General features: G+C 41.4%; 48 protein-coding genes (2 of these 48 cut by a window edge). 25 read left to right on the top strand and 23 right to left on the bottom strand.

Translation table 11 applies throughout. From position 1 onward, the window contains the following. The 10 genes from NE473_RS07340 to NE473_RS07295 form a co-directional block, all read left to right on the top strand. Nucleotides 1–1,898 carry the 3' portion of a DUF6311 domain-containing protein gene (locus NE473_RS07340; protein WP_055651192.1) on the top strand. 163 nt of this gene lie to the left of the window's left edge, so 1,898 of the gene's 2,061 nt are visible here — the last part of the coding sequence; its start codon lies beyond the left edge, outside the window; it ends in the stop codon at nt 1,896–1,898. 127 nt (nt 1,899–2,025) lie between these two features. Beyond that, the gene (locus NE473_RS07335; RefSeq protein WP_155560762.1) at nt 2,026–4,122 is read left to right on the top strand and encodes a glycosyltransferase family protein; all 2,097 of its coding nucleotides are present in this window, start codon (nt 2,026–2,028) and stop codon (nt 4,120–4,122) included. Between the two features lie 20 nt (nt 4,123–4,142). Continuing rightward, entirely contained in the window at nt 4,143–5,129 is a 987-nt protein-coding gene (locus NE473_RS07330) for a glycosyltransferase family 2 protein (RefSeq protein WP_055651194.1), read from the top strand. After that, nucleotides 5,074–5,529: a GtrA family protein gene (locus tag NE473_RS07325; protein WP_055651195.1), complete on the top strand. Its 456-nt coding sequence runs from the start codon at nt 5,074–5,076 to the stop codon at nt 5,527–5,529. The genes NE473_RS07330 and NE473_RS07325 overlap by 56 nt, the downstream gene beginning before the upstream one ends. Beyond that, nucleotides 5,526–6,692 (top strand): nucleotide sugar dehydrogenase, encoded by a 1,167-nt coding sequence (locus tag NE473_RS07320; RefSeq protein ID WP_055651196.1) that lies wholly within the window; start codon nt 5,526–5,528, stop codon nt 6,690–6,692. Before NE473_RS07325 ends, NE473_RS07320 begins: the two co-directional genes overlap by 4 nt. A 15-nt stretch (nt 6,693–6,707) precedes the next feature. Beyond that, complete coding sequence (locus NE473_RS07315) at nt 6,708–7,778, top strand: mannose-1-phosphate guanylyltransferase (RefSeq protein ID WP_055651197.1); 1,071 nt, start codon at nt 6,708–6,710, stop codon at nt 7,776–7,778. A gap of 61 nt (nt 7,779–7,839) precedes the next feature. Next, nucleotides 7,840–8,874 carry a GDP-mannose 4,6-dehydratase gene (gmd, locus tag NE473_RS07310; protein WP_055651198.1) on the top strand — a complete coding sequence of 345 codons (1,035 nt, stop codon included), beginning with the start codon at nt 7,840–7,842 and terminating at the stop codon, nt 8,872–8,874. A 14-nt stretch (nt 8,875–8,888) separates the two neighbouring features. After that, nucleotides 8,889–9,827 carry a GDP-mannose 4,6-dehydratase gene (locus NE473_RS07305; protein WP_055651199.1) on the top strand — a complete coding sequence of 313 codons (939 nt, stop codon included), beginning with the start codon at nt 8,889–8,891 and terminating at the stop codon, nt 9,825–9,827. Next, nucleotides 9,824–10,681, top strand: coding sequence for a hypothetical protein (locus tag NE473_RS07300; RefSeq protein WP_006770898.1), 858 nt, complete (start codon nt 9,824–9,826; stop codon nt 10,679–10,681). Before NE473_RS07305 ends, NE473_RS07300 begins: the two co-directional genes overlap by 4 nt. Nucleotides 10,682–10,704: 23 nt before the next feature. Next, a complete protein-coding gene (locus NE473_RS07295) occupies nt 10,705–12,423 on the top strand; it encodes a phospho-sugar mutase (protein ID WP_055651200.1) in 1,719 nt (572 codons plus the stop codon). A gap of 71 nt (nt 12,424–12,494) precedes the next feature. Here NE473_RS07295 and tnpB read toward each other — a convergent pair whose 3' ends face one another. Together tnpB and tnpA are read right to left on the bottom strand one after the other, a co-directional pair. Continuing rightward, complete coding sequence (tnpB, locus tag NE473_RS07290) at nt 12,495–12,824, bottom strand: IS66 family insertion sequence element accessory protein TnpB (protein WP_055651201.1); 330 nt, start codon at nt 12,822–12,824, stop codon at nt 12,495–12,497. 180 nt (nt 12,825–13,004) lie between these two features. Continuing rightward, the gene (gene tnpA, locus NE473_RS07285; protein ID WP_242866195.1) at nt 13,005–13,169 is read right to left on the bottom strand and encodes an IS66 family insertion sequence element accessory protein TnpA; all 165 of its coding nucleotides are present in this window, start codon (nt 13,167–13,169) and stop codon (nt 13,005–13,007) included. A gap of 226 nt (nt 13,170–13,395) precedes the next feature. Between tnpA and NE473_RS07280 the strand changes: the two genes are divergently transcribed. Next, entirely contained in the window at nt 13,396–13,572 is a 177-nt protein-coding gene (locus tag NE473_RS07280; RefSeq protein ID WP_081034960.1) for a transposase, read from the top strand. Between the two features lie 388 nt (nt 13,573–13,960). Here the strand turns inward: NE473_RS07280 and NE473_RS07275 are convergent, their stop codons facing one another. The 15 genes from NE473_RS07275 to NE473_RS07205 form a co-directional block, all read right to left on the bottom strand. Beyond that, the gene (locus NE473_RS07275; protein WP_055651202.1) at nt 13,961–14,287 is read right to left on the bottom strand and encodes an EamA family transporter; all 327 of its coding nucleotides are present in this window, start codon (nt 14,285–14,287) and stop codon (nt 13,961–13,963) included. Next, on the bottom strand, nt 14,284–14,625 hold the full coding sequence (locus NE473_RS07270) for an EamA family transporter (RefSeq protein WP_006770905.1): 342 nt from the start codon (nt 14,623–14,625) through the stop codon (nt 14,284–14,286). Before NE473_RS07270 ends, NE473_RS07275 begins: the two co-directional genes overlap by 4 nt. A gap of 9 nt (nt 14,626–14,634) precedes the next feature. Continuing rightward, the gene (locus NE473_RS07265) at nt 14,635–15,432 is read right to left on the bottom strand and encodes a glycosyltransferase family 2 protein (RefSeq protein WP_055651203.1); all 798 of its coding nucleotides are present in this window, start codon (nt 15,430–15,432) and stop codon (nt 14,635–14,637) included. Next, on the bottom strand, nt 15,422–16,216 hold the full coding sequence (locus NE473_RS07260; protein WP_081034961.1) for a sugar phosphate isomerase/epimerase family protein: 795 nt from the start codon (nt 16,214–16,216) through the stop codon (nt 15,422–15,424). The genes NE473_RS07265 and NE473_RS07260 overlap by 11 nt, the downstream gene beginning before the upstream one ends. After that, nucleotides 16,210–17,136 (bottom strand): hypothetical protein, encoded by a 927-nt coding sequence (locus NE473_RS07255; protein WP_055651205.1) that lies wholly within the window; start codon nt 17,134–17,136, stop codon nt 16,210–16,212. Before NE473_RS07255 ends, NE473_RS07260 begins: the two co-directional genes overlap by 7 nt. Nucleotides 17,137–17,150: 14 nt before the next feature. After that, complete coding sequence (locus tag NE473_RS07250; protein WP_006770909.1) at nt 17,151–18,089, bottom strand: glycosyltransferase; 939 nt, start codon at nt 18,087–18,089, stop codon at nt 17,151–17,153. Continuing rightward, nucleotides 18,076–19,215, bottom strand: coding sequence for an NAD(P)-binding protein (locus NE473_RS07245; RefSeq protein WP_055649006.1), 1,140 nt, complete (start codon nt 19,213–19,215; stop codon nt 18,076–18,078). The genes NE473_RS07250 and NE473_RS07245 overlap by 14 nt, the downstream gene beginning before the upstream one ends. Beyond that, entirely contained in the window at nt 19,197–20,720 is a 1,524-nt protein-coding gene (locus tag NE473_RS07240) for an ArnT family glycosyltransferase (RefSeq protein ID WP_055649005.1), read from the bottom strand. The genes NE473_RS07245 and NE473_RS07240 overlap by 19 nt, the downstream gene beginning before the upstream one ends. Before the next feature lie 351 nt (nt 20,721–21,071). Beyond that, the gene (locus tag NE473_RS07235) at nt 21,072–25,544 is read right to left on the bottom strand and encodes a glycosyltransferase (protein WP_055652414.1); all 4,473 of its coding nucleotides are present in this window, start codon (nt 25,542–25,544) and stop codon (nt 21,072–21,074) included. Nucleotides 25,545–25,571: 27 nt separating this feature from the next. Continuing rightward, nucleotides 25,572–26,903, bottom strand: coding sequence for an ABC transporter ATP-binding protein (locus NE473_RS07230; RefSeq protein WP_055652413.1), 1,332 nt, complete (start codon nt 26,901–26,903; stop codon nt 25,572–25,574). Further along, complete coding sequence (locus NE473_RS07225) at nt 26,904–27,680, bottom strand: ABC transporter permease (RefSeq protein WP_055652412.1); 777 nt, start codon at nt 27,678–27,680, stop codon at nt 26,904–26,906. 23 nt (nt 27,681–27,703) lie between these two features. Then, on the bottom strand, nt 27,704–28,801 hold the full coding sequence (gene wecB, locus NE473_RS07220; RefSeq protein WP_055652411.1) for a non-hydrolyzing UDP-N-acetylglucosamine 2-epimerase: 1,098 nt from the start codon (nt 28,799–28,801) through the stop codon (nt 27,704–27,706). Nucleotide 28,802: 1 nt separating this feature from the next. Continuing rightward, on the bottom strand, nt 28,803–29,888 hold the full coding sequence (locus tag NE473_RS07215; RefSeq protein WP_055652410.1) for a glycosyltransferase: 1,086 nt from the start codon (nt 29,886–29,888) through the stop codon (nt 28,803–28,805). A gap of 12 nt (nt 29,889–29,900) precedes the next feature. Beyond that, entirely contained in the window at nt 29,901–30,827 is a 927-nt protein-coding gene (locus NE473_RS07210) for a glycosyltransferase family 2 protein (RefSeq protein ID WP_195521631.1), read from the bottom strand. A 20-nt stretch (nt 30,828–30,847) separates the two neighbouring features. Then, nucleotides 30,848–32,011 carry a glycosyltransferase gene (locus tag NE473_RS07205; protein WP_055652408.1) on the bottom strand — a complete coding sequence of 388 codons (1,164 nt, stop codon included), beginning with the start codon at nt 32,009–32,011 and terminating at the stop codon, nt 30,848–30,850. 149 nt (nt 32,012–32,160) lie between these two features. On the opposite strand from NE473_RS07205, the gene NE473_RS07200 reads away from it, so the two are divergent. Beyond that, nucleotides 32,161–32,910 carry a glycosyltransferase family 2 protein gene (locus NE473_RS07200; RefSeq protein WP_055651183.1) on the top strand — a complete coding sequence of 250 codons (750 nt, stop codon included), beginning with the start codon at nt 32,161–32,163 and terminating at the stop codon, nt 32,908–32,910. An 813-nt stretch (nt 32,911–33,723) separates the two neighbouring features. On the opposite strand, the gene NE473_RS07195 is transcribed toward NE473_RS07200, so the two are convergent. The 3 genes from NE473_RS07195 to NE473_RS07185 all read right to left on the bottom strand — a co-directional run bounded on the left by NE473_RS07195 (nt 33,724) and on the right by NE473_RS07185 (nt 35,841). After that, entirely contained in the window at nt 33,724–34,245 is a 522-nt protein-coding gene (locus tag NE473_RS07195) for a sigma-70 family RNA polymerase sigma factor (protein WP_006773934.1), read from the bottom strand. 7 nt (nt 34,246–34,252) lie between these two features. Next, the gene (locus NE473_RS07190) at nt 34,253–34,417 is read right to left on the bottom strand and encodes a hypothetical protein (RefSeq protein WP_022032332.1); all 165 of its coding nucleotides are present in this window, start codon (nt 34,415–34,417) and stop codon (nt 34,253–34,255) included. 1,148 nt (nt 34,418–35,565) lie between these two features. Beyond that, nucleotides 35,566–35,841: a hypothetical protein gene (locus NE473_RS07185; protein ID WP_022032334.1), complete on the bottom strand. Its 276-nt coding sequence runs from the start codon at nt 35,839–35,841 to the stop codon at nt 35,566–35,568. A 190-nt stretch (nt 35,842–36,031) separates the two neighbouring features. Here NE473_RS07185 and NE473_RS07180 point away from each other — a divergent pair, with 190 nt between their 5' ends. Continuing rightward, entirely contained in the window at nt 36,032–36,181 is a 150-nt protein-coding gene (locus NE473_RS07180) for a hypothetical protein (protein ID WP_002601597.1), read from the top strand. Between the two features lie 50 nt (nt 36,182–36,231). Here the strand turns inward: NE473_RS07180 and NE473_RS07175 are convergent, their stop codons facing one another. Together NE473_RS07175 and NE473_RS07170 are read right to left on the bottom strand one after the other, a co-directional pair. Beyond that, nucleotides 36,232–36,675 carry a hypothetical protein gene (locus NE473_RS07175; protein WP_022032335.1) on the bottom strand — a complete coding sequence of 148 codons (444 nt, stop codon included), beginning with the start codon at nt 36,673–36,675 and terminating at the stop codon, nt 36,232–36,234. Nucleotides 36,676–37,016: 341 nt separating this feature from the next. Then, nucleotides 37,017–38,375, bottom strand: coding sequence for a PspC-like choline-binding domain-containing protein (locus tag NE473_RS07170; RefSeq protein WP_055651178.1), 1,359 nt, complete (start codon nt 38,373–38,375; stop codon nt 37,017–37,019). Nucleotides 38,376–38,514: 139 nt separating this feature from the next. Between NE473_RS07170 and NE473_RS07165 the strand changes: the two genes are divergently transcribed. The 12 genes from NE473_RS07165 to clpX all read left to right on the top strand — a co-directional run bounded on the left by NE473_RS07165 (nt 38,515) and on the right by clpX (nt 57,348). Next, a complete protein-coding gene (locus NE473_RS07165; RefSeq protein ID WP_022032337.1) occupies nt 38,515–39,324 on the top strand; it encodes a tyrosine-type recombinase/integrase in 810 nt (269 codons plus the stop codon). Between the two features lie 217 nt (nt 39,325–39,541). Next, on the top strand, nt 39,542–41,536 hold the full coding sequence (locus NE473_RS07160) for a thiamine pyrophosphate-binding protein (protein ID WP_055651177.1): 1,995 nt from the start codon (nt 39,542–39,544) through the stop codon (nt 41,534–41,536). A gap of 87 nt (nt 41,537–41,623) precedes the next feature. Continuing rightward, nucleotides 41,624–42,526 carry an NAD-dependent epimerase/dehydratase family protein gene (locus NE473_RS07155; RefSeq protein WP_055651176.1) on the top strand — a complete coding sequence of 301 codons (903 nt, stop codon included), beginning with the start codon at nt 41,624–41,626 and terminating at the stop codon, nt 42,524–42,526. 60 nt (nt 42,527–42,586) lie between these two features. Then, nucleotides 42,587–43,780, top strand: a complete 1,194-nt coding sequence (locus NE473_RS07150) for a class I SAM-dependent methyltransferase (protein ID WP_055651175.1) — start codon at nt 42,587–42,589, stop codon at nt 43,778–43,780. 178 nt (nt 43,781–43,958) lie between these two features. Then, a complete protein-coding gene (locus NE473_RS07145; RefSeq protein WP_055651174.1) occupies nt 43,959–44,966 on the top strand; it encodes an NAD-dependent epimerase/dehydratase family protein in 1,008 nt (335 codons plus the stop codon). After that, on the top strand, nt 44,953–45,981 hold the full coding sequence (locus NE473_RS07140; protein ID WP_006776547.1) for a glycosyltransferase family 2 protein: 1,029 nt from the start codon (nt 44,953–44,955) through the stop codon (nt 45,979–45,981). The genes NE473_RS07145 and NE473_RS07140 overlap by 14 nt, the downstream gene beginning before the upstream one ends. Further along, a complete protein-coding gene (locus tag NE473_RS07135) occupies nt 45,978–48,170 on the top strand; it encodes a glycosyltransferase family 2 protein (protein WP_055651173.1) in 2,193 nt (730 codons plus the stop codon). The genes NE473_RS07140 and NE473_RS07135 overlap by 4 nt, the downstream gene beginning before the upstream one ends. Before the next feature lies 1 nt (nt 48,171). After that, nucleotides 48,172–49,149 (top strand): glycosyltransferase family 2 protein, encoded by a 978-nt coding sequence (locus NE473_RS07130; RefSeq protein ID WP_055651172.1) that lies wholly within the window; start codon nt 48,172–48,174, stop codon nt 49,147–49,149. Nucleotides 49,150–49,562: 413 nt separating this feature from the next. Continuing rightward, a complete protein-coding gene (locus NE473_RS07125) occupies nt 49,563–50,981 on the top strand; it encodes an undecaprenyl-phosphate glucose phosphotransferase (protein ID WP_022032344.1) in 1,419 nt (472 codons plus the stop codon). A gap of 43 nt (nt 50,982–51,024) precedes the next feature. Then, the gene (locus tag NE473_RS07120) at nt 51,025–53,598 is read left to right on the top strand and encodes an LCP family glycopolymer transferase (RefSeq protein ID WP_256265189.1); all 2,574 of its coding nucleotides are present in this window, start codon (nt 51,025–51,027) and stop codon (nt 53,596–53,598) included. A gap of 173 nt (nt 53,599–53,771) precedes the next feature. Further along, a complete protein-coding gene (locus NE473_RS07115; protein WP_081034957.1) occupies nt 53,772–55,529 on the top strand; it encodes a S1C family serine protease in 1,758 nt (585 codons plus the stop codon). 322 nt (nt 55,530–55,851) lie between these two features. Beyond that, nucleotides 55,852–57,348, top strand: coding sequence for an ATP-dependent Clp protease ATP-binding subunit ClpX (gene clpX, locus NE473_RS07110; RefSeq protein ID WP_006773664.1), 1,497 nt, complete (start codon nt 55,852–55,854; stop codon nt 57,346–57,348). Between the two features lies 1 nt (nt 57,349). On the opposite strand, the gene NE473_RS07105 is transcribed toward clpX, so the two are convergent. Continuing rightward, on the bottom strand, nt 57,350–57,671 hold the final stretch of the coding sequence (locus NE473_RS07105; RefSeq protein ID WP_055651170.1) for a S8 family peptidase. Its footprint extends 1,436 nt past the window's final position; 322 of the gene's 1,758 nt are visible here — the last part of the coding sequence; its start codon lies off the right edge, out of view; the stop codon is at nt 57,350–57,352.

The raw sequence follows: 57,671 nt of genomic DNA, 5'->3' as shown, positions 1-57,671 counted from the left end.
TAGGTTGGAAATTTTACAGAAATTCGCCCTGGAATTATCCCATAGGGTTGATTAATGGAATAACATTAACTCCGATATCTGTAATATACACTGATTCTATTCCCATATTTGCTGTCTTTTTTAAAATACTGTCTCCTATTTTGCCAGAAACCTTTCAATATTTTGGGATATGGGGAATCCTTTGTTTTATTTTACAAGCAATTTTTTCGATTTTGATATTATACAAATATTCCCGAAAAATTTGTATTTCAGCTGTTGGAAGCATAATACTAACAATTAGTCCGATAGTTTTGCAACGAATGTTTATACATTCCGCATTGGCAGCAAATTGGCTTATTCTCGCTTCCCTAAATGTTTGGGTATATCGAGATAAAGTAACTGGATATATAAAACCGTTTATATTGTGGACTATACTCTTAGTACTAAGTGTTGGTGTCCATATGTATTATGTACCAATGGTATTTGCTATTATGTGTGCTAATTTTCTATATTTATTTCTTGAAAAACGTTCATTTTATACTATTAAAATTGCAATATTTACAATTTTAATTTCACTAGGCTGTTCTCTATTGTTTATGTGGATTTTGGGAGGCTTTTATGGAAATTCATCTATTGTACAACCAGGATTAGGAAGTTTTAGCAGTAATCTTAATACATTTATAAATTCTCAAGGACATTCGTTAATTTTAAAATCCATGCCTTTAGTTTCCCCGGACCAGGGCGAAGGTTATGGCTACTTGGGTTTAGGGGTTATTTTGCTTTTAATATTAGGTGGGATCCAATGTTTAAATAATGGTAAGTTAAACTTTAATAAAAACTTTTTTATATCTTTTGTATCATTATTTTTAATTTTATTTATATATGCTCTAAGTCCACGAATCACCTTTAACGATAAAATATTGGCTAATTTTTTATTGCCTAGTCCTCTGTACAATTTATTTAGTATCTTTAGAGCTACAGGAAGATTTATTTGGCCGCTTTGTTATATCATATCCATTACTGCAATCATTTTAAGTATAGATAATTTCGAAAGAAAAGCAGTCTATTTTTTACTTATAATGTGTATGTCTATACAAATTATTGATATTTCTCCAGCTATACAATATGCTCAACAGGCTTATTCAGGTGAAATTACTTATAATACTACGTTACAACATGCTGCATGGAAAGAATTGGGTAAAAATTTTAGTAAAGTGAAATTTATTACAAGTTTTACAGAACCTCAAAATTATGACTTAATACTTACAAATTATTTTACAATGGCTGAAGTTTTCGATATAGCCGATTGGGCAGAAAACAATAATTTAACTTTAAATGATTTTTATATAGGAAGAAGAGATTCTTCTTTAATTGAACAGGACAAGTATAAATCATGGATATCTCTTTTAAATGGAAATATAGATAAAGATACTATTTATATTTTCCCCAAAATACCTTGTGCACTTCTCGATATAGAAGGCATTACTGTTTATGCTTTGGATAACGTAGTTATAGCTATCAGTAGTGATTATGAATGGAAAGAAAATGAGTTAGAAAGTCTTAACTGGTCCTCACCAATTGATTTGGTGAATTACATGCTGGTAGATAATGGTAAGTACTTTGTAAACACCAGCCAATTGACAAAAAGCAAAATTATGTATGGTCCTTATATTCCATTACAACCTGGATACTATCAAATTACTATTGAGGGAAGCAATCTAAATTCAGCTATTTTCGATTGCAATAGCAATAGTTTCAATACCAAAATGAACATAAATATTTTATCTGAAAGTCCACAAAAAGTTGTATATAATTTTAAGCTTTCGAAATTAGCAGAAGATATTGAATTCCGAATCATTCCTAATGATGACATAAATGTACAAGTGACTAATCTTAAAATCGAGAAACTAAACACTTAATAAGCATGATTAAAAAGTTGCTATTGGTACTAACTTAGAATACTTCATCTGGGGATTTAAAGGAAGACTAATATACATGTAAGTGATACATATGGTCTGATAAATATATCAAAATAGAGGTTTAAAAATGTTTAAAAACGTAAGCGATAGAAAAAAACAGTGCTTAATAAGTTTTAGCATATGCTCAATAATCTTTGTGCTATTTTTTGCAATCAAAAGTGTAATAGTTTTTTCAATGGTGTCCCCTTTTATATTTTCAGATGAACAATCTTATTTTGGTATGGCCGATAAAATTTCACATTTGAATTGGCATAATATTTATAATTCTCATATGCCTGGCTATTCACTGTTAATAGCTCCTTTTTATAAAATGGCGTCTACTTCTTTCGGTGCATATCGTAATGTATTAACATTTAATGCGTTTATAAGCTCGCTGCCAGTAATAATTATATATATTTTGTGTCGTAAAACCTTTAGCCTAAACCAAAGAAAAAGTATTGTCATAACAATTTTAGGAAGTCTGTCAACTGCATTTTTTTCTTATACATATGTGGTTATGTCAGAAGTGGCTCAAAGCGTTTTTTACTTACTCGCGTTTTCAATCATGACAGATATCTATTTATCTAAAGAAAAGACCAAACTATATAAGTATATTTTCTTAGGAATTATACTTGGATTTTTGCCAATTATAAAAACTCAAGCAATGATTACATTGATTCTGTTTATTTTATTCTTTATTCTCTACTATTCTTATCGTTTTTCTAAATTAGAAAGACATAAAGTACTAATAACTGTTACGACATCGGTACTTATCTATTTTATATTTAGATTTATAATATTTAAAAATGTTGGCCTATATGAAGAGCAGAGCAAAGATAATTTATTAAGTATGCTTTCCGTATTTCAAAATGCTAACAATTTTAAAAGTTTCATTAACATTACATTCGCCGAATTTGCTGTTCTTTTTGTTTATACAGGAATACTACCATTTTATTTTATAATTAGAAAAGTATTAACCAATTATAGAGAATATAATAAAGAACAATACTTTGTTCTTGCTTTTATTATTATATTAATTCTAGCTCATATCGGCATAACAATCATACATGCTTATTGGGTATATTGTGATAAAGGAATTGCTACTGTCTACACTCGATATTTAGATTTTTTTCAACCTATTTTCATAACAACAGGAATGATAATCCTTTTGAGCAACGAAAAACAGGGAAATTTAAACAACAATGTTATCGCAATAATTTTAATATTTCTTATAGCTGTATTTTTTCCTAATATTGGAAAAATTGAAGCAAATACTTTAACAGTTGAGTTTTTTCAAAATATACCACAAAGTTTATACTATTTAATATGTTTTATTGCAATTATTATGATTGTTTTGTATAAACCTTCCATAAATTATTATTTGGTATGTTCCGTATTTTTATGTGTTATTTTAATTAATATGAATATTTCGGCAGTACAAACTCAGCTTAAACGTGGAGATGAGATGCGTTTTGTTTATCCTGAGCCATATTATTTTGCAACACATTCTATTTGCGGAGAAACTATAATTTTGGATAACTCCATATCAGAAATATCTAAAAGGGAAGATTATTATCCTGCTCCAGAAAAGAATAATGGGAATTTAGAAATTATAGACGAAAATATTGTTATTGATTTTAATTACAAATATTCAATGATGTTTTGGGCAATAAAAAATAATACTGTAAGTCAAGAACAAATAGCACTTTCTAAAGATGCTTATATCTGCACTAATAAATTAATTCCTAGAGAACCATTAGTAAAATATGGTCCCGTTATTCTATATGATAGAATACCACAAAATAATTCATATGAGGTAAATACAGATCTACTTTACCGTACTACATCAGGAGACTTAGAATTTGCGAATGAAAATTATCTAAGGATTAAAAATAACGTTTTAAATAACAACTTATTTATTAATAATATTACAAGTATCTTTATTACGTTAAAATTCGCAGATAATATAATACCGGCAATGCATGACGGTGACATCGCATTATATATTAATGGAGAATTAATGAAATGTGAAGATAACACAGCTTCTCATGAGGCTATATTTTCATTTTATAATCCTGACGAGTTTGACATAGAAAGCCTCACAATTACTTTTGGTGATTCTTTTAACGATATGATAACAGACGGCACTTTATACATAGGTTCAATGAATCTTAATTATAATTAAGATGTTAATGGAGAAATATTATGAAATTAATTATTCAAATTCCCTGCTATAACGAATCAGAAACTTTAGAAATTGCACTGAATGCCCTGCCAAAGCATATAGCAGGCATTGATATTATTGAATACTTGATTATTAACGATGGTAGTTCAGATAATACAATCGAAGTAGCTCAAAAATGGGGGGTTCATTATATTGTAAATTTCAGAAGAAATAAAGGACTGGCCAAAGGTTTCATGGCCGGGCTTGATGCATGTCTCCGGAATGGAGCTGACATTATTGTAAATACTGACGCAGATAATCAATATTGTGGTGATGATATTGAAAAACTGATCAGGCCAATTCTGGAAGGTAAAACGGATATTGTTATTGGAGAGCGTCCCATTGATACTACAGAACATTTTTCATTATTAAAGAAAAAATTACAACATTTTGGAAGTTGGGTGGTGCGGAAAGCCTCAAAGACGGATATCCCTGATGCACCAAGCGGTTTTCGCGCGTATAGTCGAGAGGCTGCCATGAAATTAAATGTGGTGAATGAGTATACCTATACTTTGGAGACGATTGTACAGGCAGGCCGTGACAAAATAGCTATGACTTCTGTCTCTATAAGAACAAATCCAGAGCTAAGAAAATCCAGATTATTTAATAGTATGTTTGGCTATGTAAAAAAATCTATGCTTACTATTATTCGTGCTTTTATGATGTATAAGCCTCTTCGCTTTTTTACAATTATTGGAAGTATTCCAATTTTTATAGGCATTTTAATAGGAATTCGTTTTCTCGTCTACTTCATATTGGGAACTGGCAATGGGCATATTCAGTCTTTAATTTTAGCCAGTATGCTGATATTGCTTGGATTTCAAACAATTGTAGCAGGTCTTCAAGCAGATATTATTGCCGCAAATCGTAAAATCCTGGAGGATATACAATATCATGTGAGGAAAATAGACTATGACAAAGCCAATCAATTCCCGATTCAAAAAGACATTCCACAAGATAGTGAATAAAGAAACACTGCTTTACGGAATCTTTGGCATTATAACTTCTGTATTAAATATCTTCTTGTTTAATGCATTGGTTTTGTGGGGGCTGGATTATAAATTTGCCAATTTTATTACTTTAATTGTTGTTAAATTGTCTGCATATATCTGTAATAAAAATTTTGTATTTTGTAGTAAATGCGCCAATATGTCTGAATTAGTCAAAGAGTTTGGCAGATTCCTTGTCGCAAGAGGCGCTACTATGTTAATAGATTATTTAGGGTTAATTGTTTTAGTTGAAATTTTTAGTACCAATAAATTCATCACTAAATGTTTTATTACAATTTTTGTAATTGTCATTAATTATTTTACAGGAAAAAAACACGTTTTCAAAGGACACGAATTACAGGGGGAGCAAAGTGAATGAAAATAACAATAGCTGGTATGGGTTATGTAGGTTTAGCTAACGCAGTATTATTAGCACAGCATAATGAAGTATATACGTTCGACCTTATTGCCGAAAAAGTAGAAATGATCAATTTAAAAAAATCTCCTATCAAAGATAACGAATTAGAGGATTACTTAGAAAATAAAAAGCTAAATTTAAAGGCAACTTTAGACTCTGCGGAAGCATTTCAGGGAGCAGACTATATCATTATTTCTACGCCTACAAATTACGATCCCCAAAAAAATCATTTTGATACCAGTTCGGTAGAAAGCACTATTGAAACAATATGTACGGTGGCACCAGCGGCTACTATAGTCATAAAATCAACCATTCCTGTAGGATATACGATTCAAATGAGAGAAAAATTTCATACAGAAAATATAGTATTTTCCCCCGAATTTTTACGTGAAGGAAAAGCTTTATATGATAACCTCTATCCATCACGAATTATCGTAGGTGATCATTCAGAAAAAGCCAAAACCTTTGCTGAACTATTAAAACAAGGCGCTAGGAAAGATAATATTCCTACATTATTTACAGATTCTACCGAAGCCGAAGCAATTAAACTTTTTTCCAATACATATCTTGCTATGAGAGTTGCCTTTTTTAACGAACTTGATACCTATGCAGAAGTAAAAAAATTAAATTCTAAGCAAATTATTCAGGGTGTATCTCTTGATCCGAGAATTGGCGATTTTTATAATAACCCTTCTTTTGGTTACGGCGGTTACTGCCTTCCGAAAGATACCAAACAGCTTTTGGCTAATTATACAGATGTTCCAAACAATATCATAAAGGCTATTGTAGATGCAAACAGAACAAGAAAAGATTTTATCGCCGAACAGATAATAGAAAAAGCCCCACATGTAGTGGGCATATATCGTCTGACCATGAAGACTGATTCTGATAATTTCAGGCAATCCTCTATTCAAGGTGTTATGAAACGCTTAAAGGCCCGGGGAATAGAAGTTATTATATATGAACCGTCAATGTCTGAACCGGAATTTTTCAGGTCGAAAATAATTCATGATTTGGATAAATTCAAAAGTGAATCTGATGTAATTATCGCGAATAGATGGAATGATGAATTGGAAGATATAAAAGAAAAAGTTTATACGAGGGATATCTTAAAAAGAGATTAAAGCGAGGTAATCAATATGACAACAACAGCCCTAATCATGGCCGGCGGCCGAGGCGAACGTTTCTGGCCCAAGAGCCGCAAGAATTTACCAAAACAATTTTTATCTTTAACTGATGATGGAAAAACCATGATTCAGTTAACCGTAGAACGAATTTTACCGTTAGTAAAGCTGGAAGATATCTTCATTGCAACGAACAAAGCATATCGGGAGCTGGTTCTGGAGCAGATTCCCGGACTTCCGGAAGAGAACATCCTCTGCGAACCGATTGGCCGCAATACAGCCCCATGCATTGGTCTGGGTGCAATCCATATAGCTCAGAAATACGATGATGCAATTATGTTTGTGCTACCGTCCGATCACCTGATCAAGTTTACGAATATGTTCTTAAAAACACTTGAGACCGGAGCTGATGTAGCAGAGAACAATACGAATCTTGTCACAATCGGCATCACTCCCGATTATCCGGAGACAGGATACGGCTACATAAAGTTCGACCCGCGCAGAACAGAGGGACAGGCCTATGCTGTAGAAAGATTTGTGGAAAAGCCGAGCCTCGAAGTCGCCAAAGAATATTTATCCACAGAAGAATATCTCTGGAACAGCGGCATGTTTATCTGGAAGGTCTCTTCTATATTAAAAAACATGCAGAAATTTATGCCTGATACATATGAGAGTCTGATAAAAATCAAAGAAGCAATCGGTACTCCACAGCAGGATTCCATTTTAGAAAAAGAGTTTCACAACATGCAGTCACAGTCTATTGATTACGGAATTATGGAGAAGGCTGATAATATCTATATACTTCCCGGAACATTCGGTTGGGACGATGTAGGTTCCTGGCTGGCGGTGGAGCGTATTAAGAAAACGAATGAATTCGGCAATGCCGTTGCCGGTAATATCATTACGGTAAACACGCACAACTGCATTATCCAGGGTGACAAAAAGCTAATTGCCATCGTTGGGATGGAAGATACCATTGTCGTAGATACAAAAGACGCCACTTTAATCTGCGCGAAAGACAGCGCTGGAGACATTAAAAAGGTGACGGAAAACTTAAAAATATGCAACAGAAATGAATATATCTAATTATAACTAATCACAGCTAACTATAGTCAATCATAACCAACCACAAGGAGAAACAGCAATCATGAAAAACGTATTAATCACAGGAATCACAGGACAGGACGGCTCCTATCTCGCAGAATTATTATTAGAAAAAGGCTACAATGTCTATGGCCTCATGAGAAGAAAGAGTGTCGTAGACTACGGCAATGTAGAACATATCAAAGACAGAATTCATTTCATCTATGCGGACATGACGGATGTTGTTTCCTTGACCAACGCTATGAGAATTTCTCAGGCAGATGAGGTCTATAATCTGGCTGCCCAGTCATTCGTGGCTACCAGTTGGGAGCAGCCTATCGCTACGGCCGACATCGACGCGATCGGTGTCACCAATATGCTGGAGGCAATCCGCACAGTAAAACCGGAAGCCCATTTCTACCAGGCTTCTACCAGTGAAATGTTCGGTAAGGTTCAGGAAATGCCGCAGACAGAAAAGACGCCATTCTATCCGCGAAGCCCCTACGGCGTGGCAAAAGTATACGGCCACTGGATTACAAAGAACTATCGAGAAAGCTATGATATGTTTGCCTGCAGCGGCATTCTCTTCAATCATGAAAGCGAGCGCCGTGGCCTGGAATTTGTTACCAGAAAAATCACAGACGCCGTAGCCCGTATCAAGCTTGGTATTTTGGATCACGTAGAGCTTGGAAGCCTTGACGCCAAACGAGACTGGGGACATTCCAAAGATTATGTAAAAGCCATGTGGCTGATGCTGCAGCAGGATACGCCTGATGACTATGTGATAGCAACCAATGAGACGAGAACCGTCCGCGAATTTGTAGAAACGGCTTTCCGCTATGCAGGAATCGATGTGGAATGGCATGGAAGCGGAATAACAGAAAACGGTATCGACAAGGCCACCGGAAAAACCATTGTAACTGTAAATCCTGAATTTTTCCGCCCTGCTGAGGTCGAAGTTCTTCTTGGAGATCCTTCAAAAGCAGAAGAGAAATTAGGCTGGAAACGCGAAATCACTTTCCAGGAACTGGTCAGGCGCATGGTTGAAAATGACCTTGCCATTGTTGAAAAAGAAATCAAAATCTCAAATATAAAATAAATAAGGAAACCTCTATGAAGAAAGCATTGATTATCGGTGCGGCAGGCTTCGTAGGCGACTATCTGATAGACCATATACAGAAAAACTGCATATGGTCTATTACCGTCACGAAGCTTCCGCAGGAAAATATTATAAAAAAAGGAATCGAAATACTGAATTTGAATCTTTTGAAACAGGAGGAGATAATCACCATTTTGGATCGGGTTCAGCCTGATTATATCTTTCATCTGGCAGCTCAAAGCTCCGTGGCTCTGTCGTGGAAGAAGCCCGGATTGACGGTAGATATCAACATCAAAGGGACACTCAATCTCCTGGATGCCGTCAGAGAACTGCAAAAGAGGCCGCGCCTCCTCCTAATTGGCTCCGGGGAAGAATACGGCCATGTACTTGAAGAAGAAATACCAATCACAGAAGAGACATTACCCCGCCCGGGTAATATTTACGCGGCCACTAAGGCATGCCAGAACATGATTGGGAAGATATACTGTGATGCTTATCATATGGATATTATGAGCGTCAGGGCCTTTAATCATATTGGCCCAAATCAGGCACCGCTCTTTGTGGTCTCAGATTTTTGCAAACAAGCATCGGAAATTGAAAAAGGAATTCATGAACCTGTAATCCGAGTCGGTAATCTTACGGCCAGAAGAGACTTTACCGATGTCCGAGATGTTGTTCGCGCGTATGTCATGCTTATGGAAAATGGACTTGCGGGTGAGACCTACAATGTTGGTTCTGGAACAGCCGTTTCAATTAAAAGTATTCTGGATACCATTCTGCATATGGCACATTGCGAAATCGAAGTATCCGTCGATCCGGAAAAAATCCGCCCGGTCGACGTCCCGATTATAGAAGCCGACATAAGCAAGCTTCAGGCTGTCACTGGCTGGAAGCCTGAGATTCCGCTTTCCCGCACATTAGCTGAAACACTGGATTACTGGAGGAGACAATGAATCGATTAAAAACAATAAGTCTTTCCATATTTGTCCTCATATCACTGCTGCTCTTAAGCGGCTGCGGATACCGTGCCGTACCTTCCCAATACGACCTTAAATTAAAAACTAAGGTAAGTGAATTATCCTGCGAGAATGGCGGAAATCTGGCGAAGCTTGAAATCACGATAGACAGCCGGAGATATCAGGACCTGACCTCAGACAACAATATATTTCTGGCATATCATCTGCTGGACACAGCTGGGGAGGTACTTGTACAGGATGGAATCCGTACTTCTCTCATCCCTGTCAAAGCCCGCGGAATTAAAAATGAAATCTGGGAAGTACTGGTTCCATTGGAAGAGGGCGATTACATCGTAGAAGCAGATCTGGTAGAGGAAGGTGTAACCTGGTTTTCAGCTCAGGGGATGGAAACTCTAAAAATTCCTTTAACCGTGCAGAATACTGTAATTCCGGATTACTCCGGCATCATATTGACAATGGATTCAACTGTTGCCAATTCGGCTGATGCTAATTCAGCTACCGATGCCGTTTCTGCAGATATACATTCACCAATCACAGTCACCATCCGGAACAACTCCGGAATTGCTTTATGCAGCAGCGGTTACGAGGCCACACAGCTGTCTTATCTTATAAAAGACAAGAAAGGAACCGTCCTGGCGGAAGGGGAACGAGTAAAACTCCCTGAGAATCTGGCTTCCGGTCAAACCGGTGAATTAACATTTACTCCCCAGGCGGAGCTTCTCAGCACCCCGGGGGATTATATGATTGAAATAGATCTGCTCAGAGAAGGAACCGCCTGGTTCAAAGACTTGGGATTAATCCCACTTCAAATCCCAGTGACAATAAAATAAACATGAAAATGGAGAATCAAAAAATGGAATCAGAAGTACTTTCACGATGGAATAAATGGAACCAGGAGGTCCTGGAGGACCCGGATTTAATAGATGAGCTTAAGAGTATTCAACAGAATGACAGAGAACTGGAAGATCATTTTTACCGTAATCTGGAATTCGGTACCGGAGGTCTGCGAGGTATCATTGGCGTCGGTACCAACCGCATGAATATCTATACTGTCGGGAAGGCAACTCAGGGCTATGCCAATTACCTCAATCAAAAATGTTCATGTCCCTCTGTTGCCATAGCCTATGACAGCCGGATTAAATCAGACGTATTTGCCCGGCGCGCAGCGTGCATACTGGCTGCTAATGGCATTAAGGTTCATTTATATCAGGAATTGATGCCCACTCCCTCCCTTTCTTTTGCTGTACGGTATTTAGAATGTTCAGGCGGAATCGTGATAACTGCCAGCCATAATCCCGCGAAATACAATGGATATAAGGTATACGGCAGTGACGGCGGCCAGATTACTACAGAAACCGCCGACAGTATTTTAAATGAAATCAATAATATCGATCCATTTAGTGATGTTAAATACATGGATTTTGATGCGGCATTATCCCAGAAGCTTATTGTTTACATTGAAGAAAAGACCGTAACCGCATATATCGAAGCCGTTTCCACACAGGCGCTGTGCGGTGATGAGATTAATAAAAATATATCTGTTATCTACACTCCGCTTAACGGTTCTGGGCTTCATTGTGTCATGAGAACATTAAAGGAGAATGGATTTACCAATATCGCTGTTGTAAAGGAACAGGAACAGCCAGATGGCAATTTCCCCACCTGTCCCTACCCCAATCCTGAAATGAAGGAAGCTCTGGCATTAGGAATTCAATACGCCTCACAGCTCGGCAGCGAATTATTGCTGGCTACCGATCCCGACTGTGATCGTGTAGGCACCGCAGTCAAGTCAGCAGATGGATATGAATTATTAAGCGGCAATGAAATGGGCCTGCTTCTGTTTGACTATATATGCAGGCGCAGAATTGCACTGGGGAAAATGCCCCATAATCCAATCCTGGTTAAGACGATTGTTACTACGGATTTGGCAAAACTCATTGCTGCTGACTATGGGGTGGAAGTCATTGACGTTCTTACCGGTTTTAAATTTATCGGAGAACAGATCGGACTTCTTGAGGAAAAGGGTGAGGCGGAGCGATACATCTTCGGTTTTGAAGAAAGCTATGGTTATCTTTCCGGAGGATTTGTCAGGGACAAGGATGGCGTCAATGCCTCGCTCCTGATCTGTGAAATGTTTGCATATTACAAATCCCATGGACAGACTATGCCGGAAGTTCTGGATGCCTTATACAAAAAGTACGGCTACTGCCTGAATACCTTGAGAAGCTATACATTTGAAGGCGCCGAAGGATTTGATACCATGACAAAAATCATGGAAAATTTCCGTACTGCAGCTCCAACAGCCATCGCAGGAAAGGCTATTACAGCAATTAGTGACTACAAAACTTCCGTGACATCGAATACCGATGGAAGTAAGACTATCATAAATCTCCCGCAGTCAAATGTCATGAAATTCTTGTTGGAGGGAAACACCTCCGTAGTGATACGGCCTTCCGGTACAGAACCTAAATTAAAACTTTACATATCTGTCAGTGCTGCAAGCCGCAGGGAAGCCGAACTTGCCGAGATCGCCATTGCTTCAGAAATGGAAAAAACCTATTTCAAAAAATAGAAAAATCCGCAGAACCGTCTCCCCTGGCTTATTGTAAGCGCCAAGTGTTAAGGTATCCCAAAACTTGGCGCTTACGAAGAACGTTTCAGTATCGTCATTCTGGTCAACATAAGATGAAGTTCTTCAGGAGAGATTGTTGCGGCTTCTTCCTGACTTCTCGGCCATCGGAGGCATCCAGCTTCGATCCATTTATAAAGCAGGCAGAACCCATCGCCTTCCCAGACCAGGCCTTTGAATCGTTCAGTGCGGCATCCGCAGAAAAGAAACAGGATCTCCTTTTGAAAAGGATCCAGATGGAACTGTTCCTTTAATAACGTCGCCAATCCATCAATTCCTTTGCAAAGATCACATTTTCCGCAGTAGATATAGATGGCCCGAAAGCCGGTGATCTCAGAAAGCACGGAACATCACCTCTTTCAGAAAGGAAAGGGTGTGATCCGGAGCATCGCTGCTTACTTCCACAACTGTGTCACCATGTTGGAGGCGAATCGCTAATTCGGAGCCGGAACAGCAGAAGCAACTGGTATCTGAGCAAAGGTTCCGGAAACAGGAGAATTGTTTTTGATGGAATTCGGTGTTTCTCAAACATCAAGTGCCATTTTTCTCAGTCGGTTTAATCGATAATAATACACGGACTCCTGGATCGCGTTGGCAGCACACCATTCTTTGACGGTCAGGCCACTATCGTTACGCTGTTTAATCATTGCAGGCCAGCTTGCCGCACGAACCTGCATTACTTCATTCATACTTGAGATCCCCTTCCGAAACCCAGAAAACTCCAATCAAAGTTTCTGGAGTTTTCTAAGTGGATTTGATGAGATCATTATCGTATAAAATCAGTTGCAAGTCATCCCACGGATTATGGTGCATTTACACTTGGGCGCGGCGAGGTGCAGAATGTTTCCATTTTTGTGGTCATCTGGGGCAGTGAGGATGGATGCTGGGAAATCATCGGTGCAGCTGAGGGTATGAATGAAGACAAAGAGTCCTGGCGGGCTTAACGATGTGCAACTCATCATAGGCAATAAAAACTTCGGCATGTTGGAAACCATACCGGAGGTATTCCCGGCTGCCCTCTATCAGCGGTGTATCGTCCACTTTAACCGCAGCATCTTCTCTGTTACACCACGGAACAAGATAAAATGGTAGCCATGATATTGAAAGCCACTCACTCACAGGAAAGTAAGGAGGTAGCCCGTGACAAAGCCCGCTTGTTGATGAAAAGCTCCGGGAAATGAAACGCTCTTCCGTTGTCAAGAAACTGGAAGATAACATCGAATACGAAAGCAATTGGTGCATTCCCTGATGGACAGAGTGCCCTGATACTTGTATGCGCCAGACTCCGTCATGTAGCCGGAACCTAGTGGGGAACAAAACGCTATATGAACAAGGATTATATCCGCGGAATGGAGACCTATGCAGGTTCAGATGACATAGCCGAATGACTGCTGGCTGCCAGACGGTAAAACTTAAATTTAAAAAAATTCTTGACACTATTTAATGATACGTCATAGACGTTTACGTTCTATTATTTCTATCATACAGCAATAATAATACTCCCCAAAACGATTAAAACAATCCCTATAATTTTTTTTTGTGTAATACCTTCTTTCAAAAAGCAATAGGACAATCCGAACGTCCAAATATATGTAATCGAAGTTAAAGGAAGTACCACAGAATAATCCAAGAACTTCAAAATGTAGATATTCAATATTGCAGATATCAGATATAAAAAACCACCTAAATAAAATGCTGGCGTTATAACTAATATTTTTAATTTTTTTGCGTCTGATGCTTTTTTTAAATAGAAGCTTCCACAGGCACCTAAAATAGTCATGATAATTAAAACGATATAATACTTCATGACTCATCACCTCCTGCAATTAATATAACTCCAGAGATGATAATCAAAACTCCAATACATTTGAGCAGAGTAATAGTTTCTTTCAGGACAAAGGCTGAAAGAACGATACTAAAAACATAATTTAGGCTTAATATTGGCTGTAAAACAGATAAGCTGCCAAAGCGATAAGCTACTATCATAACAAGTGCGCCAACTCCATACAATAGGAAACCAACAAAAAGGAACGAGATTTGCCCTCCGGTAGAAAGTTTCCATAAAAGTTGCCCTAGACAAACGCAGACTGATGAACAACACATAAGGAGTATTCCAGTTTTATTTTTTTTTAATGATTCTATCATAGCAGGCTCTCACTTTTGTGGATTATATTTTCCAAGCATATTAGAAAATAGTATTTTTAGCAGTTCAGAATTTCCTTTTAAAAAACTAATTTTAGTGGGGACTTTTCCTTTTATAGGGTAAGCTCGTGTCACTGGCACTTCACATACACGCAATCCTATCTGAGATGCTCTGGTCGACAAATATGCAAGTAACTCATATGTATTGAAAATATCCCGTAGTGGTTGTACCTTGGGATTGGTTAAATAATTCCTTGAATGTCCGCGAAATGCATTGGTAGTATCGGTAAAGTGATGGTGGGCTGTTAGTGAAATAACCGGAGCATGAAGCAAACGTACCGATAAATATCGAAGAAAAGGGGTATTAATTGCCTTGCCCCCTTTGATAAAACGTGATCCCTGAATAAAATCATAGCCAGCTTCTAATTTTTCTATAAATTTAGGTACATCCTCAATACTGTCTTTGTTATTTCCGTCTATAGTGATAACGCCTTTATAGCCTCGTTCCAGTGCCCACCAGATCCCCATACGCAGTTGTGCCCCCTGTTTGCCCGGCCCTTTCTTAATGAGCAGAGTATTGACACCAAATGCTTCCAGTAAGGTACTGTCTGTAGATCCATCAATTGATCCGCCATCACAGATAATAATATCGGCAATCGTATCAATCTTATATTTTCTGGCCAGTTTCAACTCATCATGTATTCTTCGGCCTTCATTAATAATAGGGATGCATATACAATAGCTTGATCTTTTTTGCACAAATTCCTCGGAAACAAAATTGGGTACACCCGGTATACTGTTATATATCATAAAATACCTCTTTCACATAGGATAATGCATCAAACACTCGTTGCAGATCCTCCTGTTTTCCCATTTCTATAGATATAAATTTAGAGTATTGGCCCGCTAAAATACCAGCCAATTGCCTATGCAGTTTTCTTTTTAGTATGCCAGCTAACCCTGGTTCGCTAATATGGATATGATTAATTAAACCTATATTATCAGCAATTATATCTAAAGACTCTTCATTATAAATTATAGTACCAATATCTAAATTGACAAGAAATCCTTCAGATTGTACTTCCTTTACCATTGAAAAGGCTTCTGCAGTCGAAGTTATGAAATTAGTGTTATATATAACCGGATTAGCCTCCAATGCAATAACCGTATTTCTATTATGAGCATATTCTCCTATTGCTGAGAAAAAATCCACTGCTATATTATAATCATCAGAACAATTTATACTTCTGTTTTTAGGGCACCCAAAAACAAGATTATGGCATTCTAATGCTGCCGCAAAATCAATGGCCTTTTTCGTATATTCCATAAGCTGCTTTCTTTCTTTTACAGATTGAAACATTTTCTCTGTCTTTCCGTACCAGATAGATTGCATAGAGGAAATCTTCAAATGATAGGATTTTGATAAATACTCTTTGAAATCATGTGCTTCTTTTACGCATTCGTATGGATTATTTGGAAAAACTCTGGTAGGTGCTATTTCAAGTCCCTGAATATTATTATCAAGAAGATATTTGTAAATCACCTGATCGTATTTTGAATCCCAACTAATATTTGATATTGATAATTTTAACATGATTGCTCCTGTATAAATGTTTTGATTTCGGCTAAAACATTATCCTTATCAAAAATATAACCTCTTTTACCGCCCATAAGTGTATCATGCTTAGTCTTGAAATCATAATAAGGTGGATTAGTTGATATTATATTCTGAAACTTTTTGCCTTCCAAATAATGATATAACTCCGCAATGCCGATTGGTTCAGTGGCTAAATTTAAAAGATAAAGATCATTTTTTAATGCATACTTAATATGATTCCACAGATGTTTCAAATTGTAGAACTGAAATACACCACGGCTGTCCGTAAAATTAAGTGCAGAAAATCCCAGTTCTTTAAAAATAGTTTTAAGTGCTTCTTTTTCTTCACAAGATATGTCACTGCATTTATAAAATCCATTATCCTGCAATTTGTAATAGTTATTAAGTTCGTGTCTGACAGTTGCAAGTTTTCCAAACTTTTCATTTTGGATCATGGACGGAATATAATGTATATAATCATATATAAAATTCTTTTTTATATTTTTACCAAAGAGGCCTGGCAGTCTAATAATTAAAGTTTCTGGAAAATCATCTCTAACTTTCTGTTCCAGATAATAACGATTGGCTCCATAAGGTTGCAAATCTTCAGAAATTATGGGAGTATCCTCATTAACGTTTATTGGGCTTTTATAAACATCAATAGTAGAAATCAATACTAGCTTTTTAGGCTGAATTTGCTGAATATTATAAAAAGCATTTTCAATATTTCTCAAATCTTTATTGGGATCTTGATTTGCAAGATATTTTTCAGCACGAATTCCAGCATAGATTAATAAATCAGGTTTACTTCCATATGCATCTTCAATATTTTTAGAATTATACCTTTCTGTAAAATCATATTGGCAGGATAAATTGGAACCAACAAAGCCTGTATAACCAACTAACATCGTTTTCATATAGCAGATCCTCTTTAATTAGTGATTTTTTCAATGGATTCTATAATATATTTTTGTTTATTAAAATTTATTTTTAGTATTAAGGACATATATTTTATGATGATTGTTAATATTACAAAGAGACCCAAAAAAGCAAAAGACAGGAAAAGCATAGTAGTTGTCCAACCAACTACAGGACGTCCGCCAATATAAATGCAAACTGTATAAATTCCTGTAAGGGTAGTAATAAACATCATAATATAAGCAAAGACCATAGAAAAACGGTATGCAATATCTGTATAAAGTATCATAGCATCTAAAGCAGTATCCTTTTGCTTATGAAGGGTATCTTTATCTTGAAACGACGAATAGCTCTCATTATCATATGTAATTACATCTGTCTTTAAACCACAATTTGCATAAACAGCCTTCCGGTATGGAATTGTCCTGCTCATAGAATGAACCCGGTTAATTCCGCGTCGTGACAAAATTCTGAAAGATTCTGTACGCAGAAGATACTGAGTGTGAGACAAACGATTAAACACAGCATAAAATATTTTTGAAGATGTGCGTTTCCCATGAAGTGGTGCGGCTGCGACGATATCATAGCCTTGTAGAGAACGCTGGTAAACATCTATAATCAGGTTAGAAGAATATGATGCATGTGGTAAATCAAATTCAAAGACAAAATCCCCAATAGCCAGATCAACGCCAGCATTCATTGATAGTTCAAGTCCCTGATAAAAACTCATATTTAATATGCTGATTACATTCCCTTTGACCGTAGAGGCATATCTTTTTATTTCTTTTATACTTCCGTCTGTAGATGCATCATTTACACATATAATTTCATACTTCTCAAAACTATTACGAAGAGTCTCATTAACTAATTCAAGAAAACGATATATCTGTGTTTCTTGATTATAGACATATACAACAGCCGATATAAAATTTTTTTCTTTATTTAGTAGCATTGTTAAGCACCTCATCTAAATCGTAGACCGTATTAATTTTTCCTGATAATACACTGATGAAAGTAGGATCTGTAGAATACTGTTTTATTACAGTAGGTCTTGAATCATCAATTTCGGAAGCCTTTAAAATTGGTTTCATGGAAAAAAGGGAATGGGAGTACTCAAAACCATACTCTTTTTTTAAATATTTTTTTGCTAAACTAGACATAAATGGCCAAGCACTTTCTGGTTTAGCAGGACAGTCATTACAATTTCCCAATTGTTTTGGAGAACATTTTTCTTCGCTTCGTTTTTGACAGTCGAAAGTGGGTACCGCCTCATAGCTGGTAATATGAGGCGTAAAAGTCACGGCAGTTAATGAATGATAACCAGTTTTTCCAAATGGCATAATAGAAAAAAATGGTCCATCCATAACAGTAATTCCTACATTTTTTAACTTTTCATTTACGTTACACAGAATAATTTCACATAATTCATACTTGATTTTAAAAGGTTCGTATCCTAGCATTCTGCTAATTTGATTTGTAGAAGCATAAGTAGCATTTAACAAAAAATCAGTTTCATATGTAGTTCCATTTTTCATAATTAATTTAAAATATGTATCTTGTTTAATTATTTCTGAGATACTTGCATTATAACAAATTTCTACGTTAGGAAATTTAGACAGTTGATTTAGCAAATATTCCTTTAGTATACCAGCATCATATGTATATTCTTCTGTCATAAACGCACCGTCGCACATTCCTGGATTAAAATATTTGTCGGGATTAACATCATCGCACCGAATTTGTGTGTTTTTACAAAAATTTCTAAATTGCGATGCATTCGTCCAAGAAAAATCTGCAGAAGTTGCGTAAATCTGATCAAACTTTGTTAGTACACAAAAAGAATAGTCTTCCATAAACCGATTAAAATAGTGAGCAGATTTTATAGCTGTTGAATAGGATCGTGGGTAATGGTATCCCATATGTACGCGAGCTTGATTTATGTAAGTTGCTCGACGAAAAGGGGTTGGATCATGTTCTAGCACTAATACCCTTTCTTTTTTATTGCACATTTTCCCTAATGCATTAGCGGAATATAAGCCATATAATCCAGCTCCTAAAATTATTTTGCTATAACGCATTTATTACCTCCTGGTAAGTGAAACTTAAATATCTTATTTTCTGTGCTATTAATTGAATTTAAGCTAATCATATTGCATGCCAATAATAATGGTAAAAGAGGATATTGATACCTGGGACTTATATAGATAAGGCAATGGAGAAGCATAATTCCACAAAATGGCAATTGAAAAAACAATTTATCTGTTATTGATGATTTTAATGCAGTTGACAAAAGAAAAGTATTTAAAAGAACCAGATAAATTATATTGGATAAACTCCCCCAACTCCAGATAATGGCTGGTATGTTACCACTTAAAATTTGTTCAGGCGAATTAACAAAAATATATTGTAAATCTCTATATGTACCATCTCCACGTCCTAAAAGTATATACATTTTTTCAAGCACTAATCTTATAATAGTTTTTAAATCATATGAAGATATATTAATAAGAGCTTTTTGTAACATTTCTTTCTGCACATTGTCAACAGAATTACTATTTCTGACCTGGGTTAAGGTAAGCGCTGCCTTTTCAGACCATGATCCCCAATTTGTAATATCCGTTCCCAAATATAAAGGCCAGCCAAAGGTGGGCGTAGACATTCCTCCTAACAGTTGTTTTACATAATACAGATATCCGTATTTTACTAGGTTATAGAAAACTAACATCACAACTAGTTGAAGAATATCATCCATAAGTTTTTTCTTGCTTTCTATGTTGCAGATTATCAAAATTGCAAAAGTTATTATAAATATAGTTGTAATGGATCGTAGTTGTTCAGATAATCCTAAAAATAATCCTGATAAACTTATAAATAGCCACTTATAATGGGTGAATGCTGTTTTACATTTTATGTAAAATAATATTCCGCTAAAAAGAAATACTAAAAACATAGGTTCAGATAGCATGTAAACAGAATTTAATATATTTTCTGGCCAAACGGCTAAACATATTGCACCTATAAAAGATAACTTTTGCCCTACAAAATTATTACATATTTTGTAAAACAAATATGTATATAAAAATGTGAAAAATATATTAAGCATAAGAGGAGCGAAAACATTATTTCCCCATATTAAGTAACTTATAGAAAAAATTTTAGATATCAATAATTGATTCACAGCTACTGTTGCCATATAATTTTTTAGTTCATCTGAAATTGGATATCCCCTAAACAACGCCTGTGATATTTCCCAATACCCCTCATAATCGCTGATCTGCAAAACAGAAAAATTAGATATTAGTATATAGCGAGGTAAAAAAACAATAAGAAATAGCACTAATACTAGTTTACATTCAGAAATACTTATATTTCTTGTATTAAAACTATGTGTTTTAAACCATCGAAATATAAGGAGTACTGCAATCCAAGCTATAAAATAGGTTAGGATACCATCAAGCCTGAGACAGTCCCCATCTATAATTGAGTCGTAATTTCTTTTAATTTGTATTATAATAATCCATAAAACAATCCATAAAGAAACTAATAGCGCTATTATTTTTTTTAAGTGTTGAGATAGTTTCATCTATGTAAGGCTCCTTTTTAATTAATACTCACCCTTCTGACTGACATGGCTAATGGTTACACATTCACAAATATTTTATCTAAAATTATAAGTAAAATATTAAATTTTATTATACAGATGACTTCTCCTTCATATATGCCGTAATTCAGAGTTATGGATTATCTCCATAACTCTTCAGTACAACATCTTTTTCTGGGACTTATATGATCAGAAGGAAGCTTAATTATAGAGATCTACATCTATATTTAAAAGACCTATATCATTTATTTTTGATTCAATAAATACTTAAATTTGCTTTATTATTATTTTTTATATAACCTCACCTCTATTATAATAGTCCCCAATTAGTAATTACAAAATATTTACTTCTGAATTTGTGTCCCAAGTAATCCCTTTACGTTTTTTATGCATTGTCCATTTTTTACCCCATTTTTTTTCAAAACGTTCTTTATTTTGATCATATATATCATGAAATTTTTTATCCTCTAACTTTTTAAAGGAAGCTCCTTCAAAATGATGAATAAATGCATCCTCTGCGATAGCTAACTCATAGCCCTTTTGCTTTACTGCTTCTGCATAATCATCATCTTCGAACATACCAATTTCATACATTTCATCTAATAGACCGCAGGAATCAATAACATTTCGCTTTATCATAGTACAGAATAATGCAAGAACATTAGGATTTTTATATTCGGAATTGAGATGATCAGTCGTATAACGATAAGCGAAACTGTACATTTCTTTTACAGAATGATAATTAACCTTTATTTTTGCTTCGTTACCAATAGAATTAGTAACAGGTCCACACATACCAAGCTTTGAATTGTTCTCTAAATGCTTTGCCATTGCAGTAATCCAGCCTCTTGTTACGACTGTATCATTATTAAGCAGCAAAACATATTCTCCAGAAGAAGCATTTATTCCAACATTGTTACCACCTGCAAACCCCTTATTTTCTTTGTTCAAAATCAACTTTACTCTGGCATCGTCCCTTTCCAAAGTTCTTAGATAGTCTGTGGTTCCATCTGTAGAACAATTATCAACCACAATTAATTCATAGTTGGCATAGGCCGTATTATGAAGTATACTGTTCATGCATATTTTGTTTATCTCTAGATTATTATAGGTTAAGACTATAATACTTACTTTAGGAACAGCACGCCTACATACTTCATAAAAATTTTCATATCTAATCTGCCAATCATTTTTTAATGCAAATGCCATTTTTTCAGTGTCGTTAGCTAAGCAATCTTTATTTTCCAGACAAATTTTAATGTATTCAAGGAATTGATGGTTGTCATTTGATAAATAAACATATTTGTCCTTAAAGGGTTCCAGCTCAGGAATATCTGTTGCAACTATTTTTTTTCCAGCACTAAGATATTCATAAAATTTTACCGGATTAGTAGCTTTTATTAAATCCGTTGAAGTATCAAATGGAATAAGGCAGACGTCAAAACATTCTAAATATTTCGGTAATTCATTATAGGGTATTTCACCCAGTAACTTAATATTGTTATATTTGGACAACTGTTTTTCACCTGCTGTAACACGTCCAATAATTACAACATCACAGTCAGGCATATTTTGAGCCACATAAATTACCTTTGAATAATCAAACCATTCAGCAACAGCACCATAATATCCAATAATTTTTCTTTCATTCTTATGTTCAACTGCCGCCTTATGGAAATGTGCATACTCGGTTCCATTTCTAATGATCTCAATATTTTTATTAAATTTTTTTGCTATATCATAAAGAAATTCAGAACTGGCAACAACATAATCAGATAATTCTAACAGTTTCTTACAGTTTTCTTTTACTAAACTTTCTGCTGGATTCAAAAAACCAGTGAAATCATCCATGTAATCAGTTATTATTTTAAATCCATACAAATTTCTTAAATGTTCAGCCGTAAAAATCCAATTGGGATAATCGACAATTACTACTGCATCACGTATACAATAAGTATTCATTATTTTATCTAATTTTTCATGAAGTAATGATAACTGTTCATGCCAATCAGTCAAATGTATTGCAGTCGACTGATCATTATATATATTAATTACATATAAATCATTACATATTCTAACTACTGAATCCGGATTAAAATGGTTGGCATTTACATAGAACACTCTATGCCCATTTTCTGCAAAACGACTTGCAAAATGCTGCGGCCTCTGATATCGATAATCGAAATCTATTACTCCCAATAAAATGACATCAAAATTTTCATAATCAGAGTTCAGAATGTTTTGCAATTCCTGATTAAAAACATCTTCCATAATTTTAATGCGAGAATTCCAAGTGTTTTGCAATGCAATTAATGGTCCATTTTCAATGGCTAAATCGTGGCATTCTTTTGTCACCATTTTATCTAAATAAAATAAGAACTCATCAACACCATTCGCACAAGCTATAAAATCACATACAAAATTATCCATTTCTTTCATGGAGGAGGTAACTACAGGAAGACCAAGTGCACAATACTCAAAAAATTTAATTGGTGATACACAATCCATTTTATCATTGATAATAAAAGGAATTGTTGCTACATCAAAATATTTCGCATAATCTGATAATTCTTTATATGGTTTTAAACCCAGCAAATGGACATTGGAGAGATTATCAATTTCTGATGTATCATAAATTGCTTTACCGATAAAAACAAATTCATAATTTGGTCTGGCAGCTGCGAGTTCTCTTACTAATTCATAATCCAGCCATTCGGCTAAATATCCATAATATCCTATTATTTTATGTTTTTTAGAAAGTATTGGCTTCATATCCTCTGGAACATAATTATTATGTATATTTAAAAAATCCTCTGGATTAACAGCATTAGGTAAATAAATAGGGTCCCTTCTATTTTCCAAGCAGTTTAACAACGGAGAAGCCACATAACTCACAAAAGAAGCTTGCCGAACTATTGTAGTGTGTAATTTATCATAATATTTATCGTAATATGGAAACAGATCCAACTTATCCAGTATATGGTACCATATTTGCTTGTTGGCAATTTGATTGATGAACGACAACGAACCTAACCAGGTTAGGAGAACAAAAACCTCTCTGTTATCTATAGCCTGCAATAACTCCTTTTCATGCACTATGAATAGACCAGGATAAGCCTCCCGATAAATATTCTGAAGGCTCGGATGCTCACAAAAAAAACATAACCAGCCATTATTGGCAAAGGCCTTCAACAACTGCTGTGGAGTCTGTAAAGGTTCCCAATATACAACATGCGGATATATCATAATCCTCATATCCTTATTAGAATTCAGTACTTCCTTAATAGCCATATATTCATTTGAATTCAAATCTATGTTTGATACCAAACGCTGTTGCTCTTCTTGAAGATGTTTTGCTAAAGGAGCATTGCTAAGCATTATATCATCAGTCACCTTTAGAGTAGAATTTATTTTAGCTCCACTAACTTCATCAAGAATACTTATCACATTCCAAATTGGGTTATACCTGCGCTCAGAGTCACCGCCTTTTTGACAGAGTTCAGATTTCAACCATTTACCGAAACTCTTCCTTTCATCTTTCGTGCCTTTCAAAAATTGATATTTAAGACGAAACATAAAATGAACAGTACGGAATGTTTTGGTAGAAGCCATATAAACACATTTTTGTTTTGCTCTATGAATAATACTTTCTTTATTTTGAAGCTCTTTATCTAACTGTTTTTTTTCTAAAAGTAGAGTAGCATATTTTTCTTTTATGCTTTTTAGATCTTTAATTTCTTCCTTTAATAAATTATAGTTATTTCTATATTCTGCCAGTTCCTTTGCAATCTCCTTATTTTTTTCAGCGTAAGTAGCCAACTTTTTTTTATGACTTTGAATTTCATCTTGAAGCGAACTATTTGCCTTTGTAAGTTTACCAATGGTCTCATTGTTTTCTTGAGTTAAAGAGGTCATTAATTTCTTCTGGTTTTGAATTTCCTCCTGAAGTAAACTATTTGTTCTGATTTGATCTGTAAGCTGTTTTGAGGAGGTCTCAATTAATAATCCGCGTTTGTTGAACTCATCACTTACTAAGGAATAATCAGTATTTAATTTTTCTAGTGTATTTTTAAGTTCTGCTATCTGAACATTATAGTATTCTTCGATTTCCTTTTTTTGATTATTCCATTGAATTAAATCAGAATTTTTTATTCCTTTGTAGATATCATCAATTCTTGCAGTTATAATATCCTCCTTATGTGAAGAATATACCAGCAAAACTTGCTGGTCAGGATAAAGCGTACCCGGAATTTCACTTCCATTTACTGTTTCCAGATTCACCAATGTAAATTCACCAATCTGTAAAGGAATTATATTTGTATCAAATTTAAAAAAATGCTCATCAATAGTAAGTTGTTCCCGAAAAGGCATTTGTAGAATAAGATAATGCTTAGTGACCATTGCCATCTTTTCAGCCATATCCCATGGCGTATAAAAATGCTCTAACACATTAGAACAATAAACTATATCAATTTTTTTTCCTGTATCCAGAGTTGAAATATCACCCTGTTCAAATTGATAGATGGGATATTTTTTTTTCGCAATCTCTATGGCGCTATTAGCAAAATCCATACCACATACTTTCGTATTTAAATATTGTGACAGTATATTTACAGCCTCTCCACAAGCACATCCCATATCACAAATTATATATTTATTCATGCGTATAGATTTTACTAACCAGGCAGGAAGAAGACGGCAGGTTATTTCGGCAAAAAATTCTGTTTGTTCTTCTCCAGAATATTTATCCCAATCAGTCTGAAAACGCTTGTCCCAGTATTCTTCACTATTAATTAATTGATTCAAATCATTTCCTCCATTCTCTATATAGTCCTAATGAGCCGCTTTTTCTATTTTTATTCCATCAACTTCCCAGACATGTTTTAGACTTAAGATTCCAAATTCATTAATTACCGGCGATGTAATACGAAACTCAGAAACGCTACAGATTGTGTCATAAGGTGAATAATCGGCATTTTGAGCGCCAATATCCAAATAATATTTTCCCGGCAGCAGAGTATTATTTTCAAGGATAATTCGTGTGATTCCTGTTTCATTTGCAGTTATAACATGGTTGGAATCTAGCAATATGCTGGATCCATAACAATATACACCATCATCTCTGGTAATACCAATTGTAAAATTAGTAGATACCTGTGACTGATGGCTGATATAAGTCATTTCAATAATAATAGTTTCTCCGGTTCTAAAAACTTCAGCAATATCATTACTGGAATTCCTAATAAAAACATTTGTAAACTCAACAACCTTATTTCCTCTTCGTACAGCTTTAGGTCCACAAAATTCAGGAAGCTCCGGTAAACTTTTAACATCTTCTTTCGTTTCTGCTTCAGTTATTGTGACTACTGATTCTTCAGCTTTTTTTCCCTTTTTGGCTATCTTCTCCTCTTCAATCCGATCCAAACGTTTTTCTTCCATTAAGGTTAAATAATGATCGTCGACAAATTTAGGTATACCTTCTTCTCTAATTAATCCATTTTCAATCCAGATACATCGATCACAGATCTGCTCGATCTGCCCCATTGAATGAGATACTATAACTATAGTAGTACCGCTGATCTTGATATCTTTCAGCTTTTCAAAACATTTCGCCTGAAAGCTGACATCTCCTACTGCCAATATTTCATCAATTAATAAAATATCTGCATCAACATTAATTGCTACTGAAAAGGCCAGTCTCATATACATACCAGAAGAGTATGTTCTTACCGGATTATCAATAAACTCTTCTAACTCAGAAAAAGCTATAATATCATCAATTCGTTCATTAATCTCTTTTCTAGTTAGTCCGAAAATCGATGCATTGGTGTAAATATTTTCACGGCCGCTCATATCCGGATGAAAACCTGCGCCTAACTCCAGTAAACTAGATACTCGTCCTTTTACCTCAATGCTTCCTTCTGTGGGATACATGATACGGCTTATTAGTTTCAGTGTAGTACTTTTACCGCAGCCATTCTTTCCGATAAGTCCTACAGCCTCACCTTTTTTAATATTTATGCTAATCCCTTTCAGAACCCAACGTTCTTCATAGTAGTTTCTTTTTCGAAACAGTAGTTTCTCCTTTAAACTAGTTCCTTTATCATAAAATACTTTAAATTTCTTTTTTACATTTTTTACTTCTATTACATTACTCTGTTCCATTTATAACTCCTCCACAAAGTTTCTCTGCAACTTAGAAAATACAGCACTGCCTATTAAAAGCATAAGAAGCCCCAGTATAAACGCATGTAAAAGTGTGGAAATCTGCGGAATGGTTTTATAATATAAAATATCTCTGTATACAATTATGATTGGTGTCATAGGATTCAAATTAAAAATTGGAAGCAATTGTTCTGGTACCAAATCTACAGAATACATGACAGGCGTAAGGTACATCCAAGCCATAGTTACAATTCCCAAAATGTATTCCAGATCTCTAAAATATACTGTTAATGCTGCTGAAAGCAATCCAATTCCTAACGCCAGAATATACTCTACTATCATGACCACCGGAAGATAAAGCAATGCGTTTAAATTGATACCAAAACCAGTTATAATTAGTACACAAAAAATAACGAGAAAGCAAAGAAGCATATTTACAAAGGAACTGGTAACATAAGAGATGGGTAATACTTGCCGTGGAAAATAAATCTTCTTAACCATATCCTGCTGACTTAATATTGAAGTTGCGCCTCCGGTAATAGCAGAGCTGAAAAATATCCAAGGTACCAATGCCACAAATAAAAACAAATAAAATTTATCTATACCCGCTCGCATAATAACGGAAAAAACAACAGTGTATACCATCAATTGCAGTAAGGGATTAATAAAAGTCCATAAAAAGCCTAAGACTGAACCTTTATAGCGACCTCTCAAATCTTTTCGAACTAAACTAACTATCATTTCACGGTATGCATATAGTTCATTTAACAGCTTCACTTTTGCCTCCATTTATGAGTAATTTACAAATGACTTTCTAAAATATCTGCAATTCTTTTACATGCAAATCCATCCCCATAAGGATTGCTTGCATGACTCATTTTTTCATATTCTATATTGTTATTTAATAATAAGTTGAATTCCTTATATATCGTATCTTCACTAGTTCCAACCAGTTTTAAGGTTCCTGCTGTGATACCTTCTGGTCGTTCTGTTGTATCTCGCATGACAAGGACAGGCTTACCAAGAGAAGGGGCCTCTTCCTGAATTCCACCACTATCTGTCAGTATTAGATAGGATCGTGATAAGAAATTGTGAAAATCCAGAACATCCAAAGGCTCAATAATATGAATTCGTTCATCGCCCCCCAAAATCTCCATTGCTGCCTGACGTACTGCTGGGTTCATATGGATTGGATAAATAACCTTAATATCTGAATTCTCATCTACTATCCGCTTAATTGCCCGGAACATATGATGAAGCGGCTGGCCTAAATTCTCTCTTCGATGTGCTGTAAGCATAATCAGCCGGCTTCCCTCTGCCCAGTCCAGTTCAGGATGAGTATACTTCTCGTGTACTGTCGTTTTCAGCGCGTCAATAGCAGTGTTACCAGTGACAAAAATATTAGCTTCTACCTTACCTTCTTTCAATAAGTTTTGCCTAGATTTTTCTGTAGGAGCGAAGTTAAACTGAGATACGATTCCGGTAGCTTGGCGATTAAACTCTTCGGGATAGGGGGAGTAAATATTATACGTTCGAAGCCCGGCTTCTACGTGTCCTACAGGAATCTGAAGATAGAAAGCTGCCAGGGCAGTTGCAAAAGTAGTAGTGGTATCTCCATGGACTAGCACCACATCCGGTCCTTCTTTCTCCAGAATAGGTTTGATTTTTTCAAGTATAGAAATCGTTACATCGAACAACGTTTGGCGATCTTTCATAATTGCCAAATCATAATCAGGATTAACTTTGAATGCCTCCAGAACCTGGTCAAGCATCTGACGATGCTGACCGGTTACACATACAATTGTTTCCACAGACGCTCTTTTTTTTAGTTCATTTACTAAAGGACACATCTTAATTGCTTCCGGGCGAGTTCCAAAAACTAACATAACTTTTTTCATTTTAAGACTCCTTAACTTCGTTTATTATTTGTTCTATTTGTTCTACTCTGGTGATCCAGCTGTTCTGTTCCAGAAAATTTTTATATTCTACTTCAGACTTAAACGGAACGTTCAGTTTTTTATGAGACATAGAGACCATTTCATCATAAGTATCGTATATGTATATTAGTTTTTTAAATTCTTGTATCTCGTTGCTATTTACAGCAAGTACCGGTTTATTATAGGCAAGGTACTCATATATTTTCACAGGATTAATTGTATCTAACAGTTCTGTTTGTTTAAAAGGATAAAGACAGACATCAAAAGAACAAATCCAGTCAGGCACCTCTTCCTTAGGCACTGTACCTGTATATTTTATATTTGGCATCTTGCATTTGGAAATATCACATGGTCCAACCAGAATTATGTCGCAATCGGGGTTCGCAACAGCCAATCTTTTTACGGCCTCAGTATCAAACCAATGACTAATTTTTCCTATATAACCAAATACTTTTCTACTGGTACGGTATACTTGTTGTGCATGCATTGGCTGCAGATATTGAAAACCATTTGGTACAAGGTACACATTAGAATATGCCTGCATTCGATCAAGAAATTGCCGGGCTGTTACAAAAATTAGATTACATTTTTTTAGTAATTGTTTTTCACAATTAGTAAGATATTTCCTTATGATACTATCAGAAGATAATTTAACATTATCATCCATCTTGTCATATACAAGCATCTTAGACACATCTAAAGGTAATAGTCTTTGCCATACCTCATAACCAATCCAGATCATATCACATGTTTTCAGAAGATTAGAAAGTTGTCTTCTTTCGAATATTGTATTTATACGTAGTGGATCCATAAACTGCATACGAAGTGGAAGCGAAAATCGCCCATCCAGTTTCAGTATATGCAGTGTAGGAGATATATCATAGCTGTCTGTATAACAACTAAGTGCTCTATTTTTAAGAGTGCCAATATAACTAATGGTTGGCTCTATATACCATACATCATGTCGTTTTGATAATGCCTCTGCAATTTCTTGGGGGCGTTGCTTTAAATCATGAAATGCCAACGGGGAAAAATAAAGTATCTTCATTTAAACTCTCTCTTATAATTTGCCAATTAAAATAATAAACTTTAGTATAATATTATCTAGTACTTTCTGACGGTATAACTTTGAGGTTAGTGTAAGCTTTATGCGGTATAAGAATTTTTGACGCGATTTAAGTAAATCCTTAATAAGCTTCATGTTTTCTATCGATATCTTAGGAAGATCGATATCTTGGTTATTGGAAGACAAATCATTATTTCCAAACACTGTTAAAAAATTAGACGCTTGATAGTAAATTTCACCTCTAGGCTTAAATAACTGCTGAAGTCTATAACGGAATAAATTGTTTTTGTTTATCATTGCACCAGAAGTATTGCTTCCATGTTGACGGTAAAGTATATAGCTTTCGTTATCATAATACACCTCGCCAAAACATGTAGCTGTTAGATAAAACCACCAATCATGCATAATTGTAAACTCTGGTATTCTTACACGCATAATATCTAATAATTTCTTATTCATTACAGCAGTACAACCAGTACACATGTCCTGTACTAACGCATTTCCAAAACTTGTTTTTTTCATTACTCGACTAACAGTAACTTTTATTGGCTGTAATTCTTCATCTACAATTACCTTGTCACTGCAATATAATACAGGTATACTTTTTGAATAGTCTTTTAATATAGAAACAGCCCTGCTAATTTTCCCAGGCAACCATTTATCATCCTGATCAGCAAAGGCGTAATAGTCTCTTTCTAAATTTGCTTTCAAAATTAAATCAAAAAAGCTTCTCTGTACCCCTATATTTTTCCCAGAGTACCAGGTAATGCTAGAATACTTTTTTGCATATGCACTCAGAATCTCACGCGTCGAATCGGTAGAACCGTCATCACGGATAAGGAGGTCTATCTCTTCGTAATCCTGAGCTAAAATACTGTCTAATTGAGTTTTAATATATTTTTCGCCATTATAAGTGGACATTAATACTTGGACCTTCATTTTTAATTAACCAGATACAAACGCTGCAGTTTTTTCGCCTGTTGCTGAAGCGTTATGCCTTTTTTATTCATTTTTTGAATTGCGTTATCAGAAACTATACTACGCGATAAAAGATCATTATCAAAAGTTTTAATTTTTTTTAAAGCACCATTAACCCAGGAAAACTTTGCATTTTTTAATGGCAGATACATTACATTTCCTAACGAAGACTCCTTCGGAACGTAATTAGAGACCATACACTGAATTCCAGCTGTCTGCGCTTCAAAGAGTACAATTCCAAGTCCTTCAAATCTTGATGGAAGTAGAAATAGATCTATTATTTGCAATAAATCTGCGACATCATCCCTTTGTCCTAAATAAACAACATTTTTTTCAACATTTTTTTCAACAACCATATATTTTATCTTGGATTCCAGCGATCCCTGTCCTACCAATAGTAATATGCTTTCCGGCCTCCGCTTCTTCACCTCAGCAAACACTTCAATCAAAAACTCATGATTCTTCTGCCTCTCAAATCTCCCCACATGCCCAATCACAAACTTCCCATCCAGCCCCATCTCTTTCCTGAGCCGTTCCCTCACCTCAGGCCGGAACCGGAACTTCTCACAATCTATCGCGTTGTGCATGATAAAAACCTTCCCGGCTTTCAGCATTTTCTCGCCATACAAGAACTTTCCTGCCGCTTCTGAACATGCAAATCGCTCTACTTTCATAAAACGAATCGGCAGACACAATATCTGATTTCTCACTGCATTAAGCGTCTTATCCGAGTATTTCGTAGCATGGCAGTGAACAATAAACTTTTCCAATCCATATCTTTTAGCTATAGGACTTAGCAAAAATGTCAAATACACTTCATGGTTATGCAGCCAGGTATATTCTCCGGCATGTAACCGAAAAAATGAATTCAGCTGCTTTATGGACTGAAAAGAACTTCCTGGCTTGTCAATGCAGTAGATTTTTCCGCCTAATTCCCGGATTTCTTCCATATAAGAATCCTCACAGGCAATAAAGTGCAAAAAATCAAACTGGACTTTATCTCGTTCTATATGCCTATAGTAATTCATAATCACACTCATAACACCGCTTCCGCGGCTCAGAGTGGAGACAAAATGCAGAACCCGAATACAGTCTGTCTGGGCGCCTTCTTGCGTGTTATCAGCCATTTAAAGCCCTTTCCGTGGGTACTTCCCATAATCGCGCTTATAGGAATCTCCCACCCATTCCTTCATAAATTCTCCACAAAAATTTAAGTTGAGCCCATCCCCTCCAGGATGATATAATTTAACATGAATAAATATAGAAAGGTATTAACATGGAAAAGCCAGTTGTTTCAGTAATTATGCCTGCTTATAATTGTGAAAAGTTCATAGCAAAGGCGATCGAGTCAGTTCTTGCACAGAATGTTTCGTTAGAATTAATTATTCTTAATGATTGTGCGACGGACGGGACGGAAAGAGTGATACAACAATATCTTTCTGATCAGCGGATCCGTTATGTTAAAAATGATAGAAATATGGGGGTAGCCAGGACGAGAAATGAGGGGGTACGCATGGCAATGGGAGAGTACGTGGCATTTCTGGATTCTGATGACTGGTGGGAGAGGGAGAAATTAAGCAAACAGTTGGCTCTGATAAAAAGAGAGAAGAAAGTCCTCTGTTCAACGGGACGGGAATTGGTTGACATAAATGGAAACCTTACTGGAAGAGAAATTCCCGTGAGGGAGACGATCACATATGGTATGATGCTAAAACAGAATTGGATTAATTGTTCTTCTGTATTATTGAAACGGGAGGTGGCAGAGGAATTTCCAATGGAGCACGAAGACAGCCATGAGGACTATATAACCTGGCTGAAAATATTGCAAAAATATCAATATGCCTGTGCGATCAATGAGCCATTGCTGAAGTATCGCTTAAGCAGTCAGGGAAAGTCGGGGAGCAAATTCAAATCTGCGAAAATGACTTTTAAGGTATACCGGTATATGGGATTTTCGTGGTGGAAGTCCATAGGCTGTTTTATTTGTTACGCCTGGAATGGTGTAAGGAAATATGTAAGAAAATAAATGAAAGGATGCCTTTACTTTTTTGGCAAAAATTTCGATGACATACTGCAGAGTATGGAAGAAGGATAAGTTTATATGGTGGAAGACTCGGCCATCTTCGGCTGCTATGATGATACTGCGTAAGATAAACCTATTGACGGATATGTATGGCTGCGCGGGGCTGAAGTATGGCTGCTATTGACAAGGTAGTTGCTTTAATTATGAAGCTGGAACCAGAAGAATTCTGGAGACTGGAATCAGAGGCATACGACATATAAATGCAGGCATAAGGAATCCATTTGTGCTTCACTGCAGTCATGTGTTCCATATAGAATTCGGATTGAGGGTTCGTGCTTTTTAACTGATTAAGTATTTCGAATATGGTATTGTATTGTTTCAAATCTGTGCAGCTATCAAGTACAGTGAAGAAGGTTTTTATGGCTTCTGCCTTGCTGGATTTGACTTTGCGGAGCGCGTTATCGCCAAAGCCAATAGTAAACTTGGGATTCACCATAATTATTCAGATGGGCATAGAAGGGCTTAATTAATACTTATAAGCCTCTTATAAGCCTCTTATAAGCCGTACTGTCACATCAACAGCTAAGGTAGGCTGAAAACAGACCTTGCCAGCCGCGTCGCCATGAATACGTGAGAGGCATCTGATGCTATGTTTGCGTCTCTTTTTATGACAAGAGTGCCAGCGGCCAGGTCTGTTTTAATAAACCTGTGAGCGAGAATCTGACATTGTACATTGTTTTTTCTTCGGCGTGGTTTTGCCTTCGTATGAACAACCGGTAAATGGTGAACTCGACATGCTGATGGGTTACAGTATTATCACAATAATAAAAATTTATGTTGGAAGAATAATCTTAGTTTTTTAATAACTTTTTTATGGCGATACTGCAGCGTAGTAAATGGAACTCCTGTACTCTGTGCTATGCTGCGCAGCGACTCTTCCTGGCAGTAAATGAGTGCCAGCAGTTCTTTGTCTTCGTTATTTAGTGTGTTTAATGCCTGTTTTAACACATTTATCAGGAGGTCGCGTTCAGCCTGATGTTCTACAGGATTTCGGTCTTCGTCTGCAAATAGTTCACTTCCGTTTAAACCTTCTCCATCCAGAGCATCGTAGGAGAAGACGCCATTCCGAATATCCCCTTCCCTGAAATAACGTTCCTTTCGCTCTCCATGCTGCCAAATTTTATAGATTTCTTCACTGACAGGAATATTTTGCTGTTCGATTCGGATGTAATAGTTTATGATGATCCCCTTCTTTCTTATTTGTGTAAATAAAACAGGAGAAAACGAGTCCGGCACTGGGGCCTTTTCGTTTTCTCCTGCTATTTGGTAATGAATCATTCCTTTGCTAGGTAGTTTTTTCTGTAGTTGATTTCAGAGTAGCCGGTTCGATTAAATGGATGTGCTGTACTTTCTTACAGCGCGGGCACTTGATCTCAATGGTTCCGGCGATCGGCGGTTTTATGTCAAACAGGCGTTGATGGCATACCGGACAATAGATTATATGATTCATAAGTCTCCCTCCTTAATATCGAACATATGTTCTGATTCTAAAATATCAAACTTTTTGGATTATGTCAATAACAGAATAAAAAAACTAAACCAAAATGAAAACAATATTGGAAGGCAGATGAAAACATTTATGATCTATAGTAACAATGTTGAACGTGACACTATGATGCAGGAGGAGATTGATAATGAACACCTGATTTGTATCAGTGGCGTGGCTCCTGTGAAGCCGGCTAAGTACAACGTTCTGGAAATATAGGAAGGAGGGCTTCACGTCAGCCGCACGGGAGTATTTTATTATCATCTTAAAAATATCTGAATAAAAAGTAAATTGCAAGGAACTGACGGACATTCATATGTATGCTATATACGGACAAAATTGAATGAAAAATACAAACAATTGCACACCGCGTGAAGTTTAGAAACGTGAGTAAAAGATAGAAAATGATAGTCAAAATAATAGTTAGAATAGTAGTTAGAATAATAGTCAGAACAATAGTCATTTCAGTCGTTTTACTGATTACCAGATTGGACGTATCTGACGGATAATCATTGCTACAAAAACAGATGGCAGCTGCCTTAGAAAATTTATATGAGTATTTTTCGATCATGCTGTGGAAAGGCTGCATGTTGAGGGCAGGAGACGGGGACAGTAATGAATACAACAATATTTTTTTGTGTTCTATTACCGTACAGACCATATAAAATAAGAAAATAATTGATATTCAATGAAAAATAAGCAGAGAAGCAGTGGAACAGGTGTGGAGGCAGGAGGGAGAGCTATTTTGGAAATATAATGTATACATGTTGAAACAAAATATAGGAATCTTAATTGACGATCTAATTTGAGTCAGTTACAGAGCAGATGGGCGGCCGAGTTAGAAGGCCTCTTTTTTGATTCCCAGGGGTGTCCTCTGCTGGAGGACAAATGCTTGGGATAAATATAGCTTTAAATGCATCAAAAATAATTTCAGGAATTCGATCAGAAAATACATCGGAAACGATATCAGGAATTCGATCAGAAAATGCTCAGAAACTTTATCAGGAGATGTATCAGAACGTATACTTAGAAACCATATCAGAAAGTCAATCAGAAACCATATTACCATCTACATCAATTAATCTGCCCAAAACCACATCATACCTCCCTCTCTACCACTCTCCCCCTTCCCCATCAATCACAATCTCATCAAAATACCCACACGCCCCCAGCACCCAAAGCGCCTCTTTGATCACCCGTTCATCTCCGGCGGCGTGGAGTATGATTCGTTTGTTCTCAAACCGGTTTTCCAGAATGTTTTTTAAGGCACCGGGGCGGTAGGAGGCTCTTGGAATCATTCCATAGCAGGCCTGCTGTATATTTTTTGCAGGAGGATTTGGATCGATCCGGATAATTTTGTCGAAATCGTAAATGATATCATTTTTCATATATGTGGTACTTCCTTTCGGAGAAAATGGATACATATGGTACTGCTGATTTTTTTTGACTTAACCGGGTGTTTCCGGACTTTTTGCAGGGGGGCCGTTTTGTCGAATATTGCGATTTGTTTTGCTTTTCAAACGGCCGGAAACGTCTTATAGTGGTTACAAGAAAAGCAAAAAAAGGAGGGTTTTCCACATGACTGATACTGAAAAGATGAGGTTCATGGAAATGGAGAATATGAGGTTAATGGAAGAAAATGTTAAGCTGCGCAGGGTGATATCGAAATTGAATCAGACGCTTAACAGACTGATCGAACATTACATAAGTTCTGACAGGATTGCGTGACAGAGGGTAAGGGGAGTGCCCCGCACTCCCAATAATACTCACTCTTATCACTATTCCGGATTTTCGGATTTACCGGTGCCGTCGGTGGAGTTTTCATCAACTGATGGAAGAGATGACTTGCCGGCTGGTTCTATTCCTTTGTTTTTACGCACCAGATCCCAGATTGTCTGATGCATCCATTCAACGGTTTCGTTCAGCTTTTTATTTTCGGCTTCCAGTTCGACGATGCGATCGCTCATGCGGGCGATGAACTCCCGGTTATTATAAGCCTTGTGCGGCGCCATCAGGCGCTTGACATAAGGAGAAGAAGCAGAAATAATCTGTTTCGACAGTAAATCGTCCCGCTCTTCACAGCTTAAATCCATAAAGTCCTGAAAACTGATGGACAAGGGTACCATGTCCACGGAGCATTTGGGACATACCGCATTTTTAGGAAGCTGGTAATATCCATAATACCCGCATTTCGAACAATAGTACACGGATAGCTCTCTCATAGCGTCCTCCTTTTTTGCTTTTCCTGTCAAAATGGCAGTACTCTTCTATATTTATAACGCAAAATAAATGAAATTGTAACGCGAAATATCGTCTTTTTGTAAAAAAACGCGAAATTTTATGATTTGTTAACACGATTGCTCTAAATACAGAGCAAAATATGCAATCATTCTATTTTAGGCTCTAAAGGCAGGCAGTGAGTATCTTAAAAACGAAACCGCCAAAAGTTTCCATAAGACCGGTACCATAAAAACAGGCTGCCATAGAAGGCAGCCTGCCGGTTTGAACGGATGAAACTTTTATTACTCTTTCTTGTTACTTTCTATATCTAACCCTCTGTATCTTACTGAATGATACCATTTACGTCAACAACCCAGGTCTTGCCGTTGGAATCTTTATAATCCTTAAAGCCATTTCCAAGCTCCGGTTTTGCTGCGGATTTAGAGGAAGAGGACGCTTTCTGGATGGAACCGCTTGTGTTCACCAGATACTGGTTTCCGTCGTAAGTCATCGGAGCCAGTCTTAAATCAGAGTCTGCATCTTTTCTTAAACCATACTCGTACAGTGTATTGTCACGAATACCGTGGAAGCCCTGGCCCTTTCTGGAACCGTCGGTATAGAAGAACCATGTCTGATTCTCATCTAAATCTTCATTGTAAATAACCTGCTTGCCGGTTCTCATAACGCCGTCCTCTGCGAAGTAGAAGTTGGCAACTTCTCCGCCTTCCAGATTGACAACCTTTAAACCTGTCTGCATTTCACCTTTTGTATTAAACGCGTATTTTTTAGACTCTACAGTAAATAACTGAAGTCCGCTTTCTGCATGGTATGGCTTTCCGTTCTTGAAGTAGAAGTTATAGAGCTCGCCTTCCTGGCTGATGCCTTCGACGCCCTCGATGGTTCTCCATCCGGTTACGCGTTTTCCATTTTCCGGCTCATAGTACTGATATCCGGCCACGGTTGCTGCTGTATTCTCGGTGGCGTCGGAAGGTGTTGCATTTTCCTCCTGCTCGCTGACTGGAAGTTTGAACCAGCCAGTCTGCATCACGCCGTCTACGAAGGTATAGTAGTCGCCGCTGATCTTTTTATCAACCTGATTTTCTACCATTTTTCCGTTTGTGTCAAAATAGTACCAGGAATGGGTCATTTCAGGATCGTCGCTCTCATTTTCCAGCTGAATCCAGCCAGTCTTCATCACGCCATCATTTGCCTCGCCCAGGTAGTAGGTCGCATCATCGATTTCTACCTTTCCTGTCATCATCTGTCCGTCTTCGTTGAAATAATACCAGCTTTCGCTGATCTTCTGCCATCTGGAGATCACGGCCTTGCCGTTCTTTCCATAATAGTACCAATGGTACTCGGCAGCGTCAGGGGAGTCCCATGCGTCTTCATTTTCAATGGAGATCCACTGGTCCATAACCCGTTTGCCGGTTTCATCAACGTAATATTCATCAATCTGTGCATTTGTGGCGATTTCGCCTTCTTCGTTTAAGTAATACCAGTCTTCGCCGCGCTTCTTCCAGGTGTCTGTTAAGAAGTAATCGTCCTCTTCATAATATTTGAAGGAACCGTTTTCCTCTACCCAGCCGATTGTTTTCGCGTATGCAGTGGAAGAACCTGCGGTTAAGCCCATCTCTGGAGCTGCTACAGTCATTACTGCCGCAGCGGATAATACAGCCATCATTTTTAAATTCTTTTTCATAAAAAATTTCTCTCCTTTTTTCTCGCTTTGATTTGTCGTGGCCGAAAATCCATAGTTGCATTACTCTGCGATTATAACGTACGCTAGGTGGGTAGCGAAAGTGTGGGTTGATGGCAGATATGGAAGGAGATAACAGAACATGGAGATGGATGTAGAATTTGAGGGGTTCCTCCGCAGAAGCAATCTGGCCGACAATACGATAAAAGCCTATCTATATGCGGTTAAACAGTATTGCAGCCGGTATGAAAAAGTGACGAAAAGCAATCTCCAAAAATACAAGCTGTTCCTGCTTGAAAACTACAAACCGAAAACCGTGAATCTGCGGATAAGGGCAGTAAACTGTTATCTGGAAGCAATCGGCAAGGAAAAACTGGCACTGTCTTCTGTCAAGGTACAACAGAAGACGTATCTGGAAAATGTAATCAGTGACGCAGATTATATGTATTTTAAGGAGTGCTTGAGAAGAGATGGGGAATGGTTCTGGTATTTTGTTATCCGTTTCATGGCCGCCACAGGAGCCAGGGTGAGCGAACTGGTTCAGATTAAGGCGGAGCATGTGCAGACGGGCTACTTAGATCTCTACTCGAAAGGCGGAAAAATTCGGCGGATCTACATACCGAGCGCCCTGCGGGAAGAGGCTATGCAGTGGATTAAATACCGTGGAATCGAGAGCGGTTTTCTGTTCTTGAACCGTTCGGGAGACCGCATTACCACCAGGGGAATCGCCGGTCAGCTGAAGAAATTCGCTGTCCGCTACGGGATACCCGTGGAAGTGGTCTATCCCCATTCCTTCCGCCACCGGTTCGCGAAGAATTTCCTGGAGAAATTCTCAGACATCGCGCTTCTGGCCGATTTAATGGGGCATGAAAGCATCGAGACAACGAGGATTTACTTGAGAAGGACCAGCTCCGAACAGCAGCAGATTGTCGACCAGGTAGTAGACTGGTAAGAAAAGGGGGTAAAAAGTAAGAAAAACTTCAATATGCATTTTATAAGGGGTGTGGTATACTATGAGTACTTAGCGAGGTATTATCGAGCTTAGTACGAATGCACACCTGGACACTTGACGAGGTATTTCATGAGTTTAGTGACCATGGTGTACTATGAGTACTTAGACAGACAATTAGTATCTTAAATTATTATCTTATATGTAAGGAGAATCCATCATGCGAATGAAAGTATCCAATTACATCTCCCAAAAACTTGTGGAATTTGGAATTACACAGGTATTTACCGTAACCGGAGGCGGAGCGATGCACTTAAATGATGCACTGGGGCATCAGGAAGGGCTTACCTGCCTCTATAATCATCACGAGCAGGCGTGTGCCATCGCAGCGGAGTGTTATGCGAGGGTTCAGGGCCGCATCGCGGCTGTATGTGTTACGACAGGCCCGGGGGGCACCAATGCCATCACCGGAGTCGTGGGGGGATGGCTGGACTCCATACCCATGCTGGTATTATCCGGACAGGTTCGATATGACACGACGGCAAGGTGGTCGGGAGTGGGAATCAGAGCCATGGGAGACCAGGAGTTTGACATCACGAAGGCGATCGACTGTATGACAAAGTACAGCGAGATGGTCATCGACCCCATGAGAATTCGCTACTGCCTGGAGAAGGCCATCTATCTGGCCTATTCCGGCCGCCCGGGTCCGGCGTGGCTTGACATTCCGCTCAATGTTCAGGGAGCTTATATTGAAACCGAAGAACTGATCGGTTTTTCACAGGAGGATTATGAAGCAGGAGGGGACGGATGGGCTGCGCCTTCCGGTTCGAAGACAGAGGCCGACAATGCAGGGCAGGGCGAGAAGCGCCAGGTGCTTCCGCCAGCCGTAACACGGGAAACGGCCAGGGTAATCATAGAAAAGATTAAAAAATCCCAACGGCCAGTTATCAACGCGGGAAACGGAATCAGAATCGGACATGCCTTTGAAGTCTTTTCCAGAGTAGTGGAAAAGCTTGGAGTTCCTGTTGTGACCGGCTGGGACAGCGAGGACTGTATGCCGGATGACCACCCGCTCTATACGGGCCGCGGCGGCGGCATGGGAGACCGTGCGGGCAATTTTGCCATACAGAACAGTGACCTAGTATTATCTCTCGGAAGCCGCTTAAGCATCCGCCAGGTGGGATATAATTACAGTACATGGGCGAGAGCTGCCTATACCATAGTCAACGATATTGATCCGGAAGAACTGAAGAAGCCATCCGTTCACATCGACATGGCGGTCCATGCGGACGTGAAGGATTTACTGGAACAGCTGGAACGGGTACTCGATGAGGAGTACGGGAACGGGCAGCCTGTTTTCGCCGGAGGCGCCGGCCTCCCGGGCATGACCTGGACGGATACCTGCCGCATGTGGAAGGAAAAGTACCCGGTCGTCCTTCCAAAGCATTACGACCACGGGGAAGAGGAAGATGCCAATGTCTATGCATTTATGAAGGAAATGAGCAGCCGTCTGAAGGAGGAGCAGGTTATCGTCGTAGGCAACGGTTCCGCCTGTGTGGTCGGCGGCCATGCGTGCATCATAAAACAGGGGCAGCGGTTTATCTCAAATTCTGCGATCGCCTCCATGGGATACGATCTGCCGGCAGCCATCGGGGCCTGTATGGCCGTGCGGGAAGGCGGTGCGCAGGAAGGCCGCATGCAGGGCGCTGAATCGCAGGATACTGAATTGCAGGACACCAGCAGTGATATTATCCTGATTACCGGCGACGGCAGCATTCAGATGAATCTTCAGGAGCTTCAGACGATCATTCATCACCGGATGCCCATTAAGATCTTTTTGATCAACAATGGCGGTTACCATTCGATCCGCCAGACGCAGAAGAATTTCTTTGGCGAGCCGCTCGTCGGAATCGGTGTGGACAGCCATGACTTAAGCTTCCCGGACATGGAGAAGCTGGCGGCCGCCTACGGCTATCCTTACTGCAGGGCGTGCCATAACGGGGAACTGGTACCGGCCATTGAGACTGCACTTCGGACGGACGGCCCTGTGATCTGTGAGATTTTCGTGAGCCGCGATCAGAATTTTGAACCGAAATCAGCTGCGAAACGCCTTCCGGACGGAACCATGGTGTCTCCGCCGCTGGAAGATTTATCACCGTTCCTTCCGGAGGAGGAGATGGATGAGAATATGATTATTCCACGGATTCGGGAATGAGGAACACGTGAGAACAGAGCGGTAAGCGTTTGGCAGGAGAACGGTAAGAACGGCGTAAGAGTGATTGATAAAGGAGATTTTTAATCGTTGAATATTGTAGTGACGGGCGCGACGAGTTTTATCGGCGCGCCCATGGTTGACAAACTGATCGGAATGGGCCATGATGTCTACGCTGTGGTGCGTCCCGCTTCGAAGAATCGCGCAAGACTCGGTACGGGAAGGGAACGCCTTCACGTAATCGAGAAGAATTTGCAGGAGGCCGACCGCCTGGACGAAGAGATACTGGTGCCGTGTGAGGCATTTTTTCATTTTGGCTGGGATGGCGCGGGCAGCGGGAACCGGATGAACCGCGAAGTACAGCAGAAGAATGTGGCTGACTCCTTAAACGCGCTGGAGGGAGCGAAAAAACTGGGATGCAGGACCTTTCTGTTTAGCGGCTCCCAGGCGGAGTACGGGATCCACCAGGATGCCATGACGGAGGAGACGACCTTAAATCCGGTGTCGGAATATGGAAAGGCGAAGGTGGATTTCTGCAGAAAGGCGATGGAGCTGATAGATGGTTTCCGATATATTCATGCCAGAATTTTCAGCGTCTACGGACCCGGGGACCATCCGTGGTCACTGGTGGAAAGCTGTCTGAAGACATTTCCGGCTGGAGGTTATCTCTCTCTGGGAGAGTGCACGCAGATGTGGAATTTTCTGTATCTGGACGATTTGCTGGAGGCTCTCACTGCTCTTTGGCAAAGCGGCGCGGAGGGAGTCTTTAACGTTGCGGGAGAGCCGGATGAGACCAGGCCGTTGAAAGAGTATGTCCGACTGATGTATGAGGCATGCGGATGTCATGGCAGCTACAGCTGCGGCAGACGGCCTCAGAACGCGGAAGGGCCGGCCAACCTGATTCCGGATGTGAAAAAGCTGATGGAAGTGACCGGATGGAGACAGGAAACACCCTTTCAGGAGGGGATCCGGCGGCTGCTTACGGGGCTGTGAACAGCTGCCTCCGGCGCATGATAAACAGAAAAATATTTGACAAGCAGGAGTTTTTGTGGTATGAGAGATAAGATTTGTATTGCATGCGGGAAAGCGCTTCCGAAACGGCCGTTGATTGTTCTGGATGGCATGCCGGCCTCCGCCCAGGATATTCCTGACGCGGAAGGAAGAGATGAGGACAAAGGGATTTCCCTGCATCTGCACCAGTGCGATTTCTGCGGTCTGGTGCAGTTTGACTGTGAGCCTGTCGGCTATTATAAGGACGTGATCCGTTCCGGCGGTTTTTCTACCACCATGGTAAATCTTCGGAGGAGGCAGTACAGGGCCCTGATTGATAAGTACCATCTGGAGGGAAAGAAATTTATAGAGGCCGGATGCGGCCAGGGAGAGTTTTTATCCGTGCTCACGGAGTTTCCCGTGGACGTCTATGGCATCGAGCATAAAGCGGATCTGGTGGAACTGGCGAAGACCCGCGGTCTAAAGGTCTGGAGGCAGTTTACGGAAGAGGAGAATACGGTTCTGGAGAATGAGGAAGCCGGATATCATGGGCCTTATGACGTCTTCCTGTCCTTTAATTTCCTGGAGCATCAGGTGAATCCGGTCCGGATGCTGAAATGCCTTTACAACAATCTGACAAAAGACGGCCTGGGACTTGTGACCGTTCCGAGTCTGGAATATATTTTGCAATACGACGGTTATTATGAGCTGATTCGTGACCATCTCGCTTACTATACATTCGATACCCTGCGCTTCGTGCTTGCAGAGGCAGGCTTTGTAGTGCTGGAAGAAGAGATGGTGAACCGGGATACGCTGTCGGTCGTTGTGAGGAAAGGGACGGCAGCAGGACAGGCTGAAAAGGATTCCCGGATTTCTTCCGCTGTGGCCGGATTTGCGGCGAGCCGGGAAACATTAAAACTGGAAGTTGACCGCATATTAAAGCAATATGATGAAACAGGCCGGACACTTGCAGTCTGGGGAGCCAGCCACCAGGGATTTACTCTGGCGGCAACCACCGGTTTGAAAGACTGTGTGAAATACATGATTGATTCGGCGCCGTTTAAGCAGGGACGTTTTGCGCCGGCTTCCCACATTCCCATCGTACCTCCGGATCATTTTGAGAAAGAGCCTGTGGACGGTATTCTGATTGTGGCTCCCGGATATACGGAGGAGATTGCGGGAATTATAAAGGAAAGATTTGGGGATAAGGTGGAAATTATGACTCTGCGGAGCCGCCATATTGAGAATTTACAGTAACGATTCTGCTGTGCGGCAGTTTGTATGGAAAAGTGTGTTGCAAGCTTGCTTGTATAAGCACTTTTCCATACAAACTGACATAGGGCGGAACGCCCGGGCTTCTTGTTTTCGTGTATTTCGAAAACAAGAAGATGCCCGGCTGAATCGTTATGAATAACCAAAGGAGAGAACTGCATTGATGGAAAATATCGTCATCACCGGGGCAACCGGTTTTTTAGGGAGCCATCTGGCACGGTGGTTTCTGGATCGGGGAGACCGGGTCTATGCTCTGGTACGGCCGGGATCGGCTAAATTACAGGATTTACCGGTGCATGAGAATCTGATTCCCGTATACGGCACCATGGAAGAGGCGGCGGACTGTGTGAAGGAGATTGGTCATGCGAATGCGTGGTTTCATTTCGCCTGGGGCGGGGTGAACCGGGAAGAGATTGATTCGCCGGAGGTGCAGGCGAAAAATATAAGAGGCTCTCTGGCCTGTGTGGAGGCTGCACACCGCCTGGGGTGCCGTGTGTTCATGGATGCAGGCTCCCGGGTGGAATATGGAGTGGTTTCGGCCGGGGCTCCCGGCGGTGGAGCGGCCGAAGGGGACGCCGGGCTTTCGGCCGGAGAAGGCCGGGGTGTGATGACGGAGGAAATGGAATGCCGGCCTGTCAATGAATACGGGAAGGCAAAGCTGGAGTTTTTCCGGCAGGCGGCTCCCATCTGTGAAATGTACGGCATGAATTTCTGTCATCTGAGGTTTTTCAGCGTTTATGGATACGGCGACCACCCGTGGTCCATCATATCGACGCTTGTGAGAGAACTGCCGCGCGGAGGCCGGGTGGCCTTAAGCGCATGCCGCCACGAATGGAACTTTATGTACATCGATGATGCCGTGGAGGCGGTGGGCTGTCTGTATGAGCAGGTGAAAGAGAAGGAGCCAGAAAAGGGCGCGGCGGTCAATATCGCAAGCCGTGACACGAGAGTTTTGAAATCATTTGTGGAAGAGATATTTGAGATTGCCGGGCGGCGCGGTACGCTGGAGTTTGGCACCTTTGTACAGGCAAAGGAGGGCGCACTGTCCATACGGCCCGATGTCAGCCGCATGGAGGCCATGACGGGCGGATTTAAAGAGCGTTATACGTTCCGCCGCGGTATCACGGAAATGATAAAGAGAGAAATGGAGCACGAGGATGAAGAAAATTAGCGTATTGATTCCATGTTATAATGAGGAGGAGAATGTCGTACCGATCAGCGAAGCGGTCATAAAGACGCTTACGAAGGATCTTCCGGAGTACGATTACGAACTTGTATTCATCGACAACGACTCGCAGGATCGCACCAGAAGCTTAATCAGACAGCTGTGCAATGAGAATCCAAAGATCAAGGCGATCTTTAACGCACGGAATTTCGGACAGTTTAACTCTCCGTATTACGGGATGCTGCAGATCACAGGCGACTGTGTGATCGAGATGGTGGCGGATTTCCAGGACCCGGTGGAGTTGATTCCGCAGTATGTGCACGAATGGGAAAAGGGATATAAAATTGTCATAGGAATTAAGACCAGCAGCAAGGAAAACCGGCTGATGTACTGGCTGCGGGGCTGCTACTACAAGATGATGAAGAAGCTGTCCGATGTGGAGCAGATTGAGCAGTTTACCGGTTCCGGCCTGTATGACCGTGACTTCATAGAAGTGCTGCGCAATCTGGATGATCCGACTCCATTCCTCAGAGGAATCGTTGCGGAGCTCGGCTTTAAGATCAAGCAGATTCCCTACGAACAGCCGAAACGAAGAGCAGGGGAGACGAAGAATCATTTTTATCAGCTTTACGATGCGGCGATGTTAAGCATCACTTCCTATACGAAGGCGGGACTCCGCCTGGCAACTATTTTCGGAAGCATCTGTTCTCTCATCAGTATGGTGGTGGCCGTGGTCTACCTGGTCATGAAGCTGATGTACTGGGACCGTTTCCCGGCAGGCATGGCGCCGGTGCTCATAGGCATGTGTTTCCTCGGGTCTGTGCAGATCTTTTTTATCGGCCTTATGGGGGAATACATTCTGTCCATCAATGCGAGGGTGATGAAACGGCCGCTCGTCATTGAGGAGGAGAGACTTAATTTTGCGGCAGCAGATGGCGCGGACCGGGAAGACGCCGACTTGGAGAAATGCGGGGACGCGGAGCTTTTCGCGGCTTCCTTAGAGGATGGAGATAACGTATGAAATATAAGATCGATGTGGCGCGTATCCGCGAAAATTCAATCGTATTAAATGGCTGGGTAATCGGCAGCAGCCCGGAGGCGAAGGCCGAATTCAAAGTCCAGGATGAAAATCAGAAGGGTGTGGAATTTAAATACGTCCCGGTGCGCCGTGACGACGTAAGCCAGAACTATTTTAAGACTGTATATGAGAAGGATTTCGGTTTCGATATTCGTATTCCCTATGTGAGAGATGAGAATGAGGACCGTTTCCTGATCATTCGCTGTGACGGAAAGACATCGAAGGTGAAGCTGAATACGGAGATTATCGAGAAGCACAACAGCTCGGCTCATAAGAAGCATGCGAAGTTAAAGAGTATGATGAATAAGGAGACGTTTCATTCCGCCATAGAGTTCTGGAGGGAAAACGGCTTAAAAGCATTTCTTTTGAAATCAAGCCACAAGCTTCAGGGAATTGACAGTGATTACGATTATCCGGAATGGTACCAGTTAACGAAGACGAGCGACGAGGAGCTGGAGGCGCAGAAATCGGTGGAGTTCGATTATATGCCGAAGCTGTCTGTGGTCATTCCCGCCTACAAGACGCCGGAACGGTACCTGGCGGCCATGCTGGATTCCTTAAGGGCACAGACCTACAAAAACTGGGAGGTCTGCGTGGCTGACGGAAGTCCGAGAGGCGAGAGCGCGGAGCGGGTGCTGAAGCGGTACGCCTTAAAGGATGAGAGAATCCGCTACGTTGTTCTCGGAGAGAATAAGGGGATTGCGGGCAACACCAACGCTGCCATCGATATGGCCAAGGGCGATTTTATCGTTTTGGCCGATCATGACGACACGCTGGCGCCGGATGCATTGTTTGAGTGTGTGAAGGCGATTAACAGTGATCCGGAGATCGATGTGGTCTACACGGATGAGGACAAGCTGGATATCGACGGCGGAGAACTGTTTGAACCGCATTTCAAGCCTGACTTTAACCCGGATCTGCTGACGAGTGTGAACTATATCTGCCACTTATTCGTGGTAAACCGGGAATTATTAGACGAGGTCGGGGGCTTTCAAGAAGAGTTTGACGGAGCCCAGGATTACGACTTTATTTTCCGGTGTACGGAGAAGGCCAGAAAGATATACCACGTGCCGAAGGCACTGTATCACTGGCGCTGCCATCAGAATTCCACCTCCAGCAATCCGGAGAGCAAGCTTTACGCCTTCGAGGCGGGGGCGCGGGCCATTCAGGCTCATTATGAGCGTATGGGAATCCGGGCGCTGTCCGTGGAAAAGGGCGTGGATTACGGAATTTACCATACGAAATTCGAGATAACCGGGAATCCTCTGGTATCAGTCATCATTCCCAATAAGGATCATGCCGCGGATCTGGATGTGTGCATGCGTTCCCTGATCGAGAAGGGAACCTATAAGAATCTGGAGTTTGTGATTGTGGAGAACAACAGCACGGAGCAGGCGACCTTTGATTATTACGAACGGATTCAGAAGGAATTTGATTTTGTGCATGTGGTTACATGGGAGCGGGAATTTAATTACTCCGCAATCAATAATTTTGGAGTGACAGCAGCTTCAGGAGAGTACCTCCTGTTCCTGAACAACGATACGGAGCTGATCAATCCCGAAAGTATCGAGGAGATGCTGGGATTCTGCCAGAGGGACGATGTGGGGATTGCGGGAGCCAGACTTCTCTATTCGGACGATACTATCCAGCATGCGGGAGTGGTCGTGGGATTCGGCGGCATTGCCGGTCATACCTTCATCGGCCTTCACCGGGCGGAGAGCAGTTATTTCAACCGGGCCATGTGTGCTCAGGATTACAGTGCGGTGACCGCGGCCTGTATGATGAGCAAAAAATCGCTGTTTGAAACGGTCGGCGGCTTCTCGGAGGAACTGGCCGTCGCGTTCAATGATATCGATTACTGCATGAAGATCCGGTCTTTGGGGAAGCTTGTGGTATACGCGCCGTATGCACTTTTCTATCACTATGAGTCCAAATCCCGGGGGCTCGAGGACACGCCTGAGAAGGTGGAGCGGTTTAACCGGGAGATTAAGATGTTTGCGGACAAGTGGCCGGATATCTTAAAGAATGGCGATCCGTATTACAATCCCAACTTAACGCTTCGCAAATCCAACTTCGCTTTACGCGACCTGCGCAGGGAGAAAATCGGGGAGCCTTATCGGCTGGAGGTATGAGATGTCAAGGAAAGTAACAGTCGTTATTCCAAACTATAACGGGCTGAGGTTTATGGAACCGTGTTTTGCGGCTCTTGCGGCTCAGAGTGAGAAGAACTTTGATGTTCTGGTGGTGGACAACGGATCTTCGGATGGAAGCGTGGAGTGGCTGAAGGAGCATGAAATTCCTTCTGTGTTCCTGCCTGATAATATCGGGTTTCCGGGCGCGGTTAATATTGGCATCAAAAAAGCGCAGACGCCCTATGTAATCCTTTTAAATAACGATACGGAACCGAAGCCGGATTACATCCGGGAAATGATCCGGATGATGGAGCGTTCCCCGAAGATATTTTCAGTGAGCAGCCGGATTCTCCAGCTGTATCACAAGGAACTGATGGACGACGCGGGAGATATGTACAGTCTGCCCGGCTGGGCATTCCAGAGAGGCGTCGGACAGCCGGTTACCGGATATAAACGCCCGTGCCGTGTGTTTGCGGCCTGTGCGGCAGCGGCGATCTACCGGAGGGAGGTCTTCGAGGAGATTGGATACTTCGACGAATCTCATTTTGCCTATTTAGAGGATGTGGATGTCGGCTACCGGGCCAGGATATACGGATATGACAACGTATACTGCCCGGCTGCAGAGGTTTACCATGTGGGAAGCGGAACCAGCGGTTCCAAATACAATTCCTTCAAGGTAAAACTGGCGGCAAGAAACAATATTTATTTGAATTATAAGAACATGCCGCTTCTTCAGCTGCTGTTTAATCTGCCGTTTCTCCTGGCCGGGACAGGAATTAAATACCTGTTTTTCAAAAAAATGGGCTATGGCGCCGACTACGCGGAAGGCTTTTGTGAGGGAATAAAAACCCTTGGTACATGTAAAAAAGTGGCGTTCCGGACAGAACATATCGGGAATTATCTGCAGATTGAATGGGAACTCTTTACCGGCACGCTTCTCTATGTGTGGGAATTTCTCAAAAGAAGATTAAAAAAATAATTCACGGCGCCGCTGTAAGTCTCCGGCGTCCGGCTCTGCCGGTTTACGCGGCCTTTCCTGTGACTTTGCAGGGTATTAGCACTTCTTAACGCGCAGAATTTTTCGTTCAGGGGTAATGCCCACCTGTTTGAGCGCAGCGAGTTTGGGCATTACTCCTGGCTTTTAGAAAAATCCTGCACGTTTAGAAGTGCTTATGCCCGAAACCGGAACAGGAAAGGCCGCGTAAACCGGCAGAGCCGGACGCCAGAGACTTACAGCGGGGCTGTGAATTGTAACAGATTAAAAAACTTACGGCGATTTAAGAATTATTTAATGGCATCATGGTACATTATCATGTATAATATACGAGAAATTATTGCGTATTATCATGGACAAGTCAGGTTTTCGTCGTATGACAGGAAGGTTTTGCTGCTATGATAAAGGACAATCAGAAAAAACTGAACGGGTTTCATGTCGTGCTGGATGGGCTGGTTATTATAGCCTCCTATGCTCTGGCATGGTTCATTCTGCTTATGGGGAACCGTTTATTCAGCCCTGAGAAGAAGCTGCTGGCACCGCAGTACTATTTTGCGGCGCTCATTATCATCGTGCCGGGATATCTGCTGCTTTACGGCATATTCCATCTCTATGCTCCGAAGCGGGTGCAGCAGAGGCGATATGAGTTCGCTAATATCTGTAAGGCCAATCTGATCGGGTTTCTGCTTGTTACCATGGTCTTGTTTCTTCTTAACAAGAATCCGTACTTTTGGAACTTTTCGAAGAGAATGGTATTTTATTTCTTCGCGATTAATATTATACTGGAAACGCTGGAGCGGAATCTGATCCGTTACGCTCTTCATTCTATGCGCTCCAAGGGGTATAATCAGAAGCATATTCTGCTCATTGGTTACAGCCGCGCCGCGGAAGGGTTTATCGACCGGGTGCAGCAGAACCTGGAGTGGGGCTATCAGGTCAAGGGGATTCTCGATGACCATAAGGAATGGGGAACTGAGTATAAGTCGATCCATGTGATCGGCAAAGTGAGCGATTTAGATGAGATTCTGGCGCTCAACTCTCTCGACGAGATCGCCATCACGCTGAGCATAGACGAATATGCAAATCTGGAAAAAATCGTGGCTTCCTGTGAAAAATCAGGCGTCCATACCAAATTTATTCCCGATTATAATAATATCATACCGACCCGTCCCTATACCGAGGACTTACAGGGGCTGCCGGTTATCAATATCAGACACGTACCGCTGACCGATCCGGTCAATGCGATTATGAAGCGGATTGTTGATATCTTCGGAGCCATTGCTGCGATTGTGCTGTTTTCGCCGGTTATGCTGGTGACCGCTGCGCTCATTAAGCTGACATCTCCGGGGCCTCTGATCTACAGCCAGGAACGGGTGGGACTTCATAACAGACCTTTTAAGATGTACAAGTTCCGGTCCATGGTGGTCCAGGCGCCTTCTGAGGAGAAGAGCAGATGGACGACGCCCCACGATTCGCGTGTGACACCGATCGGACGGTTTATCAGGAAGACAAGTATTGACGAGATGCCTCAGTTTTTCAACGTTTTGATGGGGGATATGAGCCTGGTGGGACCGAGACCTGAGCGTCCGCTGTTTGTAGAGAAGTTTAAAGAGGAGATACCGCGCTATATGATCAAGCATCAGGTCCGTCCGGGAATTACCGGCTGGGCCCAGGTCAACGGCTACCGTGGAGACACCTCTATCACGAAACGAATCGAGCATGATTTATATTACATCGAGAACTGGACCCTGGGATTTGATTTCAAGATTTTGTTTTTGACTGTGTTCAAAGGGTTTATCAATAAAAATGCGTACTGATGAAAGTCCGGTACAGCAGGCACCAGAGGATGAGGTTATATACATGAACAAGGAATATGATGACGACTTAGGTCCCGCAGATTACAGTAATGCGGGCGGTGACACATACGGAAGACAGCAGGCAGGCAGAGCCGTGAGCCGCCCGGCGGAAGGTACGCAGGGGCAGGGCCGGTCTTCTGCTGATACGGGAAGAACTCCGGGAAACGGCGCTCCCCGGGGCGGGAATGCCAGAGTGTCGGGGAACGGCGTAGCCCAGAACGGAAACGCCAGACCTGCTGGAAGTAACGGCGCCCAGGGCGGTGTAGCGAGACCAGCCGGGAACGGTGGGGCACAGAGTGGAAATGCGAGACCAGCCGGGAACGGTGGGGCGCAGAACGGAAGTGCGAGACCAGCCGGGAACAGCGGTGCACAGAGTGGAAATGTGAGACCCGCCGGAAACAGCGGAATGCAGGGCGCAAGCAAGAGACCAGCCGGAAACGGCGGCTCCCAGGGAGGCAGTGCCAGACCATCGGGGAGCGGCAATCCCCAGGGCGGAAGTGTCAGACCATCGGGGAACGGCGGCCCCCAGGGCGGTAACGTCAGACAGGCAGGCGGCGGCCCGCAGAATGGAAATGCCAGAGTACCCGGAAGCGGTGCACCGCAGGGCAGTTCAGCAAATGGATCTAGGGTAAGCGGCAGCGGGCAGCCTCAGGGCGGTGCCAGACCAGCCGGCGCCCCCGGAAATGGCAGCGGCAGGGCACGGATGGAAGGCGCGAGACCGGATGTCGGGAACGCCTCCGGAGCATCGAGAATGGCCGGAAGACCAGCCGGGAGTGGACAGTCTCAGGGAAATGACAACAGAAGGCGGATGTCGGGAACCTCCGGTTATGAGCCGAGATATCAGTCGCTTCAGGGGACCCAGACCGGAGACGGCGGAAGCGGTTCCGGCGGAATGGGGGGAAGAAGGCCTCAGGACTCTGCCAGCAGAACGGCTGCAAGCCGGTCGGCGGCGCAGGCTGCAAAGAAGAAAAAAATCAGACGAATCATTGTTATGGCAGTTGCTGAGGTTCTGACGCTGATTTGTATTGGTTTTTACGGTTATGCTCTGCGGTTAAACAGCGGACTGAAGCATTCGAACGATTACGATCCGGATAAAGTACTGAATTCAGAATTGCCTGTGGAGAAGACGGAGCATATGAAGGGATACTGGACGATCGCCGTGTTTGGTGTGGACAGCCGGGACGGTAACGTACATAAAGGTACGAATACAGACGTAATCATGCTTTGCAATATCAACCGCGATACAGGGGAGATTAAGCTGGTATCCGTGTTCCGCGATACGTATATGAATACGAATGATAACGGCACTTACAATAAAATCAACTCTGCGTATGCAAACGGCGGTGCCGTACAGGCGCTGTCTGCGCTGAACAGGAATCTGGACTTAAATGTGAAGGATTATGTGACATTTAACTGGAAGGCGGTAGCGGATGGGATCAACATGCTGGGCGGCATCGAGGATGTCGAGATCAGCAAGCCGGAATTCCGTTATATCAATTCCTTTATAACAGAAACAGTACAGAAGACAGGAGTTCCGTCGACACAGCTTAAGTCGGCTGGTGTTCAGCATCTGGATGGTGTCCAGGCGGTTGCCTACGGCCGTCTTCGTCTGATGGATACCGATTATGCGAGAACAGAGAGACAGCGTCTGATTATTCAAAAGGCGTTTGAAAAGGCGAAAAAGGCGGATCTGGGTCTGTTAAATCGGATTCTTCTGATGGAAGTAGAGCAGATTGAAACATCGCTGTCATTCAGTGATTTTACCAGTCTGATTCTGGATATTGGCAAATACCACATCGGTGAGACGGGAGGCTTCCCATTTGCCCGTGATGCCATGATTATGGGGAAGAAGGGAGACTGTGTGATTCCCCAGACTCTGGAATCAAATGTGGCAGAGCTTCATAAATTCCTGTATAACGAGGAGGGCTATCAGCCAACTGATCTGGTAAAGAAGATCAGTGCGAAGATCTCTGCGGATTCCGGTATGTACAAGCAGGGAGTCAGTGTCGATCACGTTCCGACCAATGAGGGATATGTCCCGAAGGAGACGAAGGAGACAGAGAAAGCTACGAAGGAATCCGATGAGACTGATGAGCGTGAGTCTTCATCCGAGGGCATGTCGATTGAGGAGACGGATGAGAACGGAAATCCCGTAAAGCCGACGAAGCCGGGAGAAACCACGGCAGCGGAGGGGACGAGACCGACGAAGCCGGGAGAAACCACGGCAGCGGAGGGGACGAAGCCGACGAAACCGGGAGAGACCACGGCAGCAGAGGGGACCAAGCCGGGAGAGACGGCGGCAACAGACGGTACAAAGCCTTCCAATCCGGTAAGGCCTGGAGAGACAACCGAAGCTGTCCGGCCTTCTTCACCGGGAGACGGAGTGACAGAATCTCCGGATTCCAGCACGGGTCCCGGGGTAAAGCCGACAACGGCACCTCATGAATCCACCAGCGCACCGGAGACGACATCACCGGGACCGGGCGGTTCGCCGGGGCCGGGAGGCGGAGGGACTGTTCAGCCAGGCGGCTCTGAGTCCGGTGAGGTAATTACGGTACCACCGCCCAATGCGGCATAAACGATAGGACAGACAATTAAAAAGACATCTTTCAGGACTAGAAAAGCCCGGAAGATGTCTTTTTTTGCGGTTTTCACATATTCAATATAATTTTATCACAAAATAGTCACATTTCATTGATAAACTTCAGATATCAAAAGAAAACAAAGGAAACAGGAAAGGGGATAGTTTTTATGTATAATGAAAATGAAAACAATGATCTGGGCCGCATGACTCCTGAAGAACATAAAGAAGAACCTGTAACAACAAACTTTACAATGAGGGATCCGGATCCGGAGGAAACAAAGCATGAAAGCGGCTATGAGAAAAAGGAATCTCAGCCGGAATACACAAGACAGGAAGACCGTTCCGCATATGGACAGCAGATGTATCAGGAAAATCAAAACCAGGGAATGAACCAGAGTCAGGGAATGAACCAGGGGCAGAGCATGAATCAGGGTATGAATTCCAATCAGACTCAGAACCAGCAGCCTTACAGAACGGCACAGCCGATGGGACAGAACCAGTACCAGGGCAGTCAGAACGTTTATCAGGGCAGTCAGAACGGCCAGAGCCAGAATGCATACCGTTCCGCCTATGGTTATCAGCAGGGGTCACCCAATCAGCAGCCCTATGGAGGACAGCAGGGAATTCCGCATTACCAGGAACACCAGTATCAGAGAATGGCACAGGGATCTGTTCCGGAAGGACCAAAGCCGCCGAAGAAGAAATCAGGCTTTGCTAAGAGAGCGGCAGCGGTTGTGGGAGCGGCACTGGTGTTTGGTGTGGTAGCCGGAAGCACCATGGTTGGAATTAACTGGGCAGCAGGCAGCTACAACCAGAAAAATCAGGTGGAAATCAGCCAGGCGGAGACGCTTCCGTCATCAGATGGGTCAGCAGCTGCATCGTCGAACAGTACGACAGGGCAGGTCACTGGAACCTCTGCGAATATGGACGTATCTGCGATTGTAGATAAGGCAATGCCGTCGGTAGTTGCCATTACGAGTAAAGTAATCTACGAGAGCCAGACATTTTTCGGCCCGATGCAGAGAGAGGGCGTGGGCAGCGGCTCCGGAATTATTGTAGGAAAGAATGACGATGAACTCCTGATCGTTACCAATAATCACGTGGTACAGGGCGCGGAGGAACTGAAGGTTACCTTCATTGACCAGACTGCTGTAGATGCCGCCATCAAGGGAACAGACGCGGACAGCGACTTAGCTGTAATCGCAGTGGCACTTAAGGATATTCCGTCTGATACGCTGAGCCAGATCGCGATTGCCAGCCTTGGCAATTCCGATACCATCAAGGTAGGGCAGGGCGTCGTAGCGATCGGTAATGCACTTGGTTACGGCCAGTCCGTAACGGTCGGATATATCAGCGCACTTGACCGTACTGTACAGACAGAAGACGGTGTGAGCAGAGATCTTCTTCAGACAGATGCAGCCATTAACCCCGGCAACAGCGGCGGCGCACTCCTGAATATGCAGGGTGAGGTCATTGGCATCAACTCTGCCAAATACTCGTCAACGGAAGTAGAAGGCATGGGATATGCGATTCCGATCTCCAAGGCTCAGAACATCATCGACACTCTGATGACGAGAAAGACCAGGACTCAGGTGGCGGATACCGAGCAGGGCTATCTGGGAATCCAGTGCAAGAATATTGACGCGGCGACCAGCCAGCAGCTTGGCATGCCGCAGGGTGTCTTTATCTATAAGATCGTGGAAGGCGGCGCAGCATCCAAGTCAGACCTCCGCGAGAAGGACATTATAACCAAATTTGACGGTCAGAGTATCAAGACATACGATGACTTAACCAACATGCTGAAGTATTATGAGGGCGGAACAACCGTCACCGTTACCGTGCAGTCTCTGGAAAATGGGCAGTATGTGGAGAGAAACGTAGATATCACACTGGATAAGAAGCCGGCAGAGAATTCCGTAAACTGATAAGGAAGAAATGACCGATTCAAAAACAGTGACAGCGCGCAGGCGCGCGGAGAAGGCAGATGTGTCTTCTTCGCGCGCTTTTTCTTTTCTCAGCTGTCCGAGCTGCCGCCGGCAGTGCTGTCGCGTTGCAGGCGGGAAAAAGACCGGAACCATGAAGTTGTTAAAAAAGTCTAAAATGCGGCGGCGCTCTTGTAGGATGAAAGCAAATGATTTATAATAAACAGGTGCGCCGGCAGTGTGAAGTCCGGCGGACGGCCCGGTGTAATGCGGGCCGAACAGCGTTCAGGTAATGGAAACAGATTAATTTCTGCGGTCGGTGGAAATGCAGGCCTGCAGAGCAGATGATCGATTACATATAAAAGGAGAAACTATTTTGGAAGATAAAGAATATCTGGAAGAGGCGAAGGAAAGAAAAGAAGAAGACAGGGCTGTGTCGGAGGAGGCAGAGAAGAAGCCGGCAAAGGACGATGATGAGTATGAAAAAATCTGCTACGTCTGCCGCAGGCCGGAGAGCAAGACCGGTCCCATGGTCACCATGGGCGGGATGAATCTCTGCCATGACTGTATGCAGAAGGCATTTGATTCAGTGACACAGGGCGGTTTTGATCTGTCGAAGATTCAGAACATGCCTTATATGAACTTAAATCTAAGTGATTTCAGCAATTTAAATCAGCAGAATGTGGAGATACCAAAGAAGCAGAAGATCAAGAAGAGAACTGCTGAGACGAAGAAGCCGGAATTCGATTTAAAGGATATACCGGCGCCTCACATTATCAAACAGAGGCTGGATGAGTATGTGATCGGACAGGAGCAGGCAAAAAAGGTGATCTCCGTTGCAGTTTACAACCATTATAAGCGGGTTTTTCTGGTGGATTCTGATAAGAAAGAGGAGGAAAACGTACAGATTGAGAAATCCAATATCCTGATGATCGGGCCTACGGGAAGCGGAAAGACGTATCTTGTAAAGACTCTGGCGAAGCTGCTGGATGTGCCGCTGGCGATTGCGGATGCCACCTCTCTTACGGAGGCCGGATACATCGGCGATGATATTGAAAGCGTCGTATCAAAGCTTCTGGCGGCTGCCGACAACGACGTGGACCGGGCGCAGCGCGGCATCATTTTCATCGATGAGATCGATAAGATTGCAAAGAAGAAAAATACCAACAGCCGCGATGTCAGCGGGGAATCGGTTCAGCAGGAGCTGTTAAAGCTTCTCGAGGGCAGTAATGTGGAGGTGCCGGTCGGCTCCAATCAGAAGAATGCCCTGACCCCCATGACTACGGTCAGTACGGATAATATTTTATTTATCTGCGGAGGCGCATTTCCGGATCTGGAAGATATTATTAAGGAGCGCTTAACGAATAAGTCTTCCATCGGATTTGCGGCGGAGCTTAAGGATAAGTACGATAAGGATCCTGACATTTTAGGCCGTGTGACCAATGAGGATTTAAGAAAGTTCGGTATGATTCCCGAGTTTCTGGGACGTCTGCCGATTACGGTTACGCTGCAGTCTCTGACCAAAGAGCTGCTGGTGAGGATTTTAAAGGAACCGAGAAATGCGATTTTGAAGCAGTATGAGAAGCTGTTGGAGCTTGATGAGGTAAAGCTTGTATTTGAGGACGACGCACTGGAATGGATTGCGGAGCAGGCGATGAAGAAAGAAACCGGAGCCAGGGCCCTTCGTTCCATTATTGAGGATTTCATGCTGGATATTATGTATGAAATTCCAAAGGACCCTGAGATCGGTTCCGTCGTCATAACGAGAGCGTATCTCGATAAAAACGGAGGTCCCCTCATTCAGATGAGAGGCTATCACTGAGTTACTCCCTGATACGTAAAAACGTCTGATAGAGATCCAGCGTACCGTATCCCCACTCACGGTTGGGATAAGTGTAGGCTGGATTTCTGTTTGCCCCCCGGATTAAGTATGCGCGTACGCTGGCGTCGCTCATGGCGGTATTATTGCCGCGGACAATGCCCCAGGTGAAAAGGTCGGCTACCGCACCGGCCACATGGGCCGCTGCCACAGAGGAACCGGTCCGCCGCGTCATGGGGAAGGTCTCTCCGGCTCCGCCCGGAGACAATCCGGGACCGTATACATTGACCCCGGGGGCTGCCAGGTCAGGCTTGATTAAACCGCCC

The sequence above is a fragment of the Hungatella sp. SL.1.14 genome, assembly GCF_024460495.1.
GTDB classification, from domain to species: Bacteria; Bacillota; Clostridia; order Lachnospirales; family Lachnospiraceae; genus Hungatella; species Hungatella hathewayi.
Note: the sequence above shows the minus strand (reverse complement) of the source record. Positions and strands in the feature narration are given on the sequence as shown.

Coding starts and splice junctions, on each gene's coding strand:
- NE473_RS07335 (WP_155560762.1), top strand. CDS start 2,026: ATGTTTAAAAACGTAAGCGATAGAAAAAAACAGTGCTTAATAAGTTTT.
- NE473_RS07330 (WP_055651194.1), top strand. CDS start 4,143: ATGAAATTAATTATTCAAATTCCCTGCTATAACGAATCAGAAACTTTA.
- NE473_RS07325 (WP_055651195.1), top strand. CDS start 5,074: ATGACAAAGCCAATCAATTCCCGATTCAAAAAGACATTCCACAAGATA.
- NE473_RS07320 (WP_055651196.1), top strand. CDS start 5,526: ATGAAAATAACAATAGCTGGTATGGGTTATGTAGGTTTAGCTAACGCA.
- NE473_RS07315 (WP_055651197.1), top strand. CDS start 6,708: ATGACAACAACAGCCCTAATCATGGCCGGCGGCCGAGGCGAACGTTTC.
- gmd (WP_055651198.1), top strand. CDS start 7,840: ATGAAAAACGTATTAATCACAGGAATCACAGGACAGGACGGCTCCTAT.
- NE473_RS07305 (WP_055651199.1), top strand. CDS start 8,889: ATGAAGAAAGCATTGATTATCGGTGCGGCAGGCTTCGTAGGCGACTAT.
- NE473_RS07300 (WP_006770898.1), top strand. CDS start 9,824: ATGAATCGATTAAAAACAATAAGTCTTTCCATATTTGTCCTCATATCA.
- NE473_RS07295 (WP_055651200.1), top strand. CDS start 10,705: ATGGAATCAGAAGTACTTTCACGATGGAATAAATGGAACCAGGAGGTC.
- tnpA (WP_242866195.1), bottom strand. CDS start 13,169: ATGAATGAAGTAATGCAGGTTCGTGCGGCAAGCTGGCCTGCAATGATT.
- NE473_RS07280 (WP_081034960.1), top strand. CDS start 13,396: ATGAAGACAAAGAGTCCTGGCGGGCTTAACGATGTGCAACTCATCATA.
- NE473_RS07275 (WP_055651202.1), bottom strand. CDS start 14,287: ATGAAGTATTATATCGTTTTAATTATCATGACTATTTTAGGTGCCTGT.
- NE473_RS07270 (WP_006770905.1), bottom strand. CDS start 14,625: ATGATAGAATCATTAAAAAAAAATAAAACTGGAATACTCCTTATGTGT.
- NE473_RS07265 (WP_055651203.1), bottom strand. CDS start 15,432: ATGATATATAACAGTATACCGGGTGTACCCAATTTTGTTTCCGAGGAA.
- NE473_RS07260 (WP_081034961.1), bottom strand. CDS start 16,216: ATGTTAAAATTATCAATATCAAATATTAGTTGGGATTCAAAATACGAT.
- NE473_RS07255 (WP_055651205.1), bottom strand. CDS start 17,136: ATGAAAACGATGTTAGTTGGTTATACAGGCTTTGTTGGTTCCAATTTA.
- NE473_RS07250 (WP_006770909.1), bottom strand. CDS start 18,089: ATGCTACTAAATAAAGAAAAAAATTTTATATCGGCTGTTGTATATGTC.
- NE473_RS07245 (WP_055649006.1), bottom strand. CDS start 19,215: ATGCGTTATAGCAAAATAATTTTAGGAGCTGGATTATATGGCTTATAT.
- NE473_RS07240 (WP_055649005.1), bottom strand. CDS start 20,720: ATGAAACTATCTCAACACTTAAAAAAAATAATAGCGCTATTAGTTTCT.
- NE473_RS07230 (WP_055652413.1), bottom strand. CDS start 26,903: ATGGAACAGAGTAATGTAATAGAAGTAAAAAATGTAAAAAAGAAATTT.
- wecB (WP_055652411.1), bottom strand. CDS start 28,801: ATGAAAAAAGTTATGTTAGTTTTTGGAACTCGCCCGGAAGCAATTAAG.
- NE473_RS07215 (WP_055652410.1), bottom strand. CDS start 29,888: ATGAAGATACTTTATTTTTCCCCGTTGGCATTTCATGATTTAAAGCAA.
- NE473_RS07210 (WP_195521631.1), bottom strand. CDS start 30,827: ATGTCCACTTATAATGGCGAAAAATATATTAAAACTCAATTAGACAGT.
- NE473_RS07205 (WP_055652408.1), bottom strand. CDS start 32,011: ATGGCTGATAACACGCAAGAAGGCGCCCAGACAGACTGTATTCGGGTT.
- NE473_RS07200 (WP_055651183.1), top strand. CDS start 32,161: ATGGAAAAGCCAGTTGTTTCAGTAATTATGCCTGCTTATAATTGTGAA.
- NE473_RS07195 (WP_006773934.1), bottom strand. CDS start 34,245: ATGATTCATTACCAAATAGCAGGAGAAAACGAAAAGGCCCCAGTGCCG.
- NE473_RS07190 (WP_022032332.1), bottom strand. CDS start 34,417: ATGAATCATATAATCTATTGTCCGGTATGCCATCAACGCCTGTTTGAC.
- NE473_RS07185 (WP_022032334.1), bottom strand. CDS start 35,841: ATGAAAAATGATATCATTTACGATTTCGACAAAATTATCCGGATCGAT.
- NE473_RS07180 (WP_002601597.1), top strand. CDS start 36,032: ATGACTGATACTGAAAAGATGAGGTTCATGGAAATGGAGAATATGAGG.
- NE473_RS07175 (WP_022032335.1), bottom strand. CDS start 36,675: ATGAGAGAGCTATCCGTGTACTATTGTTCGAAATGCGGGTATTATGGA.
- NE473_RS07170 (WP_055651178.1), bottom strand. CDS start 38,375: ATGAAAAAGAATTTAAAAATGATGGCTGTATTATCCGCTGCGGCAGTA.
- NE473_RS07165 (WP_022032337.1), top strand. CDS start 38,515: ATGGAGATGGATGTAGAATTTGAGGGGTTCCTCCGCAGAAGCAATCTG.
- NE473_RS07160 (WP_055651177.1), top strand. CDS start 39,542: ATGCGAATGAAAGTATCCAATTACATCTCCCAAAAACTTGTGGAATTT.
- NE473_RS07150 (WP_055651175.1), top strand. CDS start 42,587: ATGAGAGATAAGATTTGTATTGCATGCGGGAAAGCGCTTCCGAAACGG.
- NE473_RS07145 (WP_055651174.1), top strand. CDS start 43,959: ATGGAAAATATCGTCATCACCGGGGCAACCGGTTTTTTAGGGAGCCAT.
- NE473_RS07140 (WP_006776547.1), top strand. CDS start 44,953: ATGAAGAAAATTAGCGTATTGATTCCATGTTATAATGAGGAGGAGAAT.
- NE473_RS07135 (WP_055651173.1), top strand. CDS start 45,978: ATGAAATATAAGATCGATGTGGCGCGTATCCGCGAAAATTCAATCGTA.
- NE473_RS07130 (WP_055651172.1), top strand. CDS start 48,172: ATGTCAAGGAAAGTAACAGTCGTTATTCCAAACTATAACGGGCTGAGG.
- NE473_RS07125 (WP_022032344.1), top strand. CDS start 49,563: ATGATAAAGGACAATCAGAAAAAACTGAACGGGTTTCATGTCGTGCTG.
- NE473_RS07120 (WP_256265189.1), top strand. CDS start 51,025: ATGAACAAGGAATATGATGACGACTTAGGTCCCGCAGATTACAGTAAT.
- NE473_RS07115 (WP_081034957.1), top strand. CDS start 53,772: ATGTATAATGAAAATGAAAACAATGATCTGGGCCGCATGACTCCTGAA.
- clpX (WP_006773664.1), top strand. CDS start 55,852: ATGCAGGCCTGCAGAGCAGATGATCGATTACATATAAAAGGAGAAACT.